The sequence below is a fragment of the Marinobacter sp. MBR-99 genome, from assembly GCF_040547575.1.
GTDB lineage: Bacteria > Pseudomonadota > Gammaproteobacteria > Pseudomonadales > Oleiphilaceae > Marinobacter.
Map to the genome: position 1 here is coordinate 56,732 of NZ_JBEPPY010000009.1, position 55,190 is coordinate 111,921.

General features: G+C 58.1%; 59 protein-coding genes and 1 tRNA gene (1 of these 60 cut by a window edge). 34 read left to right on the top strand and 26 right to left on the bottom strand.

The features are described 5' to 3' along the window. Window positions 1-249: a mercury resistance system transport protein MerF gene (merF, locus tag ABIE59_RS09520; protein ID WP_031210424.1), complete on the bottom strand. Its 249-nt coding sequence runs from the start codon at window positions 247-249 to the stop codon at window positions 1-3. An 80-nt stretch (window positions 250-329) separates the two neighbouring features. On the opposite strand from merF, the gene merR reads away from it, so the two are divergent. Next, window positions 330-764 carry a mercury resistance transcriptional regulator MerR gene (gene merR / locus ABIE59_RS09525; RefSeq protein WP_354446350.1) on the top strand — a complete coding sequence of 145 codons (435 nt, stop codon included), beginning with the start codon at window positions 330-332 and terminating at the stop codon, window positions 762-764. Between the two features lie 2 nt (window positions 765-766). Beyond that, window positions 767-1,837, top strand: coding sequence for an ADP-ribosylglycohydrolase family protein (locus ABIE59_RS09530; RefSeq protein WP_354446352.1), 1,071 nt, complete (start codon window positions 767-769; stop codon window positions 1,835-1,837). Window positions 1,838-1,849: 12 nt separating this feature from the next. Here the strand turns inward: ABIE59_RS09530 and ABIE59_RS09535 are convergent, their stop codons facing one another. Then, window positions 1,850-2,608, bottom strand: coding sequence for an alpha/beta hydrolase family protein (locus ABIE59_RS09535; RefSeq protein WP_354446354.1), 759 nt, complete (start codon window positions 2,606-2,608; stop codon window positions 1,850-1,852). Window positions 2,609-2,779: 171 nt separating this feature from the next. Here ABIE59_RS09535 and ABIE59_RS09540 point away from each other — a divergent pair, with 171 nt between their 5' ends. The 3 genes from ABIE59_RS09540 (at window position 2,780) to ABIE59_RS09550 (ending at window position 4,511) form a co-directional block, all read left to right on the top strand. Next, window positions 2,780-3,580, top strand: coding sequence for a hypothetical protein (locus ABIE59_RS09540; RefSeq protein ID WP_354446356.1), 801 nt, complete (start codon window positions 2,780-2,782; stop codon window positions 3,578-3,580). A 285-nt stretch (window positions 3,581-3,865) separates the two neighbouring features. Further along, window positions 3,866-4,351, top strand: a complete 486-nt coding sequence (locus ABIE59_RS09545) for a YHS domain-containing (seleno)protein (protein ID WP_354446358.1) — start codon at window positions 3,866-3,868, stop codon at window positions 4,349-4,351. A 22-nt stretch (window positions 4,352-4,373) separates the two neighbouring features. Further along, window positions 4,374-4,511 (top strand): hypothetical protein, encoded by a 138-nt coding sequence (locus ABIE59_RS09550; protein WP_354446360.1) that lies wholly within the window; start codon window positions 4,374-4,376, stop codon window positions 4,509-4,511. A 50-nt stretch (window positions 4,512-4,561) separates the two neighbouring features. Here ABIE59_RS09550 and ABIE59_RS09555 read toward each other — a convergent pair whose 3' ends face one another. Beyond that, window positions 4,562-4,900: a glutaredoxin family protein gene (locus tag ABIE59_RS09555; protein ID WP_354446362.1), complete on the bottom strand. Its 339-nt coding sequence runs from the start codon at window positions 4,898-4,900 to the stop codon at window positions 4,562-4,564. A 321-nt stretch (window positions 4,901-5,221) separates the two neighbouring features. On the opposite strand from ABIE59_RS09555, the gene phnF reads away from it, so the two are divergent. The 15 genes from phnF (at window position 5,222) to ABIE59_RS09630 (ending at window position 17,494) form a co-directional block, all read left to right on the top strand. Beyond that, window positions 5,222-5,950: a phosphonate metabolism transcriptional regulator PhnF gene (gene phnF / locus ABIE59_RS09560; RefSeq protein ID WP_354446364.1), complete on the top strand. Its 729-nt coding sequence runs from the start codon at window positions 5,222-5,224 to the stop codon at window positions 5,948-5,950. A gap of 51 nt (window positions 5,951-6,001) precedes the next feature. Beyond that, window positions 6,002-6,952 (top strand): phosphate/phosphite/phosphonate ABC transporter substrate-binding protein, encoded by a 951-nt coding sequence (locus ABIE59_RS09565; RefSeq protein ID WP_354446366.1) that lies wholly within the window; start codon window positions 6,002-6,004, stop codon window positions 6,950-6,952. A gap of 51 nt (window positions 6,953-7,003) precedes the next feature. Beyond that, on the top strand, window positions 7,004-7,828 hold the full coding sequence (phnC, locus tag ABIE59_RS09570; RefSeq protein ID WP_354446368.1) for a phosphonate ABC transporter ATP-binding protein: 825 nt from the start codon (window positions 7,004-7,006) through the stop codon (window positions 7,826-7,828). Then, the gene (gene phnE / locus ABIE59_RS09575) at window positions 7,828-8,853 is read left to right on the top strand and encodes a phosphonate ABC transporter, permease protein PhnE (RefSeq protein WP_354446370.1); all 1,026 of its coding nucleotides are present in this window, start codon (window positions 7,828-7,830) and stop codon (window positions 8,851-8,853) included. Before phnC ends, phnE begins: the two co-directional genes overlap by 1 nt. Window positions 8,854-8,915: 62 nt before the next feature. Continuing rightward, window positions 8,916-9,407, top strand: a complete 492-nt coding sequence (gene phnG / locus ABIE59_RS09580; RefSeq protein WP_354446372.1) for a phosphonate C-P lyase system protein PhnG — start codon at window positions 8,916-8,918, stop codon at window positions 9,405-9,407. Continuing rightward, window positions 9,400-9,978: a phosphonate C-P lyase system protein PhnH gene (phnH, locus tag ABIE59_RS09585; protein ID WP_354446374.1), complete on the top strand. Its 579-nt coding sequence runs from the start codon at window positions 9,400-9,402 to the stop codon at window positions 9,976-9,978. The genes phnG and phnH overlap by 8 nt, the downstream gene beginning before the upstream one ends. Next, window positions 9,978-11,123 (top strand): carbon-phosphorus lyase complex subunit PhnI, encoded by a 1,146-nt coding sequence (locus ABIE59_RS09590; RefSeq protein WP_354446376.1) that lies wholly within the window; start codon window positions 9,978-9,980, stop codon window positions 11,121-11,123. The genes phnH and ABIE59_RS09590 overlap by 1 nt, the downstream gene beginning before the upstream one ends. Next, entirely contained in the window at window positions 11,113-12,012 is a 900-nt protein-coding gene (locus ABIE59_RS09595) for an alpha-D-ribose 1-methylphosphonate 5-phosphate C-P-lyase PhnJ (RefSeq protein WP_354446378.1), read from the top strand. The genes ABIE59_RS09590 and ABIE59_RS09595 overlap by 11 nt, the downstream gene beginning before the upstream one ends. Then, entirely contained in the window at window positions 12,009-12,839 is an 831-nt protein-coding gene (locus ABIE59_RS09600; RefSeq protein WP_354446380.1) for an ATP-binding cassette domain-containing protein, read from the top strand. The genes ABIE59_RS09595 and ABIE59_RS09600 overlap by 4 nt, the downstream gene beginning before the upstream one ends. Before the next feature lie 11 nt (window positions 12,840-12,850). Next, window positions 12,851-13,591 carry a phosphonate C-P lyase system protein PhnL gene (phnL, locus tag ABIE59_RS09605; RefSeq protein WP_354446382.1) on the top strand — a complete coding sequence of 247 codons (741 nt, stop codon included), beginning with the start codon at window positions 12,851-12,853 and terminating at the stop codon, window positions 13,589-13,591. Between the two features lie 2 nt (window positions 13,592-13,593). Further along, window positions 13,594-14,757, top strand: a complete 1,164-nt coding sequence (locus tag ABIE59_RS09610; protein WP_354446384.1) for an alpha-D-ribose 1-methylphosphonate 5-triphosphate diphosphatase — start codon at window positions 13,594-13,596, stop codon at window positions 14,755-14,757. Further along, on the top strand, window positions 14,742-15,311 hold the full coding sequence (phnN, locus tag ABIE59_RS09615) for a phosphonate metabolism protein/1,5-bisphosphokinase (PRPP-forming) PhnN (RefSeq protein ID WP_354446386.1): 570 nt from the start codon (window positions 14,742-14,744) through the stop codon (window positions 15,309-15,311). The genes ABIE59_RS09610 and phnN overlap by 16 nt, the downstream gene beginning before the upstream one ends. Then, window positions 15,302-16,087 carry a phosphonate metabolism protein PhnP gene (gene phnP / locus ABIE59_RS09620; RefSeq protein WP_354446388.1) on the top strand — a complete coding sequence of 262 codons (786 nt, stop codon included), beginning with the start codon at window positions 15,302-15,304 and terminating at the stop codon, window positions 16,085-16,087. The genes phnN and phnP overlap by 10 nt, the downstream gene beginning before the upstream one ends. Continuing rightward, entirely contained in the window at window positions 16,084-16,932 is an 849-nt protein-coding gene (locus tag ABIE59_RS09625; protein ID WP_354446390.1) for an EamA family transporter, read from the top strand. The genes phnP and ABIE59_RS09625 overlap by 4 nt, the downstream gene beginning before the upstream one ends. Window positions 16,933-17,335: 403 nt before the next feature. Beyond that, window positions 17,336-17,494, top strand: coding sequence for a hypothetical protein (locus tag ABIE59_RS09630; protein WP_354446392.1), 159 nt, complete (start codon window positions 17,336-17,338; stop codon window positions 17,492-17,494). A 54-nt stretch (window positions 17,495-17,548) separates the two neighbouring features. On the opposite strand, the gene ABIE59_RS09635 is transcribed toward ABIE59_RS09630, so the two are convergent. Together ABIE59_RS09635 and ABIE59_RS09640 are read right to left on the bottom strand one after the other, a co-directional pair. Then, window positions 17,549-18,409, bottom strand: a complete 861-nt coding sequence (locus tag ABIE59_RS09635) for a DUF547 domain-containing protein (protein ID WP_354446394.1) — start codon at window positions 18,407-18,409, stop codon at window positions 17,549-17,551. Between the two features lie 110 nt (window positions 18,410-18,519). Beyond that, window positions 18,520-19,071: a carboxymuconolactone decarboxylase family protein gene (locus tag ABIE59_RS09640; protein WP_354446396.1), complete on the bottom strand. Its 552-nt coding sequence runs from the start codon at window positions 19,069-19,071 to the stop codon at window positions 18,520-18,522. 120 nt (window positions 19,072-19,191) lie between these two features. On the opposite strand from ABIE59_RS09640, the gene ABIE59_RS09645 reads away from it, so the two are divergent. Next, a complete protein-coding gene (locus ABIE59_RS09645; protein WP_354446398.1) occupies window positions 19,192-19,797 on the top strand; it encodes a TetR/AcrR family transcriptional regulator in 606 nt (201 codons plus the stop codon). A gap of 56 nt (window positions 19,798-19,853) precedes the next feature. On the opposite strand, the gene ABIE59_RS09650 is transcribed toward ABIE59_RS09645, so the two are convergent. Both ABIE59_RS09650 and ABIE59_RS09655 read right to left on the bottom strand, forming a co-directional pair. Continuing rightward, window positions 19,854-20,705, bottom strand: a complete 852-nt coding sequence (locus ABIE59_RS09650; protein ID WP_354446400.1) for a UDP-2,3-diacylglucosamine diphosphatase — start codon at window positions 20,703-20,705, stop codon at window positions 19,854-19,856. A gap of 135 nt (window positions 20,706-20,840) precedes the next feature. After that, complete coding sequence (locus ABIE59_RS09655; RefSeq protein WP_354446402.1) at window positions 20,841-21,464, bottom strand: YbhB/YbcL family Raf kinase inhibitor-like protein; 624 nt, start codon at window positions 21,462-21,464, stop codon at window positions 20,841-20,843. A 327-nt stretch (window positions 21,465-21,791) separates the two neighbouring features. On the opposite strand from ABIE59_RS09655, the gene ABIE59_RS09660 reads away from it, so the two are divergent. Further along, window positions 21,792-23,102, top strand: a complete 1,311-nt coding sequence (locus ABIE59_RS09660) for an NAD(P)/FAD-dependent oxidoreductase (RefSeq protein WP_354446404.1) — start codon at window positions 21,792-21,794, stop codon at window positions 23,100-23,102. Between the two features lie 26 nt (window positions 23,103-23,128). Here ABIE59_RS09660 and ABIE59_RS09665 read toward each other — a convergent pair. Further along, window positions 23,129-23,202 (bottom strand) — tRNA-Gly (locus ABIE59_RS09665). A 71-nt stretch (window positions 23,203-23,273) separates the two neighbouring features. Here ABIE59_RS09665 and ABIE59_RS09670 point away from each other — a divergent pair. The 3 genes from ABIE59_RS09670 to ABIE59_RS09680 all read left to right on the top strand — a co-directional run bounded on the left by ABIE59_RS09670 (window position 23,274) and on the right by ABIE59_RS09680 (window position 26,168). Next, on the top strand, window positions 23,274-24,986 hold the full coding sequence (locus ABIE59_RS09670) for a potassium/proton antiporter (protein WP_354446406.1): 1,713 nt from the start codon (window positions 23,274-23,276) through the stop codon (window positions 24,984-24,986). Window positions 24,987-25,109: 123 nt separating this feature from the next. Then, window positions 25,110-25,664 (top strand): L,D-transpeptidase family protein, encoded by a 555-nt coding sequence (locus ABIE59_RS09675; protein WP_354446408.1) that lies wholly within the window; start codon window positions 25,110-25,112, stop codon window positions 25,662-25,664. A 222-nt stretch (window positions 25,665-25,886) separates the two neighbouring features. Beyond that, window positions 25,887-26,168: an Lpp/OprI family alanine-zipper lipoprotein gene (locus ABIE59_RS09680; RefSeq protein WP_058092877.1), complete on the top strand. Its 282-nt coding sequence runs from the start codon at window positions 25,887-25,889 to the stop codon at window positions 26,166-26,168. A gap of 66 nt (window positions 26,169-26,234) precedes the next feature. Here the strand turns inward: ABIE59_RS09680 and ABIE59_RS09685 are convergent, their stop codons facing one another. From ABIE59_RS09685 to ABIE59_RS09720, 8 genes are all read right to left on the bottom strand, one after another. Further along, window positions 26,235-27,023 (bottom strand): slipin family protein, encoded by a 789-nt coding sequence (locus ABIE59_RS09685; protein ID WP_354446410.1) that lies wholly within the window; start codon window positions 27,021-27,023, stop codon window positions 26,235-26,237. Window positions 27,024-27,065: 42 nt separating this feature from the next. Beyond that, entirely contained in the window at window positions 27,066-28,526 is a 1,461-nt protein-coding gene (locus ABIE59_RS09690) for an NfeD family protein (RefSeq protein WP_354446412.1), read from the bottom strand. Window positions 28,527-28,548: 22 nt separating this feature from the next. Next, window positions 28,549-29,301: an SDR family oxidoreductase gene (locus tag ABIE59_RS09695; RefSeq protein ID WP_354446414.1), complete on the bottom strand. Its 753-nt coding sequence runs from the start codon at window positions 29,299-29,301 to the stop codon at window positions 28,549-28,551. 69 nt (window positions 29,302-29,370) lie between these two features. After that, on the bottom strand, window positions 29,371-30,372 hold the full coding sequence (locus ABIE59_RS09700; protein WP_502915346.1) for a L,D-transpeptidase family protein: 1,002 nt from the start codon (window positions 30,370-30,372) through the stop codon (window positions 29,371-29,373). Window positions 30,373-30,470: 98 nt separating this feature from the next. Then, a complete protein-coding gene (locus ABIE59_RS09705) occupies window positions 30,471-31,040 on the bottom strand; it encodes a TMEM165/GDT1 family protein (RefSeq protein WP_354446418.1) in 570 nt (189 codons plus the stop codon). 236 nt (window positions 31,041-31,276) lie between these two features. After that, entirely contained in the window at window positions 31,277-32,668 is a 1,392-nt protein-coding gene (locus ABIE59_RS09710; protein ID WP_354446420.1) for an MDR family MFS transporter, read from the bottom strand. A 3-nt stretch (window positions 32,669-32,671) separates the two neighbouring features. Continuing rightward, window positions 32,672-33,097 carry a MarR family transcriptional regulator gene (locus ABIE59_RS09715; RefSeq protein ID WP_354446422.1) on the bottom strand — a complete coding sequence of 142 codons (426 nt, stop codon included), beginning with the start codon at window positions 33,095-33,097 and terminating at the stop codon, window positions 32,672-32,674. 162 nt (window positions 33,098-33,259) lie between these two features. Beyond that, window positions 33,260-34,543, bottom strand: coding sequence for an MFS transporter (locus tag ABIE59_RS09720; RefSeq protein WP_354446424.1), 1,284 nt, complete (start codon window positions 34,541-34,543; stop codon window positions 33,260-33,262). 248 nt (window positions 34,544-34,791) lie between these two features. Here ABIE59_RS09720 and ABIE59_RS09725 point away from each other — a divergent pair, with 248 nt between their 5' ends. The 4 genes from ABIE59_RS09725 to ABIE59_RS09740 all read left to right on the top strand — a co-directional run bounded on the left by ABIE59_RS09725 (window position 34,792) and on the right by ABIE59_RS09740 (window position 39,652). Next, on the top strand, window positions 34,792-35,694 hold the full coding sequence (locus ABIE59_RS09725; protein WP_354446426.1) for a BrxR family helix-turn-helix transcriptional regulator: 903 nt from the start codon (window positions 34,792-34,794) through the stop codon (window positions 35,692-35,694). A gap of 9 nt (window positions 35,695-35,703) precedes the next feature. After that, window positions 35,704-37,470 carry an ExeM/NucH family extracellular endonuclease gene (locus ABIE59_RS09730; protein WP_354446428.1) on the top strand — a complete coding sequence of 589 codons (1,767 nt, stop codon included), beginning with the start codon at window positions 35,704-35,706 and terminating at the stop codon, window positions 37,468-37,470. A gap of 106 nt (window positions 37,471-37,576) precedes the next feature. Then, a complete protein-coding gene (locus ABIE59_RS09735) occupies window positions 37,577-38,464 on the top strand; it encodes an alpha/beta fold hydrolase (RefSeq protein WP_354446430.1) in 888 nt (295 codons plus the stop codon). A gap of 144 nt (window positions 38,465-38,608) precedes the next feature. Next, a complete protein-coding gene (locus ABIE59_RS09740) occupies window positions 38,609-39,652 on the top strand; it encodes an AraC family transcriptional regulator (protein WP_354446432.1) in 1,044 nt (347 codons plus the stop codon). Between the two features lie 31 nt (window positions 39,653-39,683). Here the strand turns inward: ABIE59_RS09740 and queE are convergent, their stop codons facing one another. Continuing rightward, window positions 39,684-40,340: a 7-carboxy-7-deazaguanine synthase gene (gene queE / locus ABIE59_RS09745; protein ID WP_354446434.1), complete on the bottom strand. Its 657-nt coding sequence runs from the start codon at window positions 40,338-40,340 to the stop codon at window positions 39,684-39,686. Further along, window positions 40,340-41,005, bottom strand: a complete 666-nt coding sequence (queC, locus tag ABIE59_RS09750) for a 7-cyano-7-deazaguanine synthase QueC (RefSeq protein ID WP_354446436.1) — start codon at window positions 41,003-41,005, stop codon at window positions 40,340-40,342. The genes queE and queC overlap by 1 nt, the downstream gene beginning before the upstream one ends. Before the next feature lie 150 nt (window positions 41,006-41,155). Between queC and ABIE59_RS09755 the strand changes: the two genes are divergently transcribed. Beyond that, window positions 41,156-41,668, top strand: coding sequence for a 3'-5' exonuclease (locus ABIE59_RS09755; RefSeq protein ID WP_354446438.1), 513 nt, complete (start codon window positions 41,156-41,158; stop codon window positions 41,666-41,668). Here ABIE59_RS09755 and ABIE59_RS09760 read toward each other — a convergent pair. After that, the gene (locus ABIE59_RS09760) at window positions 41,637-41,873 is read right to left on the bottom strand and encodes a hypothetical protein (RefSeq protein ID WP_354446440.1); all 237 of its coding nucleotides are present in this window, start codon (window positions 41,871-41,873) and stop codon (window positions 41,637-41,639) included. The two genes, ABIE59_RS09755 and ABIE59_RS09760, sit on opposite strands and share 32 nt — an antisense overlap. A 570-nt stretch (window positions 41,874-42,443) precedes the next feature. Between ABIE59_RS09760 and ABIE59_RS09765 the strand changes: the two genes are divergently transcribed. After that, entirely contained in the window at window positions 42,444-42,716 is a 273-nt protein-coding gene (locus tag ABIE59_RS09765) for a hypothetical protein (protein WP_058092894.1), read from the top strand. A gap of 25 nt (window positions 42,717-42,741) precedes the next feature. On the opposite strand, the gene ABIE59_RS09770 is transcribed toward ABIE59_RS09765, so the two are convergent. Genes ABIE59_RS09770 through ABIE59_RS09780 form a run of 3 tightly spaced genes read right to left on the bottom strand, consistent with a single transcriptional unit; the run spans window position 42,742 to window position 47,263 of the window. Beyond that, window positions 42,742-43,155, bottom strand: coding sequence for a response regulator (locus tag ABIE59_RS09770; RefSeq protein WP_354446442.1), 414 nt, complete (start codon window positions 43,153-43,155; stop codon window positions 42,742-42,744). Between the two features lie 27 nt (window positions 43,156-43,182). Further along, the gene (locus ABIE59_RS09775; RefSeq protein WP_354446444.1) at window positions 43,183-43,728 is read right to left on the bottom strand and encodes a hypothetical protein; all 546 of its coding nucleotides are present in this window, start codon (window positions 43,726-43,728) and stop codon (window positions 43,183-43,185) included. After that, window positions 43,721-47,263 carry a 7TM diverse intracellular signaling domain-containing protein gene (locus tag ABIE59_RS09780; RefSeq protein ID WP_502915342.1) on the bottom strand — a complete coding sequence of 1,181 codons (3,543 nt, stop codon included), beginning with the start codon at window positions 47,261-47,263 and terminating at the stop codon, window positions 43,721-43,723. The genes ABIE59_RS09775 and ABIE59_RS09780 overlap by 8 nt, the downstream gene beginning before the upstream one ends. Window positions 47,264-47,427: 164 nt before the next feature. Here ABIE59_RS09780 and ABIE59_RS09785 point away from each other — a divergent pair, with 164 nt between their 5' ends. Further along, window positions 47,428-48,441 carry a hypothetical protein gene (locus ABIE59_RS09785; RefSeq protein ID WP_354446445.1) on the top strand — a complete coding sequence of 338 codons (1,014 nt, stop codon included), beginning with the start codon at window positions 47,428-47,430 and terminating at the stop codon, window positions 48,439-48,441. A 2-nt stretch (window positions 48,442-48,443) separates the two neighbouring features. On the opposite strand, the gene ABIE59_RS09790 is transcribed toward ABIE59_RS09785, so the two are convergent. The 3 genes from ABIE59_RS09790 to ABIE59_RS09800 form a co-directional block, all read right to left on the bottom strand. After that, a complete protein-coding gene (locus ABIE59_RS09790) occupies window positions 48,444-48,671 on the bottom strand; it encodes a hypothetical protein (protein ID WP_058092899.1) in 228 nt (75 codons plus the stop codon). A 107-nt stretch (window positions 48,672-48,778) separates the two neighbouring features. Next, the gene (locus tag ABIE59_RS09795) at window positions 48,779-50,065 is read right to left on the bottom strand and encodes a serine hydrolase domain-containing protein (protein ID WP_354446446.1); all 1,287 of its coding nucleotides are present in this window, start codon (window positions 50,063-50,065) and stop codon (window positions 48,779-48,781) included. A gap of 75 nt (window positions 50,066-50,140) precedes the next feature. Then, complete coding sequence (locus tag ABIE59_RS09800) at window positions 50,141-51,361, bottom strand: sensor domain-containing diguanylate cyclase (protein WP_354446448.1); 1,221 nt, start codon at window positions 51,359-51,361, stop codon at window positions 50,141-50,143. Window positions 51,362-51,605: 244 nt separating this feature from the next. Between ABIE59_RS09800 and ybaK the strand changes: the two genes are divergently transcribed. Beyond that, a complete protein-coding gene (gene ybaK, locus ABIE59_RS09805) occupies window positions 51,606-52,076 on the top strand; it encodes a Cys-tRNA(Pro) deacylase (RefSeq protein WP_354446450.1) in 471 nt (156 codons plus the stop codon). Window positions 52,077-52,080: 4 nt separating this feature from the next. Continuing rightward, the gene (locus ABIE59_RS09810; protein WP_354446452.1) at window positions 52,081-53,274 is read left to right on the top strand and encodes a cation:proton antiporter; all 1,194 of its coding nucleotides are present in this window, start codon (window positions 52,081-52,083) and stop codon (window positions 53,272-53,274) included. Between the two features lie 76 nt (window positions 53,275-53,350). On the opposite strand, the gene ABIE59_RS09815 is transcribed toward ABIE59_RS09810, so the two are convergent. Further along, window positions 53,351-55,190: the 3' portion of an NADP-dependent isocitrate dehydrogenase gene (locus ABIE59_RS09815; protein ID WP_354446454.1), read on the bottom strand. Its footprint extends 404 nt past the window's final position; only the last 1,840 of its 2,244 coding nucleotides appear in the window; its start codon lies beyond the right edge, outside the window; its stop codon occupies window positions 53,351-53,353.

The following is a 55,190-nucleotide window of genomic DNA, read 5'->3' on the forward strand; positions in this document are numbered from 1 at the left end:
TCACAATATTGACTCCTTATTGGAAGGACTCTTGCAGCAGGCCTCATATTTCTTTTTTCTCCAGAAGGCGTAGACCGTCAGCCCGATAAAGAACACCAGAGCCGGCAAAAGCACGTAATCCAGGTAACCGGTGAGCGCCGCCAGGCCGAGGGCACCGAGCAGCACCACCAAAATGGGTGTAAAGCAACACAGCGCAACAACCACGGTGCCGATCAGGCTGGTTCGCAGCAGCATTCTGGGGTTCCTCAAGATCTCACCTCCCGGCCTCTGTGATTTCATTTTTACCTGTGAGAAGGTTAATTCCGTAGTCGACTACGGAGTCAAGAGCCATGACCCTCGCAGATAAACAGACAATGACCATCGGTGGCTTGGCAGGCGCCGCAGACATGAATGTCGAGACCATTCGCTATTACCAGCGGCGAGGGTTAGTGGCGGTTCCGGAAAAGCCCTACGGGGGCATTCGTCGATACGATCAGAACGCGCTGGCCCGGCTACACTTTATCCGCTCGGCCCAGTGGCTGGGGTTCAGCCTGGATGAGATTTCCGAACTGCTGAAACTGGAAGACGGCACCCGTTGCGATGAAGCTCGGGCTCTGGCGGAGTACAAGTTGGACGACGTGCGCCGAAAAATCGCCAGCTTGAGGCAAATGGAATCCGCTCTCGATACTTTGGTTGAGCGGTGTCGGTGCAGTGATAATCGACAGCAGTGCCCGATTATTCGCTCGCTGCAAGGAGATTCTGCCTCACCGATGACGGAGGTCTGACAATGACCGGGACACCAAATGACAGAGCCGTGGGCGCCCTCATGGGCGCATTCATCGGCGAAGCCCTCGGCGTCGGCCCCCACTGGTATTACGACCTGAAACAGCTTCACCGCACCTACGGCAACTGGATTGATGACTACGCCACACCGCAACCGGGACGGTTCCATCACGGCCTGGAGGCAGGCCAGAACAGCCAGTCAGGCTTCATACTGGAGCTTATGCTGCGCTCGCTGGTTGAACGCCAAGGTTATGATGAAGCGGATTTCTGCCAGCGTATGGATCGGGAGCTTTTCCCCCTGCTGGACGGACAGCCCCACAGCGGACCTGGCCATTACACCAGTGAGTCCATCCGCCATGCCTGGAAACGCCGTGTCGCTGAAAAACGCCCCTGGCACGATATCGGCGGTGCTGCCGATACCACCGAAGCCATGGAACGAACCCTGGCCATTGCCGTACGCTACGCTGCGGAGCCTGCCAGGATGTCCCAGGCCATAGCCAATAACACCGCTCTGACCCAAAGCAGCGAGACCATGCTCTCGGTGGGCGTTGGTTTTGGTTGCATTCTGGCCAGGCTGGTCCAGGGAGAACCTCTGGATGAGCGCATCTCACAGCAACCTCTTCAGTGGCTTGCAGATGATGCGCTGGCGTTTGAGCCGGTCACCACCCGAAAGCCGGCGCCGGATCATCCGGAGTTGCCGCTGAGAGCAAGGCGCCATAATGTGAGAGACGCCCTGTATGTTGCCTCCGATATTGCCGGCATGGCCGCCGATCCGGGCACCCGCATAGAACCCGCCTGGAAGGTGTCCCGCCTCTTTGGCATGCCGTGCGCCTTCTATCACCAGCTACCGGCGGCCTATTATCTGGCGGCGACATTCAACGATGATTTTGAACAGGCGGTCCTGCATGCCATCAATGGCGGTGGCCAGAACCAGTCACGGGCCATGCTGGTCGGAGCGCTGGTGGGTGCCCAGGTGGGCCTTGACGGCATCCCGCAGCGATTCCTGGGGGGACTGGAACGCTCGCGCACACTGCAAGAGCTTGCCAGCGCTCTGGCTCGGCAAATACCTGACTAGTGTCCCGTCCGGCTATAGATACCGACTCGACCAGGCCACCAGTGTATCCGCCACATACTCGGCGTCCACTGCACTGGTCAGCAAATGATCCGCCTTATCCAGAGAGATAAAACTCTTGGGGTGTTTCGCGGCCTGATAGATGGTGGCAGCTTCACTGATGTCCACCACCTGATCGACCGGCGAATGGAAAATAATCAGTGCTTTTCGCAGGTTACCAATGTGGTCCGGGCTATTCCACTTAACCAGATCATCCAGCATCTGCGACTTCACATTGAACTTGCGGCCAGCCAGTGAGACTTCAGCTTCACCACGTTCACGAATCTCACCGGCCTTGCTGTCAAACAGGTGCTGAACGTGATTGGCCGTGGCCGGCGCACCTATAGTGGCAACGGCTTCCACGAACGGCATGCGCTGGGCGGCCGCCAATACCGCGGCACCTCCAAGGCTATGGCCGATAATCATTCGGGGTGCTTCATGGTGCTCTTCGAGAAATTGGCCGGCAGCCAGCAAATCCTCGATATTGGATGAAAAACTGGTATTGCCGAAATCGCCGTCACTGTTGCCCAGCCCGGTAAAGTCAAACCGTAATACGCCAATGCCGTGTTTTGCCAGAGCCCGGCCAATGCGGGACGCCGCTGCAATGTCCTTTCCGCAGGTAAAGCAGTGGGCGAATAGCGCCATTGCCCGTGTCTTCGACTGACTTGGTAACTCCAGCAAGCCGGCAAGTCTTTCGCCTTGGGCATTCGTGAACTCGACTCTGGATCTTGTCATTACGTTTTTCCCTGGCCTTGAAATTGATCTATTGTTCATTGACTCATCCAGGGCCGGGATTGTTACACCGAAGGCAACAGAATGACCTATCGTAGTCACCCGAACACCAGGAGCATACCAGCAGGCCTCTGTGCGCTGGCACTAATGGCTCTTGCAATCAGCGGTTGCTCAATGGCAACGCTTAATACTCAACTGGGCGAGACTTCCCTGGAACCCGCCTACGACTTTGAATCCCGGTTGCCCGACAACGATGACAGGTTGTTTATCGTTCTGGCGTTTTCGGGAGGCGGCACCCGCGCCGTCATGGCATCATCCATGGTGCCTCCGGCGTTTGCGCCTCTGCGGCTTCGAAATTATCCGGAATGTCATGACAAAACCAAACCATGGATCAACCAGGCCCTGCAAGACCGTGAGCTGCTGTCTCGGAAGTTTGCGGTTGCCGAGGGGCTATCCCGGTACCTTGATCATGAGGCGATGCCGTTCCTTAATCTTGCAGACGGCGGCATTACCGACAACATCGGAGTTCGCGGCTCAATGATGAGCCCCGTCGCCCATCTGGGCGATGTTGAGAAGATGGCAGGAGCCTTTGGCCCGGAGACTCTGGGCAAGGTTGAGCATGTGCTGGTCGTTCTGGTGAATGCCCAGGTCTACCCACCCTATCCGTGGGCAGTTTCTGGTGATGAACCCGGGACTTTCGAAACCCTTGAAGCCTCTTTTGATGCCGCGTTAAACACGCTCACCAGGGATCGACCAAATGCTGGCGTTCCTTTCGTTTCACCCAGCGACTTCACCAAGAGTGATGAGAACACAACCGAGGTGCCATTGGTGAACTGGTTATCCGAACTGAGAATGATGTCGTTGGAAAGCTCGAATCGAATGGTCTCCGCAGCTGTCGCCGGAAGCACTCCCAGAGACAATAGCAGAAAAGGCATCGAGCGCTTGGTATTCGGCAAGATAGCGTCCTCCAGTTAGTCAGATCGAGCCGCCACTCCATCACGATTCGGCAGGCGGCAAATATAAAAGAGACACCGCCGGGGCCCATCGCGTTACAGCGCATTGCGCCGACCCTGTTTATTATTTGATTGCAGACGGTCACCTGTAACAACCAGTCAGAGGCAGTGTCTTTTAATCGTGAAACAAGAGAATTAGCTCGGGAAGGCAGCGCAATGTCAGAGCTAGAAGAGCGCTCACCCCATCAGGTGAATACCTTTCACTTCGTAGAATTACTTCCCGAGACTCTGTCGTTGGAGAGGTTCCATGATCAGAATAAGCAGGCGGATCTGCTCCGCCACCCTGCTCACATTGCTTTGTATTACGGCTTTAACAACCCATGCTTCAGAACATGGGCTTACGGAGCACGGACAGCCTGCGCTTGAGGGCTTTAGCCCGGTTTCCTACCATGAAAAAGGCCACCCGGAAATGGGGCTCAAAAAGCATCGGAGCATCCACAAAGGAAACGTGTATTGGTTTACAAGTGCGGAGCAGAAAAAGACATTTGACGCAGCCCCTGGGGAATATGCGCCCACGTTTCCGCGCAGTTGCCCGTATAACCTGGCGAAGGGGCGTGTTGAAACAGTCGATCCGACCAACTTCAAGATTGTTGATGGTCAGCTTTTGCTGTTCCATCGTTCCCCTGACCAGGATGGCCTGCAACGGTGGGAGGAAAGTGTTGTGAAAGACCGGATAACGGAGAAGGAGCTTCTTCGCCGGGCGAAAAGTAATTTTATCGACCTCAAATTCTGAAACTGACCGCCGAGGAGTTCCCATGCCCCACATTGAGCCCAACAGCAGGAGATCCTTTGTGGTTGCGGCCCTTGCCGGTGGCTGGGTTGCCGATGCCGCCAGCCTTGGCTTGCACTGGCTTTATGACAGTAAGCGAATTGCTGAAGTCGGTGGCAATTGACAGGCACCACGGCGACGACCATCGGCCTGACCGGGTAATTTTTACAGAGGTCACCTAAGTGCTTCTTCCCGCGCCTTCTTCTCAAGGTACGCAACAATATCGTCGGACTCATACAGCCAACGATCTTCGCCATTCGATTCAATTTTGAGGCAGGGAACCGTCGGTTTCCCACCGCCCTGGATCAGCTCGTCCCGTGCGTCGGAGCTGCCCAGAAGATTCTTCTTTTCGATGACAAGGTCATTTTTTACCAGAGCCCACTGGACCTTGGCGCAAAATGGACAGGTAGGCGTGTAGTACAACGTTAATCCTGGCATGTAAACCGTTTCAGAGTCTGCAGACCTGGAATTGCTGGGGCGATCACCGAAGAGGCTTCGCAAAACGCTAATCATTGGAGGCTCCTGAAATAAAAGACGACAAAATTACACTTCAGTCTATGGACCTCTTATTAGGACCCAAGGCATTGAATATTGTTACACCGCCAGGCTGACAACAACGACCGAGGCCATCTGGTGTCCCGTCTGTGGTGCCTTTATCTGCGATGCACTGGCCATGAGAGTCCACCCTCGGTGCCGCCCTGATACAGGTGCTGATGAGCTCTCATCAGAGACCTGTGTCCAGGGGAAGGATTATCCGGTCTTCATAAAACCATAACGGTACTGTCACAAATAACCCCTAAGGTCGTAGACAAATCAACTTGTATAGATATGTCTATGAGCCTCTACAACCTGCAACGCGAAACCGGCCATGCTCTCTACCGTCAGATTGCCCAGCACCTGGAGCGGGACGTTCTCAACCAGTATGCGCCCGGCGACATGCTGCCCTCGGAAAACGAAATGGCCGACCGCTTTGGGGTCAACCGCCACACCCTCAGACGCGCGATTGATGTTCTAGTCACGGATGGCCTGCTCGAGCGACGCCACGGTCGCGGGGTCTTCGTGATCAACAACCAGATAGATTACCCACTGCGTTCAGACACTCGCTTTACCGAGAATCTCAGCGCCAGGGGCGCAGCGACCGGCGGGCGGGTGGTGCGCAAACAGGTGCTACCAGCCAGCGAACGGGTAGCGGAGCGCCTGGCCATTGAGGTGGGTTCACCAGTGATCTGGATTGAGAGTCTTCGGACTGTGGACGGCACACCATTCTGTGTGATTTCGCATTTCCTGCCGGAAGAGCGTTTTCCAAAGGTGCGTGACCAATACGAGGGTGGGTCGCTGCACGACTTCCTGGCAGAGCACTATGGATGCTCGCTCAAACGTGTGCAGAGTCTGGTGACGGCGATGCTCCCGCAGGGCGATGACGCAGGGCTACTGGCAATGCCCAGAACCCAGGCCGTGCTGCGGGTAAAGAGTACCAACGTGCATGAGCAGGATCTGACCCCGCTCGAATACGTTATTACCCGGTTTCGCGCAGACCGGATCCAACTGTGCATAAACCCATGACTGTCTGCCAACGGTCTTATTCCTGAACCACACCCTACGGGAGCTACACTAATGTATCGGAAACTGCACACCAGACTCAAATCCATGGTCGCTATGGCCTGCGCGATGGTAATGGTTGTCGCCTCGGGCCAGGCACTTGCCTCCGTCAATGACGGCTCTGCGGATCGGCCATTGCGCGTTGTTCTTGTTCCCGCTGATGGCGGCACTGAAGATGGCACCCGAAAGGATTTCCAGCCCATCTTCAACGCGGTCGCCAACGCTACCGGGCTGAACTTTGATCTCAGGGTCGGCCAGAGCTATGGCGCCGTTGTTGAAGCCATGTGTAACGGGTCTGCAGACATCGCCTGGTTTGGTCCGGTCAGTTATCTGCAGGCCCGTGCACTTGGTTGCGCCGATCTACTCGCCATGGCGGTCAGCAAAGGTCAGTCCGTTTACTATTCCGGCATCTTCGCCCGGACAGATAGCGGCATCGAAACGCTGCAGGATGCCCGCGGCAAAAAACTCGCCCTCGGCGATATCAACTCCACCTCCAGCTTTAACATTCCTGTCGCCATGATGCTGCGCGAGGGCATTGATCCGGCCCGCGATACCGCGAGCGTCACCATGGCCGGCAGCCATGCCAATGTGCTGTCCGCCCTTGCACAGGGATTGGTGGATATTGGTGGAGCCTCTTTCGATTCTTACGAGAAAGCCCTGAATGCCGGTGCTATTGACGCCAAAGATGTTCGCATCATTGCCAAAAGCGCCCCTCTGCCATATCCGCCGCTGGCCATTCAGCCCAACGTCGACCCCAGCATCAAAGCGCGCCTGCAGGACGCCTTCGACCGGGTACACACCTTACCAGACATTACTCCAGAACAGATCCGAGGTTACGGTGGAAAGCGTGTTGATCGGTACACCAGCGAAGTCAGCGAAGAGGCCATGGCGGAAGTCGGCGATATGCTCAACGCTGTCAGCCGTGATGTTAAACAGAGCATCCTGGCAGCAGGCAACGCCCGCTAAACATAAATCCCGTGCCCGCCCCTAAGGGCGGGCACCTCAGAGGAGAGCACCATGAACGCCCAATCGCAACCCATGGTTCACTTGAGCGGTATCGGTAAAACCTGGCCCGATGGCACCCGCGCCCTGAACACCGTTGACCTCAACGTTCCACAAGGTCAGTTCTGCGTCATCCTGGGCCCATCCGGCGCGGGTAAATCGACCCTGCTCCGGGCTGTTAACGGTCTTATGGAGCCGACCGAAGGGAAAGTATGTGTAGAGGGCATTGAACTGACCCCGGCCACTCAGAAAACCCTGCGCAAAAAAGTCGCCATGATTCATCAGCACTTCAACCTCGCTACCCGCGCCAGTGTCGCAGCCAACGTACTCTCGGGCGCCTTGCCAGACGTATCACTGGCCCGTGCGCTGTGCGGCTGGTTCCATCCCGAGCATCGGGCAAAAGCCTGCCATTACCTGGAGCGGGTCGGTCTGAAACCAGACCATCTTCACCGGCGTGCCGGGGAACTCTCCGGAGGCCAGCAGCAGCGCGTAGGCATTGCCCGTGCGTTCATGCTAAATCCCAAAGTGGTGCTGGCAGACGAGCCGGTCGCAAGCCTTGATCCGAAAATCTCCCGTGACATTCTTAAATTGTTAAGGGATTCCGCCAGAGAACTGAATGCCACCGTGATCTGCAGCCTGCATCAGGTTGACCTGGCACGGGAATTTGGCGACCGCATTGTCGGTATGAGAGACGGCGCGGTGGTTTTTGACGGCACGCCTGAAGAGTTCGATGAGCAGCGCCTGAACCACCTTTACCACAATGCGGATTGGGGCGACGGTACCGAGTGCACCCAAACGGCTGATGAGTCCGTTTACGACGTCGCCGTGGGAGGTGCCTGATGAACCCCCGTCCAATCCCGGTTCCACCAAAAGATGCTCGCCTTAGCTGGCATTTGGACCAACCCTTTCGTCTCAAACACCTGTTGATTGCCACTTTGCTGCTGGCTTTATTGATTGTGACCGGCCAGCGCACTGATATGGATCGAATGGTACTCATGACCACCGAAGCCGTGGGTAACCTGATTGGTCTCAACGATGACTCGCAGGTAGTTCGTGGCCTCAGTAAAGTTGCCAACTCCATGTGGCCACCGGTGCTGGCCAGCTCCGAAGAAGTAGCCCGCATGAATGATCTCGACACCTCGCACCTTCCATGGTTCAGCCGTATAGAATCACGGGAAACCATACGCCAGCAGTTGAATCCGGATACCCTTCAACTGGAAACCACAACAGAAAATGTGGATGTTCTCTACCGCCCAATGGGCTACGTACAAACGGTCTTCGTCAAAATGATTGAGACCCTTGAAATTGCTCTTTGGGGCACCCTCCTGGCTGTGTCGCTATCCATCCCGCTAGCCTGGTTTGCCGCCAGCAACTATTCACCAAACAGGGTGACCTACACCGTGGCCCGCGGCTTCATCAGCCTGCTGCGCTCGGTGCCGGAGCTGATCGTTGCCCTGTTTCTTGTGCTGGCTTACGGCTTCGGCCCGATTGCCGGAGTGCTGGCTCTCGGCCTTCACGCAGCCGGATTTCTTGGCAAGTTCTACGCCGAGGACATTGAAAACGCCGACAAACACCCTCAGGAGGCTCTGGAAGCCATCGGCGCCGGCAAAATAAAGACTCTCTGGTATGCCGTCATGCCCCAGGTGCTGCCCCAGTACGTTGCCTACACCGCCTACATTCTCGACCGCAACCTGCGCATGGCCACCGTTATTGGTCTGGTTGGTGCCGGGGGTATTGGCCAGGAATTAAAAGGGCGATTTGATTTGTATGACTACGGCCACGTGATGACCATTCTGATCGCCATCTTCCTGTTTGTATTCGTCCTGGACCAGATCTCCGCCCGCATCCGTGCCCGCATGATCTGAAGGCTGGGCCTTTTGATGCGCAATGACTTGTATAGACATCTGTATATAAAGAGGTTTTACCCATGAACGAACCCATAACCCAGAGCGACTGGCCGCCACCTCGCAGCCAGTGGCTGCGATACTGGTCAGCGATACCGGCAGAGCTCACTGAAGCGCTGGCCGCCGAGATTTCCGACCAGAGCGAAGTCAGGGATGTCACATTGCCCCAGAGTGGCCTGGGCCTTCTGCAGCTGCCGGATTCCGCCCTGAACGACTTGTATTTCCTGGGCGAAGTACCGGTTAGCCACGCGAACGTGGAGGTGGTTGCCCCGGATGGAACCCGCGCCGAGGGCGGTGCCCGGTTGCTGGATGACCGGCAGTCACTGGCCAGGGCTCTGGCCATTCTTGATGCCACCTTGGCCGCAAGACTCCCATACCACGAACAGGCAATGTCGTTGCTGGCAGCGGGGAGCGAGGCCGTTCAGCAGGTCCAGGCCGAACGCAACGCAATATTGGCCGCCACCCGCGTCGATTTTTCACTACTAGGTGATGGCAGCGAGGATGACGATGAATAAATTGAACACCACGGAGCTGAATAACAGCGTCTGGAGTCCACTCTACCAACAGCGGGCCTTCCGGGCACTGATGACAGCATTTTCCTTTCCGGGTCGCCGCCAGTTGCTTCCGCCCTGCACAGACGCCCTTGGCCCGACCTGTGTCGTCGCCGTCCTCTGCGATAACGAAATCACCCTGGCAGATCCTGAGCAGTTGATTCCACCCGCGGATATCCGGCGCCTGGGCATCCGGGAGGCCGGTACCGAGAGTGCCGGCTTTGTGGTGGCGGATGGCCGCCATGCCCCTACCTTTGCACCAACCCTTGGCACACTGGCCGAACCGGAGCAGGGTGCCACTGTTATTGTTCGCGTCGCCAGCCTGGAAAACGCCTCGGAATTTCCCCTGATGTTACGGGGACCAGGTATCGAGAACACCTGTTATCTGGCTGTGGAGGGTCTCCATAGCGGATGGCTGGCAGCCAGACACCGCTGGAATCGCAGTTTTCCCATGGGCGTCGACCTCATTCTGGTCGACGACAATCAGGTTGTGGCGCTGCCGCGCACGACGCAAATCAGCGGAGGAACCAACTGATGGGTTACGTAGCGATTAAAGGGGGCGAGAAGGCTATCGATGCCGCTGCCAGTGCCCTCGAGGCACTCCGGGCTGGAGGACCTGTCTTGGGCAGTGATCCGCTGTCACTGGATGCCATTGAGCATCAGCTGCGGTTGCTGACCTCCCGAATTATGTCCGAAGGTGGCCTGTATCACCCACAACTTGCAGCCCTGGCAATCAAGCAGATGCAGGGCGATACGCTGGAAGCTGGTTTTGCCTTGCGGGCTTACCGTTCCACCAAACCCCGACTGCTGGAAACGCCGCCCCAAGACACCGGAAAAATGCGACTTATACGGCGTATTTCCAGTGCCTTCAAGGATATTCCCGGCGGCCAGATGCTTGGCCCGACTCACGATTACGCTCTGCGACTGATGCGTTTCGAACTGGCGGAAGAATCACCGGAACCCTTCCGACAGATGTCGTCCACATTCCTGAAGAATGCGCCAAAAGAAACACTGCCCGACAGCTTTCCAAAAGTGCTGGAAGCGCTCCGCAGAGAGGGCCTGCTGCCACCGAAAGCGACGCACCGCAACCCCGCCTTTGACATCACCCGGGACCCGCTTATCTTTCCGGTCAGCCGCTCTGCAGCGCTGGCCACCATGGCCCGGGCAGAGACCGGCTCCATGCTGGCGATTGCCTACTCCAATATGCGCGGCTATGGCGATATTCACCCTACCGTAGCGGAGCTGCGGGTAGGCTACCTGCCGGTGGTGCTACCGCACCCGGTTACAGGTGAACTGACGGAGGCCGGTGAGGTACTGATGACTGAATGCGAAGTCATTGCCATGTATGAGCCGCACGACACAGACACCTGCAAGGGCACCGCACCGGAATTCACCCTTGGCTACGGTGCATGCTTCGGCCACAACGAAACCAAGGCCATCAGCATGGCCATCCTCGACCGGGCCCTGCAAAAAGGCATGCGGGACGGCCCGGAAAACCCCTCTGAAGATCCCGAATTCGTCCTGATGCACATCGATGGCGTGGACTCCATGGGTTTTGCCAACCACTACAAAATGCCTCACTACGTGACCTTCCAGTCCGACATGGACCGGTTGCGTTCAACCCGCAAAAAGTACGAGCAATCTCAGGAAAGCCCGCAGGAGGAAAGCCATGAATCCTAACTACCGACTGCCAGGCAACGACGAGGGCTATGGCTTCGGGTTTCTGGATGAGTTTGCCAAACGGGAGATCCGTCGTGTGATTCTCAAGGCTATCAGCATTCCCGGCTACCAGACCCCCTACGCCTCCCGTGAGATGCCCATGGGCCGGGGCTTTGGCACCGGCGGATTACAGCTCACGCTGTCCATGATCGGCCCAGAGGACACCCTGAAAGTGATCGACCAGGGCTCGGACGACTCGGTAAACGCGGTGAATCTACGCAAGTTCGCCGAACTGACCTGCCCGAATGTCGCCACCACCGAGCATACCGCCGAGGCCAGCCTGATACAGACGCGCCACCGTGTACCCGAAACGGCGCTTCGGGAAGACCAGGTACTGAATTTCCAGGTGCCGTACCCGGACCCTTTGGTGATCGTGGAGCCATCAGAAGCAAAGCGAAAAATCATGCACGGCGAGGGCGATTACGCTCGCCTGCTGACCAAGCTCTACGAGGACCTGGTGAAGTTCGATGAAATCACTATTTCCCATCGCTACCCCACGCGAATCAACGGCCATTACGTGATCGACCCAAGCCCTATCCCCCGTTATGACGTGCCCAAGCTGCATCAATCTCGGGCGCTGTTGCTTTTTGGTGCCGGCCGGGAAAAGAAAATATACGCCGTGCCGCCCTACACCGATGCCGAACCGCTGGTATTTGACGATGTACCGTTCCGGACCGAGGACTTCTGCACGGCTGACGGCCAACGCCGTGCCTGTGCCCGCTGCGGCACCACCGACAGCTTCCTGGATGAACTGAACCTGGAAGACGGCAGCAAGGCCTGGCAGTGCTCAGACAACGATTACTGCAACCATCAGTTAGCCCGGGCAGACGCCGGGGAGGTAACTCAATGAACCCGATTCTTGAAGTGAAGGGGCTTACCCGCATCCATGGCACAGAATGCCCAGCCTGTCTGGACCTTACCGGCCCCGAGCATGACACCAACCTTTGCCCAGCCTGTGGCTCGATTGTCGCCGCCGCCAACGTCAGCTTCAGCCTCCAGCCGGGTGAGATCCTCGGGATCATGGGGGAATCCGGCAGTGGCAAGTCCACCGTGGTCAAAACCCTGTATTTCGATCAGGCGCCCAGTCGCGGCAGTGCCGTTTTCCGGGACAGCGACCACAAACAGGAGCTGTTCAGCCTGAACAGTGCCGAGCAGCGCTGGTTGCGTAATCACCGCTTCGGCATGGTGTACCAGAACCCGAACCTTGGGCTGAATTTTGGCATCTCCGCCGGTGGCAACATTGCCGAGAGACTGTTGATGAACGATCTCAATCACTATGGCGACATCCGCCGACGCGCCGGCGAATTGCTGACCCGCACCGACGTGATGGTCAGTCGCATGGACGAGTCGCCGAAACAGTTCTCCGGCGGCATGCAGCAACGGGTCCAGATTGCCAAAGCACTCGCCACACGGCCTCCGCTTCTGTTACTCGACGAAGTCACCACCGGCCTGGATCTGTCAGTACAGGCCCGGATTCTCGACCTGATTCTGGAAATACAACACGAACTGGGTACCGCCATGATTGTGGTTACCCACGATCTGGGCGTTATCCGCCTGTTGGCGAGCCGCACTCTGGTGATGAAGTACGGCCGGGTGATTGAGTCCGGACTGACCGACCAGATTCTCGAGGATCCGCAGCATGCTTACACCCAACAACTGGTGGCATCCACCCTGTGAGGCATGAAGATATGACGCACTTACCCGACACAGCGATTCTTGAGGTCAACGGACTAGCCAAACAGTTCAACCTACACGCACAGGGCGAGGTTGTGCCCTCCTGTTCCGGCGTCAATCTGGCCGCCTATCCGGGCCAGCTAGCGGCCCTGACCGGTCCCACAGGCGCCGGAAAATCCTCAGTACTGAAATGCATTTACCGAACCTATCTTCCCGGCAGCGGTACCCTCAACTTCCGCACCGCGGATGGCCGTGTGATGGACCTGGCCCGAATCAGCGAACAGGACATGCTGCGACTGCGCCGCAGCGACATCGGTTTTGTAACCCAGTTCCTGCACTGTGTGCCGCGACGCCCGGCTGAAGAAGTTGTAGCCGAGCCTCTGATACTCAGGGACGTGGAAGCAGGGGAGGCTCTGGCGCAGGCCCGCACACTTCTGGCCCGCCTGAACGTGCCCGAGCGCCTGTGGCGCCTGCCTCCAGCGACCTTCTCCGGTGGCGAGAAACAACGAGTCAACCTGGCACGGGGGCTTATCGCCAAGCCTCGTCTGCTGCTGCTGGACGAACCCACAGCCAGCCTGGACAAGGCCACGACGGGACGAGTGATCGAGCTGCTTCAGGAATTCAAGCGGGCTGGTGTCGCCATGATTGCCATTTTCCATGACCCCGACCTGGTCGCCGCGCTTGCCGATGCTGAACACCGGCTCGCCCCCCCGCAACCCCTTACCCGGAAGACCTCTGCTCTGGAGACTCAGTAACCATGACTAGCCTGACCACCAAACGCCAACTGCTGACCAACGCTCGAATTATCCTGGAGGATAGGGTCGAGGAGCAGGCCGACCTGTTGATTGAAAACGGCATCATCGCCACCCTCGGGCCAGCCGATACTCAGGGTGTGGAGCGGATCGACCTGCAAGGCTGCCTGTTGGCACCGGGCCTGATTGACCTGCACTGCGACGCCCTCGAAAAAGAGGCGGAACCCAGGCCGAACGTCTATTTTCCGTTCCAGTTAGCGGCCACCCTGGCGGACAAACGGAACGCCGTAGCGGGCATCACCACGGTTTACCATGCGTTGTCTTTTGCCAACCACGAACTGGGTGTTCGCAATAACGCAGTGGCGGCTGATCTGGCGCGAGCCATGGCCGCGCACCGTGGTGTAGGCATGGTGGATAACCGAGTCCATGCCCGTTACGAAGTCACGGACGAAACCGCGCCTGAGATTCTGAACGCTCTGTTGGCAGAGGGCATCGTTCAGTTGCTGTCTTTCATGGACCACAGCCCGGGGCAGGGTCAGTTCCGGGACGTGGAAGCCTACCGGAACTATCTGGCGAAAACCTACAAAACCTCCGCTGACGACGTGGAGGCCATTCTGGACCAGAAACGCGCTGCCGCCCGGGGTGCCATGGCCCGAATGGAACAGCTGGCCGGCAATGCCCGCCGGCAAGGAGTACCACTGGCCAGCCATGATGACGACAGCACCGAGAAAGTCGCTGTTCTCAAAGGCCTCGGTGCTCGCATCTCCGAGTTCCCGGTTAACCTGGATACCGCCGTAGCCGCGCGCAAGGCTGGGTTGTCAACGCTGTTTGGTGCGCCCAATATTCTCCGCAACGCCTCTCAGTCCGGCAACATGAAAGCGCTGGATGCAGTTACGGCCGGGGTGGCCGACTGCCTGTGCAGTGATTATTCACCAGCAGCCCTGTTACCGGCGGTGTTACGACTCGTGGACGATGATCACCTGTCTTTGCCACAGGCCTTTGCCCTGGTTACCCGAAACCCAGCTCAAGCCGCTCAGCTCGACGATCGCGGCGTTATTGCAAAGGGCAAGCGGGCAGACCTGATTGCCATAGAAGGTTCCGGCCTTGCGGCAAGGGCTGGCCGTGTCTGGTCCCGGGGGCAGGAGGTGCTGAGATGGCAGGCACACTGATCTACCTGATTGGCCCCTCAGGCAGTGGCAAGGACACCTTGATCAACCTCGTCAGGCAACAACTGGGGCAGGAATGCGATGTATGCTTTGCCCACCGCTACATTAGCCGCCCCGCGTCAGCCGGCGGAGAAAATCATGTTGCGCTCACCGAAGGCGAATTCCTGGCGCGCCAGCGCGCCGGGCTGTTCGCCATGAGCTGGGCCAGCCATGGCTGCCACTACGGCATAGGCATCGAGATCAATCAATGGCTGGCCAAAGGCCTGACCGTCGTCTTGAATGGCTCCAGAGGCTACCTGGATTCTGCGTTAAAGGATTACCCGGAGCTTCGCCCGGTTCTGGTTGACGTAGCACCGGAAGTGCTCCGGGATCGATTGGCCGGGCGCGGGCGGGAAACTCTGAAAGATATCGAACTGCGACTCTCTCGCAACAGCCTGTTTGACCTTGACGGTCACAGAGGCTGCCTGCGGATAGACAACACCCATTCCCCGGAGGCCGCCAGCCAGCGCCTGTTATCCATCATCAATAGGTTCCGGAGGCAGGGCGTATGCGCATAACCTTCCTGGGCACCGGCGGGGCAGGCGGAGTGCCGCGTTTCGGATGTGACTGCCCTGCCTGCCGGCGGGCAAAATCAGACCCGGAGCATATACGCCGCCCCTGCTCCGCACTGGTGCAAGAGGGCGACCATAAGATACTGCTGGATGCAGGGCTGATGGACCTGCACGAGCGCTTCGAGCCGGGAGAACTCTCGGCTATTGTGCTGACCCACTACCACGCGGACCACGTTCAGGGACTGCTTCACCTGCGTTGGGGCAAAGGTGACCCAATTCCCGTTTACGGGCCGCCGGACCCCGAGGGCTTTGCCGACCTGTTCAAGCACCCCGGCCTGCTGGATTTTGCGGATCTCAGGGCCTTTGAAACGATAGAACTCAGCAGCCTACGCCTGACGCCGCTGCCGCTCAACCATTCGAAACCTACCTTCGGCTATGCCATCGAAAATCGGAAAGGTACCCGGTTTGCGTACCTCACGGACACGTTGGAATTACCCGCCGGAACCAATGAATATATCCGGCACTGGCAGGCCCATGGCTTGGCGGTGGATTGCAGTCACCCACCCACGAAAACATCCGGGAAAGAGCTCCATAACCACAACGATGTCACTACAGCGGTGGCAATCATCCATCGAAGTGGCGCAAACCGAGGTTGGCTAACTCATCTTGGCCACGAGACCGATTGCTGGTTGATGGACCCGGCCAATACATTGCCCGCCAACATCACTGCCGTTGCCGACGGCCAGGCCTTTGATCTGGATGATGGAGGCACCCTGGCATGATCGGCGCCACAACCGCGCTTGTGGCATCGGTGCTCATGCATGTTTTGTGGAATCTGATCGCCAGGCACCAGCCTGGCGCCGCCTGGCCACTCTGGTGGGCCTTGCTCGCTCATCTGGTTGTGCTGGCTCCCTGGGGGCTTTACGCCCTCTGGCAGGCGGATGTCTGGTCATACTCGTTTCTCGGACTTGTCATTGTCTCTGCCAGTGCCAACGCGCTGTACTTTTTCGGCCTGTGGAAAGCCTACCGGCATGCACCCGTCGCCATGGTGTATCCGCTGGTGCGGAGCTCCCCTGTTCTGATTGCGTTGTGGTGGTTGTTGCTGACCGGAGAATCACCAAGCCTCACGGGCTGGCTGGGCATTGTCATCAGCGTGGCCGGGCTGGCGATTCTCGCGGGAGGAAAAGCCGGACAGGGTGAACGGATTGCAATACCCTGGGCGTTTACGGCCATGGTGTCCACAAGCATCTACTCGATTTCCGACAAACTGGCCACCGGCAGCCTGCCTGGGTTTGCGGAGATCATTGGTTTTGTATCGGTGGGGTACAGTGCCGCTTTTATCACGCTGACGCTGGCGCTTCGGCACCAGACCGGGCGCTGGACACCGCCGCAACGCATACCGCTGTCCATTATGATGGTTGGCGGGCTGTGTGTTGGCCTTGCCTATGCATTGGTAATACATACCATGCGCTTTCTGCCCTCGGCGGAAGTGGTCGCCTACTCTAATACTGGTATCGTTCTGGCCACATTGGCCTCTATTTACGTGTTCGGCGAAAGACAACGATCTGGCTGGCGCATGATGGGAGCGGCAATTATCTGTATAGGATTATTACTGATTGCGCTGTAATCCACTTGGCCCGCGAGGCCATTGATCGACAGCCTGGTATCTTACTGCGAGAGCTCACAGCAAGTCTTTTTGTGATCAGACAGATCTTAGCGTCCCGGCCAGCACATCCAGTTCTCGCACCAGATCTTTGGGGCTTTTCTTGCCGGCGGGATAAGTTCAGTTCCAGAACTCGAACTGAGACATATTCACACCCACCGCTTCCAGGGGCCGGGTTTGCCGGCACAGAAAATCTGAGTGGGGCGATCAGGTCCGGCTGGAGCACCGCATTGAAAGGTGCCTGGCCATCTTTCATCAAGTCCCTTGCAACAAGTTCACACCACCGGGTGTCTATATACCAGGCGAAGGGGCGCGAGTGATTGACTCTCCCTTGAGCCAGGTTATGAAACGACAAGAGGGTAAAATCATGAACAAACTCATCACACTGGTAACTGCCATTGTACTTGCTGCATCTGCCAACGTCGCGTTGGCGATGGATGGTCAGGCTGATCGCTTCAATGAAGCTCGGAGTTACCCGGACAAGACAGTTGAAGTCGCACAGCGCGCAGACAATGATTCGAAATAACCGGGATTTGGGCCGCTATCGAACAAGCATAGCGGCCATTCCCTTTATCCACCGTTACCTGGAAATTTCTGAGAAGTTGGATGGGGTATTCAGGCTCCAGTCGTAGTCGATGTAGCTGAGTCCCGCCGCACGGCTCACACGCTCGGACACCTCAGGCGTCGCCCACTCCAGAATGAATGCCCGGATTGACCCGGAAGCCTCCTGAAAATCCTCCTCGTACCACTTGAACAGCTCACTCACATACAAACGTCCGGATTCAACCCGGAGCTGACGCTCGGTGCTCAATGCCCGCTGGGTATTCTCGGCCAGCAATTGCTCCAAATTCGCCGCAGTGTATACCGCTGCCCTTAGAGGCGGACAACCCACGGAGGCGCAGTTGACGGCAAAATGCACCCGCGCGTCTTTCCAGCCACGGGCCTTAAAGTCATCGCCCAGCAGAATCCCCTTCTCAATCTGATCCAGGCTGTAAGCCTGGCCGGCCACCGTAAAGTTAGCCCGGCCGAAGACATTTTTGACAAACGGATTGATTCGGCCGCCGTAATCCCAAACCGAAGACACAAGCTGACCATTCGGCTGCTCGGTCAGAATCTGGTCGATCATGAAAAAGTTATAGGCGTTGATCCAGAAAGCCACGGCCTGAGCCTGTGTTTCAAGCTGGTTCAGATCAAACGACGCCAAACGGCTCCGCTGTTGTTCGAGACGCGGGAGCGTCTTGTCATCGGCCAGAGCCGATTCATAATCAAAGGCGGAGACCAGTCCATTGCCCGGCAGCGTGTGCTCAATAAGATGATCGGTGACAAGCTGCTGGAATGGCTCGTAAGGGGAGGTGTCCGCCAGCACACTGGCCGACAGGAACCCTAGTGCGATCAACCCGCGCGACAGGGTTTTGGTGAGAATCGAGAAATAACCGGTCATAACAACTCCATTCATGGTGACTGAATACGATATATCGACACAGTCCAAGGCAAGTTGTTACGGCAGGACGGTGATTGGCCGGCAAGCGGCCGGCCAATCACCACCGGACATCAGGCCTTTTTCCACTCAAACTTTTTGAACGGCTCATCGACCGGTGTTTTCGCAACGTGATTGATGTAGTTGCTCATGATTTTCTGGGACAACGTCATGATCACTTCCAGAACATGTCGGTTATCGTAGCCGGCCTCGAAAAATGCACTGAGGTCGTCTTCACTCAGGTTGCCTCGCTTGCGCATCACCGCCAGGGTGAAATCGCGCAGCGCTTCCAGTTTGTTATTCGGAAGCGGAGTTTCGTCGCGCAGGGCATTGGTAATGTCGTCAGACACTTCCATCATCTTGGCAATCCCGGTATGCGCGGGAACGCAGTAGTGACAGGCGTTCTCAACGTTGATGGTCTGCCAGACCACGGTCTTCTCATCGTTGTTAAAGCTGCTATCCAGAACCAGCTGATGCAGTTTCTGGTACGCCTCAAGCACTTGCGGCGATTCAGCCATGACCGCATGCAGGCCGGGAATCATGCCGAAGTTCTTTTGGGAATTTTCCAGGAACGGCTTGGCTCCCTCTGGAGCGGACTGAATATCATGCAGTTTGAAATCTGCCATTGCGGTACTCCAATCAAGTTTATGAATGATTGCTCAACAACCAAAGCCTATCTGTTTTTGAGCGTTCACTCAAGGTATAATTGAGCGAACATTCAAAGCTCACACGAAGGCGGTGTTGTTATGCCAAGACCTCCAAGCTACGACCGGGATGCAGCCCTGGCGAAGGCCGTCAGTCTGTTCTGGAACAAGGGCTATCACGGCAGCTCAATGAAGCAGATTGAGCAGGCGCTGGATATGCGCCCCGGCAGCATTTACGCCACGTTTGGCAGTAAAGATGGCCTGTTTTCTGAAGCCCTGGCCAGTTACGCCCGGCAGGGTGGGGCGGATCTTTCCGAGCACATGGCGAGTTATGACAGCATCGTTGAGGGGTTGCAGGCGTATCTTAGAAACATAGCCAGCAGCTGCGCCGATGTTGACTGCGCTCCGGCCAGGGCCTGCCTGATTGTGAAAACCCTGTTGGAAGCCAGCAGCACCAACCCGGCACTGTATTCACAGGCCCAGAGTGTGCTGGCCGCCATTGAAACGTCCTTTGCTGAGCTGCTGGAAAGTGCAAAAAATCAGGGAGAGATTGCCGCCAAGACTGATTGCCGGCGGCTGGCAAGGCTGATTCAAGGCCAGATTATGGGGTTACGCTCGATGGCTGAGCGCAACCTGTCCGCCACCGAGGTGAAGCAGCTCGGCGACGACATGGCGGCGATTCTGGAGGCTTATAAAGTACACAACTGAACGCCGGCCAGGTGTGCGCTGCAAAGGTGAAACTTCTGCCCCCATCCAACCGGCCTCTAGCTCACGGGACCGTTGAACTGCTCCAGAAACGCCGCTGGCAGGACATCAATCACCGGCCGGGCATCACCAGCCAGCTCCGGGCTCGGTTGCTCAGGTTCCCGGCTCAGAATGGCAGGTGATTCTGACCAGTGCAGCAACTCCAGCTTGCCGTCGTCCTGTTCAACCAGCGCAGTGCAATGCTCCACCCAGTCGCCATCGTTACAGTAGAGGCCATCATCGCTGCGCAGAAAACCCGCCGAATGGATGTGACCGCAAATGAATCCGTGATAGTGACCTTTCTCAGCCGCTGTCAGGGCCGCCAGCTCAAATCGACGGATAAAGGTCCTTGCTTTGCCGATCCGCCCCTTGATCCAGGCCGCCAGCGACCAGTAAGGCTTGCCCTGAAGCCGACGCAGGGCGTTGAACCAGCGGTTTAGCCGCAGCAACAGGCCGTGGGCGCGATCTCCCACCAGCAGCATCAACGGGCTGCAGCGCACCACCTGATCAAACTGGTCGCCGTGGCAGACCAGAAACTGACGACCGTCGGCGGTGGTGTGCACGGCCTTGTACTGCAGTTCGATGCCGGAGAAAGACTGACCGCAGAAGCGCCGGAAAAACTCGTCGTGATTCCCGGGAATGTAAACCACCCGGGTACCAGAGGCAGCAAGCGCCAGCAGCTTGTGGATAACCTGCCGATGGCTGTCCGGGAAGTGGGCCCGGCGCTGCATGGCGATCAGGTCGATAATGTCACCGACCAGATACAGCGTCTGGCAGCGAACGTTGTTGAGGAAATCCAGCAGGTAGTCGGCCTGGCAATCGGCCGTACCCAGATGAACGTCGGAAATGAATACGCTGCGATACGATCGCATGGTGCCTCCCGTGGTGTCAGGCCTGCCCTCGGTTTCCTGTAACAACCTTGGCAAGCTCCGGTGACACCCGGGTGACAGTGGCAAGTCAGTTTTATGAAGCCGGGCGCTAAACCATCAGCCCGGCAACCGACGGCATTAGCGCAGGTCCGGATTCAGGGTGTAAGTGCCGGTCACCCGGGCACTGGCCAGCACGTGCCCGGCCATGGCCTGACGTACATCGTTGCCGTCAAATTCACCCTCCAGTCCCAGGCTTTCGACATCCAGCGCGTGCACTTCAAAATGGTAGTGGTGAATGATCTCGTCGTTCCAGGGCGGGCAGGGACCATCGTAGCCGGCGTAGGTGCCCGCCATATCCGGGTTGCCGGCAAGGAACTGGGTATAGTTATTCACACCCCGAACGCCAATCGGACCCGGCCCATGGTCCTTGCCCTTGGGCAACACGCCATCACTGTCTTCACCCTCCGGAATGCGGCCAACATTGGCTGGGATGTCTGTCAGCAGCCAGTGGAAGAAATCCACCCGCGGCAAGTCAGCGGGCACGGTTTTGCCTTCCTGATTCACATCATCGGCTACGCTGGGCACATCCGGGTCGAACATCATCACCACAAAACTCTTCGTAGCCTCCGGTGCCCCAGACCAGACCAACTCGGGGTTTCGGTTGGGGCCAAAGCTCATGTGGTCCTGCTCACTGAACACCCCAAAGGCAAACTTCTCTGGAATGGGTTGTCCCTCTTCTACTCCACGCACCTCTAGTTTCACGATCGTCTCTCCTGTCGAGCGGCTTTTGTTCAAATCAGCCATCGCCAAGTGATACGGCAACAGCCAGTCATCCGGTTTTATCAACCACGTCAGGTCTGTGTCCAGATTAGCAAAGCAGCGCAAGAAATCACGGTCCCCTGGCTCAGATATGACCCAAAGCACCTGCCAGGCAGCACTTCCGTCCAATTGTCATCCCGGGCCTTCAACGTTAATATAATGGCGTTAGCAGCCTACCTTTTGTGTAAACGGGTCAGACTGATCAGAGCAGACAGCCAAGCGTTTTCCGGCGAGAGCGCTTGGCTCTCATCTTCTGAAGGTCTGACTGCTATGGAAAACCTGCATCACATTGTTGTTGTCGGCGGTGGCGCCGGAGGCCTGGAACTGGTCACCAGCCTGGGCAACAAGCTCGGCAAGAGAAACAAAGCCCGCATCTCCCTGGTCGACGCCGGCCTGACCCACGTCTGGAAACCTCTGCTGCATGAAGTGGCCTCCGGCTCACTGGACGCCAGTGCCAACGAAATCAATTACCGGGCCCACGCACGGAAACATCACTATGAATTTCAGCTGGGGCGCATGAACGGCCTTGATCGGGCGGCCAAGGAAATCATCATCGCGCCGTTCCTGGACGAAGAAGGCCACGAGGTGGTACCTGAGCGTCGGATTCAGTACGACACCCTGGTGATTGCTGTGGGCAGTACAGCCAACGATTTCGGCACACCCGGCGCCCAGGACCATTGCCTGTTTCTCGACAGCCTCAGGCAAGCAAGGCGATTCCATAACCTGATGCTCAACGCCTTCCTGCGCAAAAACCACGAGGCCAATCAGGGTAAACCCCATACTCTGAACATCAGTATCATCGGTGCTGGCGCCACGGGCGTGGAGCTGGCTGCCGAGCTGCGACTGGCATCCAGGGAATTGCCGGTCTACGGCATGAACCACCTGCAGTCCTCGGACGTTTCCATCAGCGTGATCGAAGCGGCAGACCGGATTTTGCCGGCTCTGCCCGGGCGACTGTCAGCAGCAGCCACCCGTGAACTGGAACGCCAGAAGGTGAAAGTACTGACCGGGCAGCCAGTCAGCGAAGTGCGCGAAAACAGCCTGGTCATGAAAGACGGCACCGAACTCCCGTCAGAGATGACCATATGGGCGGCAGGTATCAAGGCGCCACCGTTTCTGGCCGAACTTGGCGGCCTGGAAACCAATCGCAGCAATCAGTTGTTGGTAACGCAGACCCTTGAAACCACACGGGATACCGACATCTTTGCCTTCGGTGATTGCGCAGCCTGCCCGCAGCCCGATTCCGACCATCCCGTACCGCCACGAGCCCAAGCCGCCCATCAGCAGGCCGACGCCCTGTTCAAGACCCTGTGTAACCGCCTGGAGGGCAAAAACCCGGTGGCGTTTGTCTACAATGACCATGGCTCACTGATCAATTTCAGCCGTTACACCACTGTCGGCAACCTGATGGGCAACCTGTCTGGCCGCAGCATGTACATTGAAGGGAAGGTGGCCAGGCTGTTTTATGTATCCCTGTACCGGATGCATCAGGTTGCTCTGCACGGGTTCCTGCGCACGGGCATTATCTGGCTGATGGACAAGATCAGCCGAGCGATGCATCCTCGCCTGAAGTTGCATTGAGCGAACCACTGCTTAGCGTGTGAGGCTGGAGCGGGCGATGGGAATCGAACCCACGTCGTAGGCTTGGGAAGCCTCTGCTCTACCATTGAGCTACGCCCGCCTGCATAATGATTGCCATAGCAATATAGGCCCGGGACTGCACCCGGGCAAGTCCCTTTGGTCTGGAGTCTGATGGATCCCACGTTCACCCTGATTGGCGCCCTGATGCTGGTCTTCAGCATCGTACTCAGCCCGCTTTCCAGCAGGGTGGGGATGCCTGTGTTACTGGTCTTCCTCGTCGTCGGGATGATGATGGGTGAAGATGGGCCTGGCGGTATCCAGTTCGACAACTTTGAGCTGACCTTTCTCATTGCCAATCTCTCGCTGGCCGTCATCCTGCTCGATGGCGGCATGCGCACCCGGGTGGAAACCTTCCGGGTGGGCCTGCGGCCGGCACTGGTTCTGGCCACCCTCGGTGTTGCCTTTACCGCTGGCGGGGCTGCCATTGTGGCCTGGTGGGTATTTGACCTGCACTGGATGATGGCCTTGCTGATTGGCGCCATTATTTCCTCCACCGATGCAGCGGCCGTTTTCTCCCTGCTTCAGGGCCGGGGCCTGCACCTGAATGAGCGGGTCAGTGCGACCCTGGAAATCGAGTCCGGCAGTAACGACCCCATGGCCATCTTCCTCACGCTCATGCTGGTCACGCTCATCGGCCAGCATGAGCAAGGCACCATACTCGCCGGTCTGGTTATGCTGGTGCAGCAATTCGGTATCGGCGCGGCAGCCGGCGTGGTGGGCGGGTTCCTGGTAGTGGAGCTGGCCAACCGGATGCGTCTGACCCCCGCGTTATACCCCCTGCTGGTAGGTGCCGCCGGTATTTCGGTTTTTTCCGCCACCAACGCGGTTGGCGGCAGTGGCTTTCTTGCCATTTACCTGTGCGGTGTGGTGATCGGCAATCGCCATGTCCGGATGATGCCGATGATTCTTCAGGTGCATGACGGCCTCGCCTGGCTTGCCCAGCTATGCCTGTTCCTGATGCTCGGCCTGCTCGTCAATCCGTCTGACCTGATTCCACTGGCGGGCGCCGGCCTGGTTCTTGCCCTGGCGCTGATTTTCGTGATCCGCCCTTTGACCGTACTGATCACGCTCTGGCCTTTCGGCTTCAACCGCAGAGAGTTGGGGTTTATCAGTTGGGTAGGACTGCGGGGTGCCGTGCCGATCGTGCTGGCACTGTTCCCGATCATTGCCGACCTGCCGGATGCCCAACTGGTGTTCCACGCTGCGTTCTTTATTGTTCTGGTGTCGCTGATCGTTCAGGGCACTACCATGGCTCCTCTGGCCCGCAAGCTGCGATTGGAAATACCCGCTGGTGAAGACCCCTATCGGCGGTTACCGCTGGATGCGCCGTCTGCTGGCGACCATGAGCTGATGCTGTTTCCGTTAAGGGGGCAAAATTGGGAGAAGCCAAGGGCGCTGGGCCAGCTTCGCCTGCCGGAGAACACTGCAGTCGCGGGTGTATTCAGGCAACGTAAATGCCTGCAACCAACCAAGGATCTGCAGGTGGCTGCCGGTGATATGCTTGCCATGTTCGCCACCCCCTCCCTACTGCCCGAGCTCGGCAAAGCCCTGAGCGGACGGCAAGCCCCGAAACACCTGGCAGAGCGCGCCTTCTTCGGCGACTTTGTACTCAATGGGGATGCCCTGCTGGGCGATGTGGAACAGGTCTATGGCATAGAATTCGACGAGTTGCCCCCGGAATTGTCGCTGGCCGAATGTTTTGCCAAGCGCACCAAAGGGCATCCGGTGGTAGGTGACACGGTCACACTGGGGCCGGTGACACTGGTGGCCAGAGCCACTGAGGCCGACCGGGTAACCAAGGTCGGCCTGAAAATGGATGCGTGACAACAGTCCGATTCGTGCACGAAAACCAAAAACCGTAACAAAACCCCTTATCAATCCCCTTGCTGGCTATGCTATAAACACTCGTGAACAAAGTTTAACCATTCAGCGACCTGTGCCAGCATTATGATCTTCAGAGTTTTTCTATCGCTATTGCTTAGTATCCTGCCTGCCATGGCCAGCAGCTCGGAGTTACTGGCCCGAGCCGACACTCGCATGGCCATGCCAGGCACGGAACCAACACTGGAAGAGCATCTGGACATTACTCAGGTTCTGGTGCGCAAAAGTGAACGCAGGTTGTACCTTTTGAGTGGCGAGCAGAAGGTACGGAGCTACCGGATCTCACTGGGCGACAATCCGGTTGGGCACAAGCTGTATGAAGGGGACAAACGAACGCCGGAAGGGGATTACATCCTGGATTGGCGCAACGCCAACAGCGATTTCTACAAATCGATCCACATCTCGTACCCGAACGCGCGAGACCGGGAACTGGCGGAGGCCTGGGGACTCGATCCCGGGGGAAGTATCATGATCCACGGATTGCCCAATGAGGCTGGAGATCTTGCCTTTGCGTATGCCGGGCTGGACTGGACGGAAGGCTGTATTGCCGTTACCAATGAGGAAATGGACGAGATCTGGTCCCTGGTCGATAACGGCACCCCCATTCGGATTCTTCCTTGAGCCAGTGATCAGCCATACAGAAGTCTCCCGTTCATGACATGAGCATTAAGTTGTTGTCATAGGCTAAGAAAATTTACGTATCCTTAGTTAACATTTTGTCTCTGAGTGTTTTACACTGTTTAACGACTCCGGTAGTCAACGCCTATCGGGCTTAGCTGACAGGAAGTCGTCTTACTGACTTCTGGATCACAGGAAATAAAACGACCAATAAGGGGATTTACCATGCGTAAACTGACGATCGCCGGATTTGCAATGGCCGCTGCTCTGACTGCAGGCTGTGCCACTACCGAGCAGGCTGCTATCGATGAAGCCAATGCAACTGCAAGCTCCGCCGAGCAAACTGCGAACAACGCTCTGAATACTGCTAACAGCGCTGCCAGCGCTGCTCGCACTGCTCAGCAGACTGCTGAAGAAGCACTGGCTGCTGCCCGTGCCGCTCAGAAGTCCGCTGACGAAGCGAACGAGCGCGCCAAGCGCATGCTCGAGCGTGCCAGCCAGAAATAAGGCTGCCGTTTAGCAAAAAAGGCCGGTTTAACCGGCCTTTTTTGTGCGTGTTTGCAAGCCCGCGTGCTACTGATCCAGCTTGCCAGGTGCCTTATTGCCCGCCTGATTATCCAAAAAGTTCTTGATCATATCCATCGGCAGCGGGAACACGATCGTGGAGGAGTTGTTGTTGCTCATATCCGACAGGGTCTGCAGATAACGCAACTGCATGGCACCGGAATTCACAGACATTACCTCTGCCGCCTCAACCAGTTTCTTGGACGCCTGCAATTCCCCTTCTGCGTGGATGACTTTCGCACGACGCTCCCGCTCTGCCTCTGCCTGCCGGGCGATGGCGCGGATCATCGATTCGTTAAGGTCAACGTGTTTGATTTCCACATTGGCCACCTTGATGCCCCAGTCCTCGGTCTGGGAATCAATGATCTCCTGAATGTCCGAATTCAGCTTGTCTCGCTCGGACAACATTTCGTCCAGGTCGTGTTTACCCAGCACAGAGCGCAACGTCGTCTGCGCCAACTGACTGGTGGCCGCGCCGTAGTCTTCCACCCGGATGATCGCCTTCTCGGGGTCAACCACCCGGAAATAGAGCACCGCATTCACTCTGACAGTCACGTTGTCCTTGGAAATGACATCCTGGCTGGGTACATCCAGAGTGATCACCCGCAGATCCACACGCACAATCTGCTGAATGCCAGGGATAACAATAATCAGGCCGGGACCTTTGACGCCCTGAAACCGGCCCAGGAAAAACACCACACCTCGCTCGTATTCCGGCAGGATCTTGATGGCGGAACCGAGAATCAGAAGCAGCACCACAGTCGGTGCAATATAGGGAATAATATCACCCAGGTTCATACGGCCTCCTTGATTTGCCGTTGGTTAGTACGACTTGCTCGTTCAATGGACTTGATCGGAATCAGGGCTTGCTTCCACCAGAAGGGTCAGACCCTCCATACCGTTTACCTGCACCTGCGTGCCCTTGGTGATCTGATGCGGGCAACGGGCGTTCCAACGCTCCCCACTGACCCGGACATGGCCCTTGTACCCCTCGTAGGAAGATTCAAAGTCGTCCAATGCCACGCCTTTTTCCTCAGCCATGTGTTCGCTACCACTGACTGGCGTGCGTCGTCGCAAGCCGATGAATCGGGTAACCGTCCAGAGGATAAAGCCGCCCGCCACGATCGCCGTGCCGCCAATGGTAGGCAAAGAAATATCCCGGTGACTGCCGTCCATCAGAATCACCGAGCCCGTCACAAACGCGACAATCCCACCGACCCCCAGAATCCCGAAACTCGGCATGAAGGCTTCCCCCACAATGAACGCCAGCCCCAGCAGGATCAACGCGAGGCCGGCGTAATTCACCGACAACACCTGAAACGCAAACAACGCAAGTATCAGGCAAATCGCGCCAATCACCCCGGGGAACACCGCACCGGGATTCGACAGCTCGAAAATAATGCCGTAAAAGCCGATGATCATCAGGAAATAGGCGACGTTCGGATCGGTGATCACTGACAGCAGGCGGGTTCGCCAGTCCGGTTCCGCACGGACCAGTTCCAGATTTGCCGTTGCCAGCTCCCGTTCCCCTGTGGCCATCCGCACCGTACGGCCATCAATCGCATCCAGCAATTCCCGGAGATTCGGTGCCACCACATCAACCACATTGAGTTCCAGCGCCTCGGTTGCGCCCAGGTTAACGGCTTCGCGTACGGCTTCTTCCGCCCAGTCGGCATTCCGTCCATGGCGCTCGGCCAGACCGCGAATGTAACTGACGGCGTCCTCCAAGACCTTGCGTTCCATGGCGGTATCACCCCGGCGTTTCTGAGGTTCAGCGGCTGGCTCATCGCCACTGGCCTCTGAGGAATCGTCATCCGTGGCAGGGTTTTCCTGTGGCTGCTCTGGCGAGCCGGGCAAGCCACCCATCTGTACCGGCGTCGCCGAGCCCAGGTTGGTGGCTGGGGCCATAGCAGCAATGTGACTGCCGTAGAGAATAAAGGTACCGGCACTGGCGGCGCGGGCCCCATGGGGAGAGACATAAGTTACCACGGGCACTTCTGAGGCGAGGATGGTTTTGATGATTTCCCGCATGGAGTCCATCAAACCGCCTGGCGTATCCATTTCCAGAATGACTAGGCCAGCATTCTCCTGCTCGGCCCGCCTGATGCCGCGGGTAACGTAATCCATGGTGGCCGGGCCGATCGCACCCTCAACCGTCAACACCAGTGCGGTTTTCGGCGTGTCCTGCTGGGCAATCGCCTGCCAGGAAGCCCCAATCAGTCCCAGCAGCCCGCCCACGAGAAAAATCAGGGACCAGAAAGGCAAACGGTGGTTCTGACGGTGCATCGGGTTTGGCTTCATGGCGCTCTCCCAGGCAGGGTGATCAGAAAATTCGGGCCAGTAAAGACTCCGGCAGTCGCCTCAGTATGAAACCAATGGGCGTCCAGGGCCAACCTGGCACAAAACGTTCGGCCTTGCCGGACTCAATGGCACGAACCATGGCCCGACAACCGGTCTTCGCATCCACAATGAAAGGCGTATTCTTGACCTTCTCGTTGATTTCGGTCCGGATATACCCGGGGTACAGTGTGGTCACGCGAATGGGAGAACGGCGCTTTTTCAGTTCGACACGCAAACCCTCGCAAAGTGCCGCCAACCCGGCCTTGGTTGCCGCGTAGGTGGTGACGTTGCCGGGCATTCCCCGCACAGCCGTTACCGAAGATACGGCAACCAGGTGACCATGGTTCTGTGCCCGGAAAATCTCCATCGCGGCTTCAATCTGGGCCAGTGCGGCCACAAAATTGGTTTCTGCGGTCTGCCGGTTGGCATCAAAGCGCCCGGTTCCCAGCGGCTGCCCTTTGCCAATGCCGGCATTGACGATGATCCTGTCGAGCTGACCGAACTCCTCACGGAAAGCCTGAAAAACCTCGGCCACTTGCGCGTGGTCATTCACATCCAGGGCTCGAATACTGATCTTCACACCCGGATAGGCGCCCTCCAGCTCGGCCCGGAGCTGGTCCAGCCGCTCGGTACGACGGGCACACAGGGCAAGGTGATCACCCCGGGCAGCAAACTCCCGGGCCATGCCTTCACCCAGTCCGGAACTGGCTCCGGTAATCAGTATAGTACGACTCATGAATACTCCTGCCGTTTGGTTATTATTGGTTGTCGCGGTTCGGGTATTTCAGCAGTGCCGGGCGCAGGGTCAAAAATACAGCTTTTGCTCCGGCTCTGCCGGCTCGTCCGGATTACTTCTCTCCTGTCCCTTATCAGCAGCCATCCGGGTCAGTCGCTCACCGACCATGGTGGGAATGCCGTCAGCCTGATCCACCACCAGCTCGATGGACCGGCGCTGCACTTCTACATCCGGGTGTTGCTGGCGGAACGCTTCCAGTTTGTCCAGAGTCTTGCGCCACAACTGTTCCCGGTCTTCAGGCGAGTAATCTTCATGGGGCCGGTGTACTTCGAGCCACACTTCACCGCCCGACAAGCCCAGTTTGACAGGCTCGCGGATGATCTGCACCGACGTGCCTTTCTGAACCTGATAGACAAACCGGGAGATGTCTTCGTTGTACATACGGAAACAACCGGCACTGACCGGCAGGCCAATACCGAAGCGCTTGTTGGTCCCATGGATTAGATAGCCTTTCTCGCTCAGCATCAGGGCATGAGTGCCAAGCGGGTTGTCCGGGCCGGGCGGAATCATACGCGGCAGGTACTCACCGCGGGCCTCATAGGACGCCCGGATACTGGCCGGTGGATACCAGGCGGGCGACTCCAGAGGCATGGTTACCTCAGCATCGGTCAGCGGTGACGGATTCTCTTCACGCCCAATGCCCACCGGATACACCTGAACGCCATCGCCAGTGAAGTAATAGAGCCGATACTCGGCCAGATTTATCACGATGCCTTCCCGGCGGGCATCCGGCAGCACGTACATACGCGGCAAGGTAATGGTCGTGCCGTCACCGGGTAACCAGGGATCAACACCTGGATTGGCCTTGACCAGCTCCAGATATCCCAGCGCTTCGTCGTGACCAATGGCTGCGAAGGTATCTTCATAACGGGTGGTAAAAACCTGCAACTCTCCCGCCAGATCCCCATTGAGCGCAAATGTCGGCACCCTCGGCGAGCGATCGTTTTCCGCCTGCGCAGCCCCTGACTGCGTTTGGGTCTGGGCAGCATGGACGCCCGGCGCCAGGGACATCAGGCACACCAGAACGGCGGCAAATTTTTTCAACCACATAGTAATCAGTTCCCATAACCATTCATTCCGGCCTCTGCTCTGAAAGACACGGTTCAGAGTCAGGAGTTCACCAGGGTTGTCCAGACTGTCACCACGGCCAGTGCCACAAACAAGACACTGGCGCTGACCCTGGCCGTTGCCAGCGGCATGCGCTCCATCAGCCAGCGCCCGGCCAGAATCACCGGAATATTAGCCAGCAGCATACCCACCGTAGTACCGATGATAACCCATAACGTTTCCGTATACCTTGCTGCGAGAACCACAGTGGCCACCTGGGTTTTATCGCCAATTTCCGCCAGAAAGAACATGACTGTGGTGGCCCAGAATGCGCCCATGCCCAGAAACCGGGACTCCGCACTGTCGTCTTTGTCGGGTATCAACAACCACAGGGCAATGGCCACAAAACTGACCGCCAGAATCCAGGGCAACCAATGGGACGGAATCCAGCTAGCCACCCAGGCACCCAGCCAGGCAGACAGCGCATGATTAAGGACAGTCGCCACCAGAATACCAAGGATGATCGGGGTACGCTTTGCGTATCTGGCAACCAGGAAAAGAGACAGGAGCTGAGTCTTATCGCCAATTTCGGCAATGGCTACGGCAAGGGTTGAAGCGAGAAACGCGTCCATTCGAAGAGACCTCAGGGCGGAAATCGTCAGACATGAGACAGCCCACCTTCCGCCCATTGGAGGTGATCTGCCTCAGGTCTTGCCAATTCCATGATCAATCACGGAACACGGTAGCCATGGAGATTGAGCCCCAAGTATGTTGACTACCGTCCACTTCTGTCACCCAGAAGCAGAGGCTACTCCCCCGAAGTTGGCGGCATACTAATGTATCCCGCCATAAATGGCAACCAGCCCCCTTATACCCTCATTTTCCAGACCGGCACCGCCGCCAGCGCCACAAACACCGCAACCAGCCACCAGGCCGCCTCGAAGGCAGCAGCCGTAGGCACGCTGCCCTGGTGTTCACCGAACTCGATGGTCAACGCCACCACGTTCACCCCCAGGGCACCGCCCAGCTGACGGGCGAAATTGATGGTGCTGGAACCGGCCCCCAGCTGTTCCTTCGGCAGCGGATTAAGCGCACCGGTGGACAGGGCCGGCAACATGAAGCCGATGCCCACCCGGCCCAGCACCGCCCAGAACGCCAACCAGCCAAATCCAGAATGTTGACCAGTCAGGGCAAACAGCACCGCAGACAGGGCAAAAACCCCGATCCCGAACAACACCAGGCTGCGAGCGCTGCGTTTGTCTGCCAGCCGGCCCGACAGGGGAAAAACCATGCCTAACACTACCCCGGCGGGCAGCATCAGCAAGCCGGCCTCCGTGGCCGAAAAGCCCTGTGTGGTCTGAACGAACAGAGGAATCAGGTAAGTTGATCCGAAGAGTGCCAGCCCCAATGCCATGGCGCCCAGCGTCGCGAACAGAAACACCGGCTGGCGTAACAGCACAAGGTTGACCAGGGGATGCTTCGCCGTGCGCTCCCGGAACACAAAGGCGATCAGCAGACCCAGAGATAACACCCACTGCATCAGAATTCGCTGTTCCTGGCCTGGCCAGGCCTGCATGCGGGTCAGGGTATCCAGGGTCAGGGCAATGGTTGCCCCAAGCAGCAACAAACCGGTCAGGTCAAAGGGATAGTGTGCCGGCCGGGAGCGGGGCAGCGGCAGAAACCGCCAGGCCATCCATACCCCAAGGAGTGTGACCGGTGCTGGCGCAAACATCACGTAACGCCAGTTGAACTGGTCCACCAAGAAGCCACCGAGCACCGGCCCCAGCGCGGGCGCCAGAATCACCCCCATGCCATAAATACCCATGACCTGGCCACGCCGGTCCGCCGGAAAGATCCGGAACACCAGGTACATGCCCATGGGTTGCATCAGCCCCGCCATCGCGCCTTGGCCTATTCGGGCGGCAACCAACTGTTCGGGAGATTCGGCAAAACCGCCGACGAGAGAGATAACAGTGAACACCGCCATGGCTACGCCCAGGGTCAGGCGAACGCCAAAACGGTCCAGCAACCACGCTGATGCCAGCATGGTCGTGGTCATGGCGGCGATGAAGCCGGTGGCCAGCCAGTGCACCTGCCCCTGGCGAATGCCAAACTCCATCATGATGTCATGGAGTGCGACATTCACCACTGTGGCGCTGAGCACCGTAGCCATGGTACCCAGCACAACAGTCACAACCGCCAGCCAGCGCCAGCGCTCGCCATAACGGGCCGTCAGCCCCTCAACAGAATTATCGCTCAAGCGTTACTTCTGCTTTTCAGCATTATCCATGATCTTGTGGAACACTTTCAGGGCGCACTCAATTTCCTTGTCTGTAACACCTTCCAGCATCTCTTCGCGCAGCAACGCAGCCCGCTCAGACAACTCTTCCATAAATTCAGCGCCGGCCTTGGTCAGGTGCAAGCGGCGGGCCCGCCGATCATTTGGGCAGGGGCGCCGCTCAATCAGTTCCTGCTGCTCCAGGCTGTCGAGCAACCTCACCAGGGTAGGGTTCTCAATGGCCATCAGACTGGCCAGCTCGCGCTGGGTAAGGCCCTCGCCACCCTGCTGCAGGTACACCATGGTGCTCCAGCGAGCCTGTGTGACCCCCAAGTCTTTCAGCCGCTCGTCGAGCATCTTGCGCCAGCGGCGGGTAACCCGGGCAACGGCAAATGGGAATTGATCTCTCATGGTTAAACACTCCTGATGGTGATCCGGCATGGGACAAGCAAACGCCACCCCGAAAACCGAGAAAACACTTACCTTATTGGAAATTCACCAATAGTAAGCTAACCATTGGAATAAAAACAGATATGAGGATGAAAATATAATTGGGGAAAACCGAAAGTCGCGTCAGCCGGCCTGGCGCAACTCCTCCTGCATTTCTTCCACCTCCACAGATTCATGGAATTCGGTATTCCGGGGATCCATTTCGGCCAATACCGGAGAGGCCTCCGGCATAGTGGGCACAAAGTGCTCCTGCTCCTCAACAGGCACATCGTCGGTGTGGCTGATCCGGTAACTGGTGATGACCGCCAGCAGTAACAGGAAGCCGGCATTGCCATAGAACAGACCGGCCGGCCCCAGCAGGTTGATCAGCTCGGCCATCGTGATTGGCCCAATGACACTGCCAATGCCATAACTCAGCAGCAGGGTAGAACTGGCGGCGACGATTTTATTGCTTTCCATTCGATCATTGGTGATTGCCACCGCAACCGGGTAGATCGTTGCGGATAACCCGGTAAACAGCCCAACCAACAACGTCAATAACGGAAGACTGGCGGCGCCAAACACCGCAACACCCACCGCTGAAGCAGCCGCAAACAGCGCAATCCAGAACATTACCCGGCGCCGATCGAAGCGATCACACAAGCGCCCAAGCGGCCAAGCCAGCAGCATGGCCGCTACAATGGCACTGGCCATGAAGGTTGAGGTGCGAGCTACGTCCAGGCCCACCAGGGTTGCGTACACCGGCCCCAGGGCATAGAAGCCGCCAATCAGAACGCCACAGATCAGGGCGCCGGCAACACCGGAAAAAGACTCCCGGGCCAGCTTGAACACTGACATCCGATGCACCTGCTCAATCACTGGCGCTTCCATCCGGGTCAGAGACAACGGGATCAGGGCAACGGTCAGAAGAATTGCCGCGAGCGAGAACGGCAGGAAGCTGGCCGGGTCGCCGACGTTGACGATCAACTGCCCGCCAGCGGCAGACAGATAGAAAACAATCTGGTAAACGGCAAACAAGGCACCCCGGTTAGCGTTGGTGGCCCGACTGGAGAACCAGCTTTCGATCACCACCAGAACACCGGCAATACTAAAGCCCGACAGCACGCGCAACACCGCCCAGAAAATCATCGACACCGCCATCGGATACATCAGCGAGACCACCGCCGCCATCGCCGCAAACACCGCAAAGGCACGAATATGGCCAACCCGCCCAATGATCTTGTGGACGTACAGGGTGCCAAGGACAAAACCGATGGAATAGCAAACCAGTACCCAGCCAATGACATCGGGAGAGACCTCCTCAATGCTCAGGCGAATACCCAGCAGCGTCATCAGAAACGCATTGCCACTGACCAGCAACACAATGCTGAGGATCAGCGCCGAAAGGGAGGTGACCATTCGGGTCATGAGTGGCTCCGGGTATTGGGTTACATCAGGGTGACAGTATAGAAAAGATAGCAACGTTATCGGTCGCCTGCTGGCGGGTATTTAAACAGCCATCGCCAAACGACTCCACTAAGCAGTTGCCGAGACCCTGAACCCAACAGTGGCGCGGCATTTGACAATGTTTTACATTAATGGGCCGTAACAGAACCTGATAGCCGTAGCGGGTAACATAAACGGCAAGCTACTTATCGGACCATGAGCGCCTGGTTATGAAGAAAACGGACTGGCCCATTCGCTGGGATTTACTGCTTCGCTATCGACTGATTGAAATCATCGCCTTGTGGGAAGGACGCCTGACCACCAATCATATCTGCCACAGCTTTGGCATCGGTCGTCAGCAGGCATCAAAGGATATCAACACCTACCTGCGGGAACTGGCTCCCGGCAATCTGATTTACGACCGGCACCTGAAAGGCTATGTACCGGCAGCCGGTTTCAAACCGGTGGTTACCCGGGGCCAGGTTAGCGAGTATCAAGACCTGCTTGCGCGGCAACAGAGCCTGAGCGACACGTTTTCTGACCTGGAGCTTGGGCTGCCGGGCAACGCCGTCATCCCGGAACCCTCCCGGCGCATCGCCCCGGAAACCATGCGGGCGGTGGTTAACGCTACCCGTTATCACCGCCAGCTCAAGGCCAGTTACGTGTCCCTGAGCCGACCGGAAGCCGCCGACAGCCTGCTGGAGCCGCATTCACTGGTATGCACTGGTAACAGCTGGCATGTGCGGGCCTGGTGCAATGCCAACCGTGAATTCCGGGATTTCGCCCTGAGCCGTTTTCAGGGCCAGCCGGAGGCACTCCGGCAGAAATCCAGGCACGCCGCGCAGCAGGATGAAGACTGGCAACGCCTGGTTACCCTGGAGATCGCACCTGATCAGCGCCTGACCGAGGCGCAACAACAGATCATTGCCAACGACTACGGTATGGAACAGGGCTACCTCAGCATCGAAACCCGCGCAGCGTTGGCGCCCTATGTCCTGTCCCGTCTCGGCATCACCTTTGACAATAGCCACCCGGACCCACTGGTGCAGCAGCTGGAACTGGCCAACCCGGACCAGCTTGGCTTTGGCAGCAAGCGCGAACGGGCACTCAAAGCGGTGGCCGGTCTCTGCTAGACTGGCCCGGTGACGATACTTTCCAGACTTCTGCTCAACGCCACCCTCGGCCTGGCTACCACGCTCTGCGCCCCGACGCAGGCAGTGGCCGAGGGGTGTGGCGCGCCAGCCACTGCCATCCACGCCATTCAGGGTAGCGGCTCTGCTTCGCCCGTGGTCGGGCAAACGGTCACCGTCGAAGGCATCCTCACCCAGGACAGTCGCCATAAAGGTGGTTTTGGTGGTTTCTACCTGCAACAGGCTGACACTGAAACGGACCAGAACCCGGCCACCTCCGAAGCCCTGTTCATCTACACACGCCAGGCAGCAGGCAAGCCCGGCCAGCGCCTGCGACTGACCGGGACCGTCAAGGAATATCATGGTCTGACGGAGCTGGTGGATGTCGGCAAGCTGACAGTCTGCGGCGACGGCAAGCTGCCGCAGCCCATCGAGGTGTCACTGCCATGGTCACAACCACCGGAAAGTCTGGAGAACATGCGGGTTCGCTTTACCACCCCGCTGACCATCATTGATCACTACAACCTTGCCCTTTATGGCGAGCTTACCCTGGCCGCTCAGGATCAAGTCATTCCGACGGAATACCTGGCACCTGGGCCGACGGCCGTCAGGCAGGCCAGATATAACCATCAACACCGAGTGCTTCTGGACGACGGCATGGCCATGCGCAATCCCGATCCCGTGCCCTGGCCACCTGGCGGACTTGATGGAAAGAACACGGTGCGCGCCGGCGATACCGTCTCTCAACTGCAGGGCATCCTCGATTTCCGCTTCGGCCAGTGGCGCGTCCAGCCAGACAGGCAGCCGGTTTTCAACGCCAGCAACAAGCGCCCGCAACCACCCGGAAAGCCGGATGACGCCCACCTGCGGATAATCACGCTGAACCTGGAGAACTACTTCAACGGCAACGGCCAGGGTGCGGGCTTTCCCACTGCCCGCGGTGCCGAGAGCCTGGCCGCCTTCCAGGAACAGAGCCAGCGGCTGCTGGCGGCCCTCACCCTGCCAGACCCGGACATACTGGCGGTCACCGAACTTGAAAACGACGGCTACGGCCCGAACAGCGCCCTTGCCGAGTTGGTCCGGCAACTCGGGGCAGACTGGCAGTATGTATCGACGCCCGGCGATGACGGCTCCGACGCCATTCGCAGCGCCCTGTTATACCGGTCAGACCGGGTAACCCCTGTTGGCGAAGCCCGCCGGCAGCCATCAGAGCCTATGGGCAGGCCGCCCCTGGCCCAGATGTTCCAGGCCCGGCACGGCGACCAGGCCGTTCGCATCGTAGTGACGCACCTGAAATCGAAATCCTGCCGCAATGCCAGCGGCAAAGATTCCGATCAGAAAGACGGCCAGGGCTGTTTCAATCATCGGCGTAGCCAGGCTACCGAAACCATGCTCGACTGGCTTGGCTCACTTCCGGCACCGGCCACACTCGCCGGTACTTTGATCACCGGCGACCTCAACAGCTACGCCCAGGAAGACCCGGTGCAGGTGCTTTATCGCCGAGGCTTTACCAGTCTGGTGCACCACTTCCATCCCTGCCGGCAAGACCAGTGTCCACACCACAGTTACCGGTACCGGGGAGAAAAAGGCACCCTCGACTATGCCCTGGCCTCCGCCAGCCTGCTGCCCCATGTCACCCACGCCCAGACATGGAACATCAACGCCGATGAACCCCGAGCCCTGGGCTATAACCAGCAACCCCGGCTATCCGTCAGCGGCCCCTGGCGCTCGTCGGATCACAACCCGGTGATCACGGATATCCGGCTGCCGTCGCCTTGAGGCCGGTTGCCGCGCAGACGCTGGATCAGGGCGGTCAGGCAATAGCACCCAACCACAGGGGCGGTAAACTGGATTCCGGATTTACCATCAAGAGGTTGTCGTATCCATGAAAGTCCCGACCCCAAACCTATGGCCGGCTGCTCGCACCGGACAACGCTGGTTGCTGCGCGCCAAACGACAGGAAGCCATTGTCGACGGCCACCGCATGGTTTTTCTGGAACGTGGCAAGCCGGCCCCCGGGCGGCCAACCCTGGTGCTGATTCACGGCTTTGCTGCCATGAAAGAAAACTGGGCTTTCTGGATGCAGAAACTCCCTTCCGATTGGCACCTGCTGGTTCCTGATGTACCCGGCCTGGGGGAAAGCCAGTACCACGCTGACGCCTGCTATCGTTATGAAAGCCAGGCACGACGGCTGAGTGAATGGCTATCCGGCTATGTCACAGACAACCTGCACATTGCCGGCAGTTCCATGGGGGGTGCCATCGCCTCGGTTCTGGCCCACAAGCTGGAACGGCCTCCACGGTCACTGACGCTGCTCAACAGTGCCGGCATCCCGGAACACGCAGACGTGGATATTGATGCGCCCTTCGAGTCTGATCGCGATGCCCTTCTGATCCCGCAGGACTGGGCCGGGGTCTACCGCATGTTCAACAGCGTTGGCACCGGCAAACCGACGTTACCCGGCCTGGCCATGGCCGGGCTACTGGGCCCGGACCTGCTCAACCGCAGGCAGTCGCTGCGGCACATCTTCAATGACATGCTCGCCGACGCCCTGGCGCCGGCCAGATACCTCGGCCCGGGCACACCGCCGCTGCAGGTACAGTGGGGAGAGAAAGACGTCATCACCCCCACCCGTTGTGTTAACTGGTTCAAGACCGCCACCCCCGATGCCGATGTGCATGTGTTCCGGGGCGTTGGCCACCTGCCCATGCTTGAAAACCCTGCCCGCTCCGCCAAGGTTCTGGAGACGTTCATCCGCCGCTACAGCCATTGATATGACCGGCCAGAGAGCTGCTTAATTGGCCTCTCTGGCCCATTGACCCGTCAATCAAGTCATGGGGCTGGCCCCGGCAAACGGTCATAATCAGCAATACTGAACACCCTTACATAACAAGAACAGTCGCTGACGAGGAAACCCATGCGCGCCTCAGTTTCTACTGCACAGGATCTGGGCATGCCGGCCATCTACCTGCATACCCTGGCCGAATTGCTGCACACCATTGGAGTGGACGAAAGGGATCTCATTCTTCGGGTCGGTCTTGACCCCACCCGCCTGAATTCGACCGAAGTAAGGGTCAGCCAGGCCCAGGCCAGCGAGTTCGTCACCCGCGCCATCATCGAGAGTGGCGAGCCGGGCCTCGGCATCATGCTTGCCCGGGAACTCAAGCTACCCCTGCATGGGGCCTTGGGAACCGCGGTCATGAGCAGCCGAACCCTGGAAGAAGCACTGGAACTGATGACCCGCTACCTGACACTGCGAGCGCCTCACCTGAAGGTGCAGAAGCGGGTATCCGGTCAGAACGCCTGGTACAACGTGACCTGCGACATCGAACTTGGGCCACTCCAGGGCTTTGTACTGGATGCGGTTCTTTTCGGATGCGTGACCATGGGTGCCCAGTTGACCGGCACCCTGGTGCCGGGCACTCGGGTGCTCCGGCGCGGACCAGAGCCCAACCATTTCCACCGTTTCCGTAACCGCATCGGGGTGCCGGTGGAGTATGGCGCTACCGAGAACGCGCTGATCGTGCCCGTCAGCCAGCTTTCCATGCCGGTGCAATTCAGCGACGACCAGCTGGCCGCGAGCTCCCGGGCTCAGTGTGAAGAAGCCCTCAAACAGCTGAAGGAAGATGCTGGCTTTGCCTGCCGGGTTCGTCGGGTCATCGAGACCAGCCATCCGTTCCCGCCGAAACTGGCGCGGGTAGCAGCAACTTTGTTTGTGTCTGAGCGCACATTGAAACGTCGCCTTCAGGAAGAAGAGGCCAGCTTCCAGCAACTGGTGGACCAGGTTCGCCTTGAGAGGGCCAAGGAACTGCTGGAGAACACCGGCATGAACCTGAGCCAGATTGCCGACGCCCTGGGCTATGCCGACGCCGCCAACTTCACCCGAGCCTTCAAGCGATGGACCGGGTTGAGCCCCAGTCATTTCCGAACTCGCGAAATAGCCCTGCGCCGGAGTGCCTGAAGTTCGCCTGGGATGTCATCCGGGCACTGCCTTAATCAATGCCCAGAATCTTGTGCATTTGGAGGGTCAGGCGCCATTGCGGATGCGCCAGGCAGTAATCAGTCGCTTTGCGGGTGTTGCTGCGCTTGACCGGGTCATCCCCCTGATCCGGCACAGACGGCGATGCCATTGGTGACAGAAAATAGTGCCTTGCCAGGATACCCAGGAACTGTTCAGGCTGGGCCAGTGGCTGGGGATAGACCAGTTTGAGTTCGTCGCACTCGGTAATCACCACTTCGGCATCGGCTTTCGGGCTGACACACAACCAGTCAATGCCTTCCGGCGCCGGCAGCGTGCCGTTGGTTTCGACCCCCACCTCGAAGCCGGCAGCATGAAAGGCGTCAATCAACGGCTTGTCGAGTTGCAGTAAAGGCTCCCCCCCGGTACAGACCACGTAGGGCCGGCCCGGAGCCTCGGGCCAAAGTTTCCGGATATGCTCGGCCAGCTCCGCGGCAGTCTCAAAACGCCCGCCATTCTGGCCGTCGGTACCGACAAAGTCGGTATCGCAAAAGTTGCAGACAGCCGTCGCCCGATCCTTCTCCCGGCCGGTCCACAGATTGCATTTACTGAACCGGCAGAACACCGCTGCCCGGCCCGCCTGGGCACCTTCTCCCTGCAAAGTGTAGAACGCTTCCTTTACCCGATACATCAGGCGTCACTCTCGTAGGCCAGGGGGTCTTTCAGGCCATGGGCGGCAAACGCCTCCAGCCGTTCAACGCACGAGCCGCAGCGGCCGCAGGCCAGCGCCCGGCCGTTGTAGCAGGTCCAGGTCTGACTGTAATCGAGGCCCAGCTTCAAGCCTTCGGCCAGTATGTCGCCCTTGTCGAGCGCCATAAAGGGCGCCTCAACCGCCACCGGCTCATAATTGGCCACCCGACACACCGCATCCATTTTCTCGATAAATTCCGGCCGGCAGTCCGGGTAAATTGCGTGATCGCCGCCATGGGCACCAAACCAGACCGCCTGCGCACCGGCCGTGACAGCGTAGCCGGTGGCCAGTGATAGCAGGATCATGTTTCGGTTAGGCACCACCGTCGACTTCATGCTGGCTTCCTGATAATGCCCTTCCGGCACCTCGATGTCTGAGGTCAGTGACGAACCGGCCATGACTTCACTCATGGCACGGATATCAATCACCTTGTGGGGAATACCCTCCGCCTGACACACGGCAGCCGCCGCCTCCAACTCCCGCACATGACGCTGACCATAGTTGAACGACAGAGCATGGACCTTGTGACCACGGGCCCGGGCCAGGTGGAGCAGGGTAAAGGAGTCCATGCCCCCGGAATAGATAACGACAACGGTGTCAGTCATGGGGTTATCACCAGGAATAGAAGGGGATTTGTCATTGGGCTTTTACGAACCATGGCTATATTGTAACAGCGCCAGAGCCGCTTGGGTTCGCGTCATGGGAAGATCAGGGGTAAACTCGATGGAAAACGACAAACAGCCAGCAACGATTCAATGAACTCAGACAGCAGCCCGGCATTCATCGACTTTGAAGCATCCAGTCTTGATCTGATCGCAAGTTATCCGATCGAGGTGGGCGTGTGCATGCCCGACGGCAGCCTGCACAGTTGGCTGATTCGGCCACACGTGCTTTGGCAGGACTGGTCTGAGAGTGCGGAAACCATACACGGCATTTCCCGTGCAAGGCTGGAGCAGGAAGGCACGCCGGTAGGGGAAGTTGCCCGGGCGCTGAACAGACTGTTGCCAGACCAGATCTTCTGCGACGCCTGGACCTTTGACAGCTTCTGGCTGCACCGGCTGTTCCGGGCTGCCGGCGAAACCCCGGATTTTCAGCTTGAATCAGTATCCATGCTGCTGAACCCGGCCCAGGTGCGGCAGTGGTCGGGCACCCGCCAACAGGTCATCGCCGATCTGGGACTACCGGTTCACCGGGCCGCTAACGACGCGCTGATCCTGCATAAAACCTGGGAGCGGGTTATTTGCCAGGGCGAAGCCGCAGTACAATAACTTCCAGGCCGTCACGGGCAGTGTGCAGCGTCCAGTAGGTGGCCAGGGCCATGAGGGCCGCGCCCACTACGGTAAACGACAGATTCTCTCCAACCACCTGCCTTTGGGCCATCATCAGATAAATGGCGACAGCGACAATCAACGCAAGCTCAATCATGAAATCAGAACGGAATTTGTTCCGGGCAGATCCGGGTTCTTCGGGCATTTTCTTCGGTTTCAACCTCTGGGTTTCAGATAATTCAAGGCAGTAAGTTAGTGTACGAATTATCACAAAAACGGCCTCAAGAGGCTGTACGAACTAGTGGCTACGAACTAACCGAAACCACCCTGGACTGCCAATCTACGGGCAAAAAAAACGCAGCCAAACTGGCTGCGTAGAAAGGAGAGATCCATTCGATACCTGATACGGTGGTACCGCGGATTGCACAACGTAAAAACACGTGACGGTGGGAATTATCCTGATCGGCCTTCGCCACGTCTGTACGGGTTTGCCGAATTGCCAGGGCTATTGCAAACCGGCCAATTGCCTATACACTGGTAGCTGAACCGAATCCAAAGAGCTGATATGACCCGGATGATTACCAAGACCACCGCTTACTCCGCCACCGGTTGCCGTCAAGGGCAGTCAGTGCGCGTTATGGTGAAAGACATCTAACGGCTTTCGGTCAGTCCCGGGAGCCATTGCAGCGACCGGGGCAGCTTCTCTGCCAAACCCCGGTTGCCTCAGGCCCCGGGGTTTTTGTTTTTGCAGCCGCAAAACGACAAGGAGAACATCATGAGAAGACATCCGACAACCCGTGCAGCCAATCAGCCGATCAGCAATCGCCAGGCTCCGATCAAGCGCCCGGAAAAGCTGCCGCTACTGGATGCGATTTGCAAGAAACTGAATCAGCGCGTCAATCTGGATGACGAGCAGCGGGTGCTGGGTCTGTATGAACGAGGCTGGATTTTCAAAGGGGTTCTGAGCAATCTGGATGGCTCTGAAGCACGTTATGTGCGCGCCCTGGCCACCCGCTACAACTCCTGGATTGCCCGCCAGGTCGCCTGATTGCGATGACGCTGGACTGAACCGGTCAGTGGCGCCGGTTCAGTCCCTGCATCATTGCCATATCACCGCCATGCACGATGGCGTAGTTATTCACTACATCGTGAATTTTTTCCTGGGAGTAGGGCTTGACCACATAGCCATTGGCACCGGCACTGATCGCCCTTTGAATGCTTTCAATGGAGTCATCGGCGGTGACCAGCACAATATGCTGATCTTCCCGAATCTGTTTGAACCGCGTCATCAGCTCATGGCCGTCGCCATCCGGCAGGCCCAGGTCCAGCAGGACAATATGGTATTCACTGGCATCAAAGGCCGCCCGGGCCGAAGCGGCATCCGCACATTCAGCCACCTGGGTAGCTCCCGCCTTATAAAGCATCTGCGCCAATCGCTCCCGCATCACGGGTTCGTCTTCCACCACCAGTATTCTCAGGTCCGTCATCCGTTGTCTCCTCTGCTATCCAGCCCATCAGTAACCATCGTTGCCTGTTCGCCTGGGTAAATCCAGCGGCGCCGGCCTCGGCCGGCCATCCTGTGGTGGTGAATTGCCCTCAGATTCACCCGCGCGAGATTGGCCCTGATTGGTGCGCACCAGAATGTTCGCGATACTCACCGCCGTGGTGTACAGGGAAATAGCCACAATCAGCAACACCGGCTGGACAAACGCCACAAATCCCGGGACCTGTGCGTTGGCTGTGATACTCAGTATCAGAATGATCGCAGGGCCCAGAACGACAAACAGCGTCAAGGCAATAAAGAACACAATACGCTCTTTGTAACGCCCAAGCTCTCGATTGGTCACCAGACCAAGAACAAACTTTCCGATGGCCAGCCCCGCCAGTATCGCCGCCGCGATGCTCAGGTCCGGGCGCATCAGCGTCTGGTACAGATTGCCATCCCACAACCGTTGCATGGCAATCACCAGAAACGGAAACAGCACGAACAGTACGTCGGCGTAGGTACCGTACATCATGCTGAGGGAATACTGTTCCTGTTGCTGTCGGTTTTCAGTCATTGGCCTGTTCCTGTGTTGTTTCCCGCTCATCCGGCGCTCCCTGCAACGCACGTTCAATCATCTCATCCAGAGTTCTCAGCTCTTTGCCGATTCGCGCCCAATCCGGTGGATCTTCCCGCAGCCGGCTTTCCAGGCTGCTCGCCTGACGTGTCATCAAAGGGTAACCCATGGCGCCGGCAGTACCTTTGATCTGATGGCTTTCCATCTGCAACGCGCTCGCATCCATGGCCCGGAAAGCCAATCGCATGCGCTCCCGCCGATCCTCAAGCCCAGCGAGAAACCGGGGCACCAGGTGCGCCATATCATCCGGGGTGACCACTGAGTCCGACGACGCCACCAGATACCGCTCCAGAATGGTTTGCAAATGCGCCTGATCGATCGGTTTGTTCAGCACCCCATCGCAACCCGCCGCCAGCAGTGCGTCGTTCTCAGCCTGATCCCCGGCTGTGAAGGCGATGATCGGGCGGCGGAAACCGGCCTGACGCAGTAGGCGGGTGGCGGCGACACCGTCCATTTCCGGCATGTGACGGTCCATCAGGACAAGATGCACGGTATCGGCCAGGGCCAGCCGAACGGCCAGATCGCCGCTGGCAACCGGAACCGGTTCGACACCAAAACGCCGCAGCATTCGCTCAACCAGCAGGCGATTGTCATCGTTGTCTTCGGCAACCAGAACCTTACCTGAGAACTGACGGGTATCGCCCTGATAGCCCTCAGGGCAGACCCTCAGATACCGGGCAAGAACCTCGTAGAAACGCTGTTTGTCGATGGGCTTGGCCAAGTGTTCATTACAACCCGCCAGCCGGTACTCAGCAATGTCTTCGGTCATTACATTGGCCGTCAGTGCGATGATGGGGGTGTTCACCCCGGCTTCTCTCAATGCCTGAGTGGCGTCCCGGCCGTTCATGACCGGCATCTGGATATCCATCAGAATCAGATCGAAACGTTCCCGGCTGGCCAACTCCAACGCCTCGGCTCCGTTGCTGACATGCACCAGCTCGGCACCGGTCCTGTCAACCAGCATGGATACCAGCCGGCGATTCACATCGTTATCTTCAGCACACAGAATGCGACCCTCGAGCCTGGGCGCCAGCACCGTAGCAATACCCCGTCGGCGCTGGTTCAACTCCGAGGCGTCACGCAGAAAATGAACGTCGGCAAGGTCGCCGGTGCGAATGCAGACGTCAAACTCACTGCCCTCACCGTAGGTACTGGATACCCGGATACTGCCGCCAAGCAACTCGGCCAACCGGCGGGAAATACTCAGACCCAATCCGGTGCCACCGTATTGCCGGGAGATGGCCGAGCTGCCCTGGGCAAAGGGATCAAACAGACGCTCCAGTTGCTCCGGCTTCATGCCGATGCCGGTATCCACAACCCGGGCGCAGAGGGTTTCGGCTTCTCGGTCACAGCGCAAAATCAGAGAAATTGTTCCTTTTTCGGTGAATTTAAGCGCATTTCCACACAGGTTAATGATGATCTGCCGAAACCGGGTTGGGTCGGTCAGAATCTGCTCGGGCAGGGGAAAGTCGCAGATGATGGTGAATTCCAGGCCCTTTTCCCGGGCCCGGGGTTCGAAAAAGGCGCGAATCTCATCCAGCAAATCCGGCAGCATGACCGGTACCACATCGACATCCAGCTTGTTGGCATCGATCTTTGAATGGTCGAGGATATCATTAACCAGCTCCAACAGATGCCGGCCACTGCGCACGACCGTCTCGGCACTGCTGCGTTTTTCACGTTCATCCAGATCCGGGTCCAGCAGGGTTTCGCCATACCCGATAATGGCCGCCAGCGGTGTCCGGATTTCGTGGCTCATGTTGGCAAGGAACTGGCTCTTGGCCTGGGCTGAATTTCGGGCCAACTCTTTCTCCAGGCGCTCTTGCTCCCGCTCTCGCTCGATCCTCTGGCGCTGGTGGCTCTCAGTTGCGTCAACACAGGTACCTTCAAGATGCAGCGGCTCACCATCCAGATCATAGGCGGTGTGCAACGAGATGGTAGCCCAGCGCTCAACACCACTGCGGGTGAAATAGCGGGCTTCAATGCCCTTGACCATGCCCCGGACTTCCAGTTGCTCTACCACCAGGCGCCGCAGCCGGTCATCGGCAATGCAGGTTTCCAGCACATCCGGGTTGTCCTCCAGTAATTCGCGGCTGTTGCTGTAGCCCAGCAACTCGGCCATCGCCGGGTTGGCGGTGACAAAGCGCCGGTCGGGCGACATCTGGAAGACCCCTTCGATGGCGTTATCAAACAGCGACTGGTAGCGCTGGAGATTGGCCAGTGCCCTTTGGTTCCAGGCCAGCGCTTCGCCCTGCACCTGTTTGATGCGATCGGCAAGGGCAAAGGAAAACAGAATGATCTGGGCCACTAACCCAAACTGGGGTGCATAGGTGGTGAAGGTGTTCAGCGGCAGGTAACCCATGACCGTCAGGGCATAGATCCCGAAGCCAATCAGCGCCATGGTCCAGGCAAAGAAATAGGACCGTGCCGCGGGGTTGTAATAACGCCACGACAGGTAACTGACCACGATCAGGATCAAGCTTAACAGAATGGACCCCACCACAATCCATTCCATCGCCACGGAGTAGGGCATAAAGAAAGACAATACAAAGGTGGCCGTCACCGAATACAGGCACAGGCGGATGATCTGGTCCAGGTCCGGGGAACGCTGTTGGGTCTCGAGCAGCGAGCGAGCCATCAGCAACCCGAAAAACCAGGTCAGGATGATCTGAAAATGCAGGTAGGCCTTGTCCAGAATCGGTGGCCGGTTATCCAGTAACTGCACCCCGTGAACCTGTTCTGTGGCAATAAACACGGCCGCGCACACCAGGTACAGCACGTAATAGATGTTGCTGCGTTCCCGCACCGACACGGCAACAAACAGGTTGTAGGCGAGGATGGCCAGGATGGCCCCCAACAGCACCCCCCTGACCGCTTCATCAATAGAGACCTTTTCAATATAGCTATCCGGGTGCCAGAGCGTTACCGGCAGCCGGAAGGTATTGGAGGTGGTGGTTCGCAGATACACGGTGGTGGTGGCGTCGGGCAGCAACTGCAGGCGAAAGGTCGGGTTGGGCACGGCCAGATCCCGGTCATCCCAGTTGTCCAGGTAGCCGGCCCGGCGCTGTTCAACCACCCGACCGTCACGCACCACATACAGCCAGACTTCATCCACCAGTGGCAGCGCCAGTTCCAGTATCCAGTTGTTTGCAACCTGGCTGCCCCGGGTGGTCAGGTCAAAACGGGTCCAGTAGGCAGAGTCGGTATAACCGAAATTAAGCACGCCCCCCCGGTGCAGGCTGAACTGCTCCTCCGGCATGGCCAGGATGTCGTCAATGACCAGCTCATGGCCGGCATCTTCCAGATACCAGATACAGCCATCGAGATTACGCACACTGCTGGTCGTACTGTCCAGCACCACCGACCCGGCAGGACAGGCGCTTTTCGCCTGCACCAGAGATGGCAGGCAAACAACAACCAGCATCAACAGGGCGACGAGCACCCGGTTGAGCGTTTCGGAAAACCGTTGCTGCAAAATGTGATCTCCGCGCGGGTAGCTGCGTGCTTTATCGTTTATTGTCAGCACAAGTCACTTTAGCCTTTCACCCGTTTTTTCGCACCCCGGGGCCACCTGAAATGAGACATTCCTGCCTTTTTGTTGCCGTTTCCCTGTCCGTCCTTACCCTGTCGGGGTGCCGGATGGAAAGCACCGGTTCCTCCGCGTTCAACCCGGCAACCAATGTTGACCTGGTGTTCTCAACCTTTGATCTGACCAACACCGAGCAGGCACCGGATACCCTCAGCTTCACCCGGTTCAGCGATTTCTACCAGGGCATACAACCCACTGGCGATGACGCAGACAACGAGGACCATCTGGCTACGGTGGAAGAAATCCGGCGGCATATCGATATTTTCATCGGAGCACAGCCAAGCGACACCGGCCAGGACTATACCCGGGTGCGTAACCCGCTGGACCTGATGAACCAGGTAATCAGCGTGGGCGGTATTACCAACTTTGATGAAGGCCGGCGCTATATCCGGGATCGTATCGCGCTGTCCCAGGCCGGCAACTACAACACCCGAAGTGCCGGTGCCCGTATCCGCTTTACCGACCAGGCAGCGTCCTTCAGTCTACAGCCCCTGAACGACTACGAATGGAATTACCAGACCCTCGATTGGCGATATCTGCCCGAGGGTCCCGAAGGCAGCGAACTTACCGAAAAGGTCTATCGGACCATTCAGTATGTGGCCCGGAGCGTCAACGATGATGTCAGGGAAGAGCAGCCGGAGCTGCTGAGCGTGCTGGCCGGTTCCCGCTTTGACGCCTTGCAGTTTGTTGCCAGTGGCTACAACCAGCCGGAGTATGCCACCGCCGATTACGTCAGCCGGAATCACGGGGGCATCGAGCTACGGCAAACGTTTGTAACCGACGCTCAGCTCGACACGCTGTTTATCAAGAATACCGAGCAGACGGTTCTTAACCTGGACCGATATGAAGAAAACAACACCACCCCTGACTGCCTGCGGGTGGAGATCAACTACGCCATGGATACCGTGCATATCTACACCTCGGATGGCGTGCCAGCCAGAAGGCCTGTCGACGGTTCGGAAGACGAGGATAGAACGGAACAGAATCCCGATAACTGCGTCAATCAGTCCGAAGACCAGGCCATCACCTTCTGGAGCGCGGCGTCTGCCTCAACCCGCAAATAGGCTCACAGATCCCAGTTCTGCAGGAAGCCTTTCTTCCGGCTGATCATCCGCTCGTAGGTGGAAATCATGATGGCCGCATGGGGGGCTTTGGTCAGGCGCAGGGTTTCGATACGGCGTTCCAGGCGTTGGACCTCGTCGCATACCTGCTGTTGTACATGGCTGCGTACGCTGTCGTGCTGGTCCAGCTTGACGCGCTGAAGTTCAGGCGGGGGAAGTTCCGGTTTATCCATGGTGCCTCATCCTTTGAGTCTATTGAATCGTCCATTTCACTCCGCAGATTGTGCAGAACTGTCAGACAAAGTGCAATTAGAATGAACAAGGTTTCACTTTTACTGACTCAGGCAGCCACCAATCTCCGTTTGTTCTCCGGCAACACCGGAAACTGCCTGCACACAGTATAAACAAATCTGGCCAGGGCCGGTAAGTGATGACCCACTATCGGAAACCCGGTGTTGAGCAGGCTCACGGAAATATCCCGGGCCGGGTCCGCCCAACACAACTTGTTGATCAGACCTACATGGCCAAAGGCATAACGGCTCTGCTGCCCCCAGAGTCCTACCGGGTTGCCGCCCAGCATCATGCCAGCACTGAAGCGCATGGGGATCATCATGGTGCGGTCTATCTGCAGCGAACCGAACTGTTGTATGGCACGACGGATGGTTAATTCACTGCAAATTCGCTGACCGTTCCAGACCCCGCCATTGAGCATCATCTGGAAGAACCGGCCCATTTCCTCCGCGGTGCCACAGAGATTACCGGCGGGTATGACCGCCTCCTGGAAGCGCGGGTCGTTGGTGACTTTCTCCACCGTGCGAATGTCGCCGCCCAGGGCCCGGCTGACAATCCACGACAGCGGAAACATCGGGGTCGGGCCGGTAGCGTAATTGGTAGCCAGTTCGTGCAGATTCTCCGGGGCGATTCCGTAAGTGAACCACTTCATACCCATGGGTTTGCGCAGGTACCGGTCCAGATAATTTTCGATGGTATCGCCAGTGACCTTCTCCAACACCCGCTGCAACACAAAGCCACCGGTAATGGCGTGGTACGCCACTTTCGCGCCGTCCACCTCGACCGGTTTGGCAGCGCACAGCAGGCGCCAGATTTCGTCACGCTCCCAGAGTACGTCTATGGGAGTCTCACGGGGAATCGCCGGAATACCGCCCCGGTGCGAGAGGATCTGGTGCACGGTGATGGTCCGTTTGCCGTTCTTGGCAAACTCCGGGCAGTAGTAGGAAACCGGGTCCATCAGGTTGACCAGGCCCTGCTCTGCGAGCATATGCATCAACAGCGCCGTCACCGCCTTGGAGGCGGAGAAGTAGCAGATCGGGGTTTCCGTGGTCATCGGCAGCCTTGGCAGAGCGGCGGGATCATGGGGCCCGTTGCCTCGGGTATGGCCTATGGCACCATGCAGCACCTGCTCACCCCGGTAGCGCAGTGACAGCTGGATTCCCGGGTGCACACCGGTCCGGTACAAGCCCTCCACACTGCGCCATACCGATTCCACTGCGTCCTGTGGTAAACCAGCCCGTTCCGGGTGTTCGGTGTCACGGTTGCGGAAAGTGACAGAAGTCAGGTCTTCCGGAATATCGCAGGTGTGCAGTGCGCGGCGGGCGAGTGAATGCATAACGGACGCCTTTTATCGTTATTGGTGACGGACCCCTCGGGGGCACTTGCCGGAGGGCGCAACTTTCAGCCCTTATTAGGTTTCATTATGAACCGGCTCGATCGGCTTCGCCATCGCTACACAGTTGCGACCCTGCATTTTGGCCTGATACATCGCCTTGTCTGCAGCACCACAGAGTGACTCCAGGCTATGACCATGTACCGGGTACACCGCTACACCAACACTGATGGTCAGCGGAATGGAGTGGCCGGATGCCAACGGGATCGGCTTGTTACTGACCCGCTGGCGCAGCCGCTCAGCGGTATCCCACGCGCCCTCAATGTCCATTTCCGGCATGACAATAACAAACTCCTCACCGCCGAACCGGCCGACGGCATCGACACTCCGAACACTGTCTTCCAGGGTTCGGCTGACCGAGCAGAGCACCGAATCACCGGCTGCGTGGCCCCAGCTGTCATTGATGTCCTTGAAGTGGTCAAAATCAATCCATAACAGCGCCATCGGGCGCTCATAACGGCTGGCCCGCTCAAGCTCTTCCTCCAAGACCCTGGAGAATTCCCGCCGATTGAGCAGGCCGGTTAGAGGATCCCGGGTGGCCATCTGCTCCAGTTCGGTTTCCAGCTCTTTACGGTCAGAGATATCCAGCACTATGCCTTCAAGGTAGACGCTGCCGTCTTCGTGCTCGACACCGCAGCCCCGCTCCCAGACCCACACCTTGCGGCCGTCTTTGCGGGTAATGGCATACTCCAGGGAAAAGGACTTACCTTTTCGCAATGCAATGGCGACCTCTTCGGCCACCTGTTCGATTGCGTCCGGGTCCATCAGGGCAGCGTAGCTGACCAGTTTGTTGTTGATCAGCTCGTCCGGCAGGTAGCCGGTCAGCTGCTCACAGCCGCCGGAGACGAACAGCATGGTCCAGCTGTCGTCATTCCGGCAACGGTAAGCCATGCCCGGCAAGTTATCCATCAACACCCGTAGCTGCTGTTCGCGCTGGCGCAACGCCCGCCTCTGGTCCCGCTGGAGTGACAGCAACAACCGATCCTTGCTGAGCAGGCGCAGGATAACGACAAACAACACCAGCCCGGTAACAGCCACAAACAGAAAACCTTTCCAGGTCTGCATGGCGGACAGGGACCGGGGATCAGGAAACCAGATCTCCACTATCCGGTCGGAAAAGGTGATCCAGATGATGCCTGCCACCAGATACACCATAGCGGCCGACAGTGCACGACGAAAAGGGCTTTGACTGCCACTCCAGTTGGTTTCTTTCCCTCGATCCGGTTGTTCAGGTTGCATATCCTTCCTTTCGACTTGAGAGGCTGTCCTATAGGAAAAGTAGACAGTTTCACACCCCGAGTCGAGATATGGCTGCATTTTCCAGGTGATTCCGAAAAACGAAACGTGACACACAGTATCTTTAGGAAAGTGCCATGATTCAACTGCCACTGTGCCGGGCTATTGGCCGGTGACCTCCAAGGGATGACGTTACCGGCGGCGCATGCTTTAATTCTTCCCACCATGGAGCAACAGGGCAATCTGCATGACCCCGGGAATTCTTGCGGCCAAAAAAGCCAATGTCAGCTACACCGTGCATGAGTACGAACATGACCCGGCGACCGACAGTTACGGTAACGAAGCCGCCGAGAGGATGGGAGTGGAGCCGAACCGGGTGTTCAAAACTCTGGTGGTCAACGTCGATGGCAAGGAACTGGCGGTTGGGGTTGTACCGGTAACCAGCATGCTCAGCCTGAAGATGATCGCCAAAGCGGCGCAGGCCAAGAAAGCGGTAATGGCCGATAAACAGGACGTTCAGCGCAGCACCGGTTACGTGCTGGGTGGCGTAAGCCCACTGGGCCAGAAAAAACCGCTGAAAACCTTCATTGACCAGTCCGCCAGGCAGTACAACACGATCTTCGTGAGTGCCGGCAAGCGGGGCCTGGAAATTGAACTGTCTGCCGATGACCTGGCTCGCCTGACCCAAGCCCGATTCGCTCCATTGCAGCAGGAGTGAGGAGGTGAACCAGGCCAGCGATCTGATCCTCATCGGTACCACCCTGCTGCTGGCACTTGCAGCCCACGCCGTGGGCCAGAAAGTACATGTGCCACGAGTGACCCTGCTGCTGTTGTTGGGCGCCCTGGCTGGCCCGGATTTGCTTGATCTGCTGCCCGATAACGCCGACCAGAGCTTTAGCCTGATCACCCAGTTGACCCTGGCGATGGTCGGCTTTCTACTGGGTGAACGGATGTCAGCCCGGGATCTGAAGCAGAGTAAGGAAGCCCTGATTGTCAGTCTGGCCGTCACTTGTCTGACCGCCGTGGCGGTGATCCTGGCGGTCTGGGCCGTGACCGGTAATCTGCCGGCAGCGTTGCTGTTAGGCGGCATTGCCACCGCCACCGCACCGGCAGCAACCCTCGATGTCCTGCGTGAAGCAGGCGCCAACGGCCCGCTGACCCGGCTGGTGTTCCAGGTGGTCGCCATCGACGACGCCTGGGGCGCCATTCTGTTCAGCCTCCTGTTAGTGGCAGCCGGTCTGTTGCTGGGGAACAGTGACCTGAGCGGCGCCACGGCCATGCTTCATGGGCTTTGGGAAGTGGCAGGCTCTGTGCTGCTTGGCCTGGCGCTCGGTTTCCCAATGGCTTGGCTGACCGGACGGCTCCGGCCCGGTGAACCCATGCTGCTGGAATCCGCCGGGTTTGTCTTTGTAGCGGCTGGGCTGGCCAGCTGGCTTGGTCTTTCGTACCTGCTGACCTGCATGGCTCTGGGAATTGTGGTAGCAAACCGCGCGCGCCATCACGTTCGCCCGTTCCGTTCTATTGAGGGCATTTCCGAGCCCTTTCTGGCGCTGTTTTTCTTCATGGCCGGATACCAGCTCGACTGGCTGGCATTACCTACCCTCGGTGCTCTGGGCCTGGCCTATGTACTGGCCCGCATTGGCGGTCGCCTGGCCGGTGGTTACCTGGGGGGCCTGCTCGCCGGCTCCGCTCCGGAAACCCGGCATCGCATCGGCGCCTGCCTGATGCCCCAGGCCGGCGTCGCCCTCGGCCTGGCCCTCGTAGCCACCGAGCGGCTGCCGGAGCTGGGCTACATTCTCCCCCTGGTGATTGGTGCCACCGTGGTATTCGAGCTGATTGGCCCTCCGCTGACACTGCTTCAGTTGCGCAAGGCCGGCGAAACCGGACAAGGCTACCAGGAAGATCCTGACGAATAAAAAAACCCGGTGAGCCTCAAGCACACCGGGTTTTCGGGATTCATGCCGGGCCCATGGCCCGGCTGAAATGCTGGCCTTACTTCACGGAATCCCGTGCATCGGCCAGGATCTTGTTCAGGGTGGCGCTTGGCTGCATCACCTCGCATACCTTCTCCATGGGCGGGTGGTAATAACCACCAATATCCGCCGGATGGCCCTGCACCACGGTCATTTCTTCCAGGATCTTGTCCTTGTTCTCTTCCAGCTGCTTGGACAGCTTGGCAAAGAACTCTTTCAGCTCTTTGTCGTCATCCTGTTTTGACAGCTCTTCCGCCCAGTAACGGGCCAGGTGGAAGTGGGAACCCCGGTTGTCCAGCTCACCTGTGACGCGGGACGGAGACTGGTTATTTTCCAGCAGGCGCTCGGTGGCCTTGTCCAGAGTCTGGCCCAGCAGACGGGCACGCTGGTTGTCCTGTTTCTCACCCAGCTCGTCCAGAGACACCGCCGTGGCGAGGAATTCACCCAGGGAATCCCAGCGCAGGTGGTTCTCCTGAATCAGCTGCTGTACGTGCTTCGGCGCAGAACCGCCAGCACCGGTCTCGTACAGGCCACCGCCGTTCAGCAACGGTACGATAGACAGCATCTTGGCACTGGTACCCAGTTCCAGAATCGGGAACAGGTCGGTCAGGTAATCCCGCAGCACGTTGCCGGTTACGGAAATGGTGTCCAGGCCACGAATCAGACGCTCCATGGTCCAGCGGATGGCGCGAACCGGAGACTTGATATAAATCTCCAGACCTTCGGTGTCATGCTCTTTCAGGTAGGTCTCGACCTTCTTGATCAGCTCCGCGTCGTGCGCGCGCTCGTCGTCCAGCCAGAACACTGCAGGGGTGTTGCTGGAGCGGGCACGGTTAACCGCCAGCTTGACCCAGTCGCGGATCGGCAGGTCTTTGGTCTGGCAGGCGCGCCAGATGTCGCCTTCTTCAACCTTGTGCTCGGTCAGTACGGTGCCGTCTTCGGCCACCACACGCACAATGCCGTCTTCCTTCATTTCGAAGGTCTTATCGTGGGAGCCGTACTCTTCGGCTTTCTGCGCCATCAGGCCCACATTCGGTACGGTACCCATGGTGGTGGGGTCAAACGCGCCGTGGGTCTTACAGAAGTTGATCACTTCCTGATAGATGGTGGCGTAGGTGGACTCCGGCATCACCGCCTTGGTGTCCTTCAGCTTGCCGTCTCGGGCCCACATCTTGCCGGAGTTACGAATCATCGCCGGCATGGAGGCATCAACAATGACGTCGCTCGGTACGTGCAGGTTGGTGATGCCTTTCACGGAATCGACCATGGCGATTTCCGGGCGGTGCTCGTAGCACGCGTGCAGGTCTTCCTGGATCTGCTCCTGCTTGGACTCAGGCAGTTGCTTGATCTTCTCGATGACGGAAGACAGGCCGTTGTTCGGGTTAACGCCGATTTCCTTGAACAGGTCGCCGTACTTGTCGAACAGCTCCTTGTAGAAAACCTTCACCGCATGACCAAACACGATCGGGTGGGAGATTTTCATCATGGTGGCTTTGACGTGCAGGGAGAACATCACGCCGGTTTTCTCGCAGTCGGCAATGGCGTCTTCGAAGAACTTCACCAGGGCCTTTTTGCTCATGAACATGCCGTCCAGCACTTCGCCTTCCTGCAACGGCAGGTCGGACTTCAGTACCGTCTGTTTGCCCTGCTTGTTCTCGAACACGATGCGGGCGTTGGTGGCCTTGTCCAGAGTTACAGACTGTTCGCTGGAGTAGAAATCGCCACCGCGCATGTGCGCTACGTGGGTGCGGGACGCCGGGCTCCATTCACCCATGGTGTGGGGAAACTTGCGGGCAAAGGCTTTAACTGCAGCCGGCGCGCGACGATCGGAGTTACCCTCACGCAGTACCGGGTTAACG

What these genes read in the sequence shown, in the direction of transcription:
- merR (WP_354446350.1), top strand. Translation starts at nt 330, where the DNA reads ATGACCCTCGCAGATAAACAGACAATGACCATCGGTGGCTTGGCAGGC.
- ABIE59_RS09530 (WP_354446352.1), top strand. Translation starts at nt 767, where the DNA reads ATGACCGGGACACCAAATGACAGAGCCGTGGGCGCCCTCATGGGCGCA.
- ABIE59_RS09535 (WP_354446354.1), bottom strand. Translation starts at nt 2,608, where the DNA reads ATGACAAGATCCAGAGTCGAGTTCACGAATGCCCAAGGCGAAAGACTT.
- ABIE59_RS09540 (WP_354446356.1), top strand. Translation starts at nt 2,780, where the DNA reads ATGGCAACGCTTAATACTCAACTGGGCGAGACTTCCCTGGAACCCGCC.
- ABIE59_RS09545 (WP_354446358.1), top strand. Translation starts at nt 3,866, where the DNA reads ATGATCAGAATAAGCAGGCGGATCTGCTCCGCCACCCTGCTCACATTG.
- ABIE59_RS09550 (WP_354446360.1), top strand. Translation starts at nt 4,374, where the DNA reads ATGCCCCACATTGAGCCCAACAGCAGGAGATCCTTTGTGGTTGCGGCC.
- ABIE59_RS09555 (WP_354446362.1), bottom strand. Translation starts at nt 4,900, where the DNA reads ATGATTAGCGTTTTGCGAAGCCTCTTCGGTGATCGCCCCAGCAATTCC.
- phnF (WP_354446364.1), top strand. Translation starts at nt 5,222, where the DNA reads ATGAGCCTCTACAACCTGCAACGCGAAACCGGCCATGCTCTCTACCGT.
- ABIE59_RS09565 (WP_354446366.1), top strand. Translation starts at nt 6,002, where the DNA reads ATGTATCGGAAACTGCACACCAGACTCAAATCCATGGTCGCTATGGCC.
- phnC (WP_354446368.1), top strand. Translation starts at nt 7,004, where the DNA reads ATGAACGCCCAATCGCAACCCATGGTTCACTTGAGCGGTATCGGTAAA.
- phnE (WP_354446370.1), top strand. Translation starts at nt 7,828, where the DNA reads ATGAACCCCCGTCCAATCCCGGTTCCACCAAAAGATGCTCGCCTTAGC.
- phnG (WP_354446372.1), top strand. Translation starts at nt 8,916, where the DNA reads ATGAACGAACCCATAACCCAGAGCGACTGGCCGCCACCTCGCAGCCAG.
- phnH (WP_354446374.1), top strand. Translation starts at nt 9,400, where the DNA reads ATGAATAAATTGAACACCACGGAGCTGAATAACAGCGTCTGGAGTCCA.
- ABIE59_RS09590 (WP_354446376.1), top strand. Translation starts at nt 9,978, where the DNA reads ATGGGTTACGTAGCGATTAAAGGGGGCGAGAAGGCTATCGATGCCGCT.
- ABIE59_RS09595 (WP_354446378.1), top strand. Translation starts at nt 11,113, where the DNA reads ATGAATCCTAACTACCGACTGCCAGGCAACGACGAGGGCTATGGCTTC.
- ABIE59_RS09600 (WP_354446380.1), top strand. Translation starts at nt 12,009, where the DNA reads ATGAACCCGATTCTTGAAGTGAAGGGGCTTACCCGCATCCATGGCACA.
- phnL (WP_354446382.1), top strand. Translation starts at nt 12,851, where the DNA reads ATGACGCACTTACCCGACACAGCGATTCTTGAGGTCAACGGACTAGCC.
- ABIE59_RS09610 (WP_354446384.1), top strand. Translation starts at nt 13,594, where the DNA reads ATGACTAGCCTGACCACCAAACGCCAACTGCTGACCAACGCTCGAATT.
- phnN (WP_354446386.1), top strand. Translation starts at nt 14,742, where the DNA reads ATGGCAGGCACACTGATCTACCTGATTGGCCCCTCAGGCAGTGGCAAG.
- phnP (WP_354446388.1), top strand. Translation starts at nt 15,302, where the DNA reads ATGCGCATAACCTTCCTGGGCACCGGCGGGGCAGGCGGAGTGCCGCGT.
- ABIE59_RS09625 (WP_354446390.1), top strand. Translation starts at nt 16,084, where the DNA reads ATGATCGGCGCCACAACCGCGCTTGTGGCATCGGTGCTCATGCATGTT.
- ABIE59_RS09630 (WP_354446392.1), top strand. Translation starts at nt 17,336, where the DNA reads ATGAACAAACTCATCACACTGGTAACTGCCATTGTACTTGCTGCATCT.
- ABIE59_RS09635 (WP_354446394.1), bottom strand. Translation starts at nt 18,409, where the DNA reads ATGACCGGTTATTTCTCGATTCTCACCAAAACCCTGTCGCGCGGGTTG.
- ABIE59_RS09640 (WP_354446396.1), bottom strand. Translation starts at nt 19,071, where the DNA reads ATGGCAGATTTCAAACTGCATGATATTCAGTCCGCTCCAGAGGGAGCC.
- ABIE59_RS09645 (WP_354446398.1), top strand. Translation starts at nt 19,192, where the DNA reads ATGCCAAGACCTCCAAGCTACGACCGGGATGCAGCCCTGGCGAAGGCC.
- ABIE59_RS09650 (WP_354446400.1), bottom strand. Translation starts at nt 20,705, where the DNA reads ATGCGATCGTATCGCAGCGTATTCATTTCCGACGTTCATCTGGGTACG.
- ABIE59_RS09660 (WP_354446404.1), top strand. Translation starts at nt 21,792, where the DNA reads ATGGAAAACCTGCATCACATTGTTGTTGTCGGCGGTGGCGCCGGAGGC.
- ABIE59_RS09670 (WP_354446406.1), top strand. Translation starts at nt 23,274, where the DNA reads ATGGATCCCACGTTCACCCTGATTGGCGCCCTGATGCTGGTCTTCAGC.
- ABIE59_RS09675 (WP_354446408.1), top strand. Translation starts at nt 25,110, where the DNA reads ATGATCTTCAGAGTTTTTCTATCGCTATTGCTTAGTATCCTGCCTGCC.
- ABIE59_RS09680 (WP_058092877.1), top strand. Translation starts at nt 25,887, where the DNA reads ATGCGTAAACTGACGATCGCCGGATTTGCAATGGCCGCTGCTCTGACT.
- ABIE59_RS09685 (WP_354446410.1), bottom strand. Translation starts at nt 27,023, where the DNA reads ATGAACCTGGGTGATATTATTCCCTATATTGCACCGACTGTGGTGCTG.
- ABIE59_RS09690 (WP_354446412.1), bottom strand. Translation starts at nt 28,526, where the DNA reads ATGAAGCCAAACCCGATGCACCGTCAGAACCACCGTTTGCCTTTCTGG.
- ABIE59_RS09695 (WP_354446414.1), bottom strand. Translation starts at nt 29,301, where the DNA reads ATGAGTCGTACTATACTGATTACCGGAGCCAGTTCCGGACTGGGTGAA.
- ABIE59_RS09700 (WP_502915346.1), bottom strand. Translation starts at nt 30,372, where the DNA reads ATGTCCCTGGCGCCGGGCGTCCATGCTGCCCAGACCCAAACGCAGTCA.
- ABIE59_RS09705 (WP_354446418.1), bottom strand. Translation starts at nt 31,040, where the DNA reads ATGGACGCGTTTCTCGCTTCAACCCTTGCCGTAGCCATTGCCGAAATT.
- ABIE59_RS09715 (WP_354446422.1), bottom strand. Translation starts at nt 33,097, where the DNA reads ATGAGAGATCAATTCCCATTTGCCGTTGCCCGGGTTACCCGCCGCTGG.
- ABIE59_RS09720 (WP_354446424.1), bottom strand. Translation starts at nt 34,543, where the DNA reads ATGACCCGAATGGTCACCTCCCTTTCGGCGCTGATCCTCAGCATTGTG.
- ABIE59_RS09725 (WP_354446426.1), top strand. Translation starts at nt 34,792, where the DNA reads ATGAAGAAAACGGACTGGCCCATTCGCTGGGATTTACTGCTTCGCTAT.
- ABIE59_RS09735 (WP_354446430.1), top strand. Translation starts at nt 37,577, where the DNA reads ATGAAAGTCCCGACCCCAAACCTATGGCCGGCTGCTCGCACCGGACAA.
- ABIE59_RS09740 (WP_354446432.1), top strand. Translation starts at nt 38,609, where the DNA reads ATGCGCGCCTCAGTTTCTACTGCACAGGATCTGGGCATGCCGGCCATC.
- queE (WP_354446434.1), bottom strand. Translation starts at nt 40,340, where the DNA reads ATGTATCGGGTAAAGGAAGCGTTCTACACTTTGCAGGGAGAAGGTGCC.
- queC (WP_354446436.1), bottom strand. Translation starts at nt 41,005, where the DNA reads ATGACTGACACCGTTGTCGTTATCTATTCCGGGGGCATGGACTCCTTT.
- ABIE59_RS09755 (WP_354446438.1), top strand. Translation starts at nt 41,156, where the DNA reads ATGAACTCAGACAGCAGCCCGGCATTCATCGACTTTGAAGCATCCAGT.
- ABIE59_RS09760 (WP_354446440.1), bottom strand. Translation starts at nt 41,873, where the DNA reads ATGCCCGAAGAACCCGGATCTGCCCGGAACAAATTCCGTTCTGATTTC.
- ABIE59_RS09765 (WP_058092894.1), top strand. Translation starts at nt 42,444, where the DNA reads ATGAGAAGACATCCGACAACCCGTGCAGCCAATCAGCCGATCAGCAAT.
- ABIE59_RS09770 (WP_354446442.1), bottom strand. Translation starts at nt 43,155, where the DNA reads ATGACGGACCTGAGAATACTGGTGGTGGAAGACGAACCCGTGATGCGG.
- ABIE59_RS09775 (WP_354446444.1), bottom strand. Translation starts at nt 43,728, where the DNA reads ATGACTGAAAACCGACAGCAACAGGAACAGTATTCCCTCAGCATGATG.
- ABIE59_RS09785 (WP_354446445.1), top strand. Translation starts at nt 47,428, where the DNA reads ATGGAAAGCACCGGTTCCTCCGCGTTCAACCCGGCAACCAATGTTGAC.
- ABIE59_RS09790 (WP_058092899.1), bottom strand. Translation starts at nt 48,671, where the DNA reads ATGGATAAACCGGAACTTCCCCCGCCTGAACTTCAGCGCGTCAAGCTG.
- ABIE59_RS09795 (WP_354446446.1), bottom strand. Translation starts at nt 50,065, where the DNA reads ATGCATTCACTCGCCCGCCGCGCACTGCACACCTGCGATATTCCGGAA.
- ABIE59_RS09800 (WP_354446448.1), bottom strand. Translation starts at nt 51,361, where the DNA reads ATGCAACCTGAACAACCGGATCGAGGGAAAGAAACCAACTGGAGTGGC.
- ybaK (WP_354446450.1), top strand. Translation starts at nt 51,606, where the DNA reads ATGACCCCGGGAATTCTTGCGGCCAAAAAAGCCAATGTCAGCTACACC.